Source organism: Gilliamella sp. App2-1, assembly GCF_001690255.1.
Taxonomy (GTDB): Bacteria; Pseudomonadota; Gammaproteobacteria; order Enterobacterales; family Orbaceae; genus Gilliamella; species Gilliamella apicola_G.
This window is the reverse complement of the sequence record NZ_LZGR01000012.1, coordinates 1-57,671: the sequence shown is the minus strand read 5'-3', so window position 1 is coordinate 57,671 and position 57,671 is coordinate 1. Positions and strand designations below refer to the sequence as shown.

Here is a 57,671-nt window from a genome sequence, read left to right as displayed (position 1 = left end):
ATTAACGACATCGTTACAGGTAAAGAGTCCTAATTGTGCTAGCTTTTTTTCAGTGACTTTACCCACTCCCGGAATTTTTTTTAGAGGAAGCCGCTCAATAAAGCTATCAACTTCATCGGGGGTTATCACATATTGACCATTAGGTTTGTTCATGTCTGAAGCTATCTTGGCAAGAAACTTAAGTGGAGCAACACCTGCTGATGCCGTTAATTCAAGTTCGTTGTAAATAGCTTGGCGAATATCTTGAGCGATTAAGGTTGCCGAACCATAACAAAGCTTACAATCAGTCACATCAAGGTAAGCCTCGTCGAGTGATAATGCCTCAATAGATTCAGTATATCGCCTAAAAATTTGGTGGATCTGTTTGGACACTTCTTTGTAAACCGCATGCCTACCCGGTATAATTTTAAGATTGGGGCACAGTTTAATAGCTTGTGCCATTGACATAGCACTGTGTATACCATACTGACGAGCTAAATAATTGGCAGTCGCAACCACGCCACGCTTACGAGGATCTCCCCCTACCGCAATAGGCATATTGCGATAACGGGGATTGTCTCTCATTTCAACGGCGGCGTAAAAACAATCCATATCAACATGAATAATTTTTCGCATAGATGGTTTCACAATATTTAAAACACAACTGTATAAATATACAATATCATAACTTAAATAGTTGTGTAAACAACCAGTACTGCTTACTTAGTTAATTTATCCAAATCAATTAATCCGTTTTTATCATAAGAATCGCCAATCCAACGAGTCGATTCATGAAAATGAGGATTAACAACACTTTTTTCAGAGATATATAAGTGATAACTTAATCCAGCTAAATCAGACCAAGTATGAATCAAATCTTGTGTACTAAATTTTCGATTTACATAGGCTAGAGAGTTATTAGGATGCGTTGCCACCCACGTTGGTGATTGCCAAAGCATAAATGGCACAGTATACATAGTTTAAGTCGGTGCCTTCTCATTGCGCCCTAACACATCGTGTGGTGACGTTTGATAAACATCTTCACCATGATCTGAAAAATATAACATAAAACCATTTTCTTTACTGTTTTTGAAAATATTAAACAGTGTTGTTGTGACATAATCGTTATAACTTATTGCATTATCATAACTATTATATATATCTACATTATCGTCATCGAGAAGATATGGAATACTTGTCTTATCTTTAAAACGGTCATATTCATTACTTTTGGGATAGCGAAGCGCATATTTCATGTGTGTACCAAGCAGATGAATAACAATAAACTTTTTTCAGCGTTATCGGATAACACTTTTTTGAATGGCTCAAAAACCGATTCGTCATATTGTCTGGCACTTTGATTTCGATCGTTATTCATATAAAACTGATCATTGGTTTGTTTAGAAAACAGTCAACATAGTATTACGCTTGGTCATGGTTTGTTGATTGGTGATCCAAAACGTTTTATATCCTGCCTGTTTCATAATATGTATTAATGAAGGAGTTTTAAGGTATAAATCAGGCTGTTGCTCATCAGCAAAAGTTAACACTTGTTGTAAAATGTCGGTAGTATACGGTCTTGATGAAACCACATCGTTAAATACAACAAAATTCGCTTTATCTTTTTTTAAATTGTTCAATTTTTGGTGTAGTATTTCGACTATACCCACAAATACTCATTCTATTACGCGTTGTTGATTCGCCAATAACTAACACTAACGTTCTTGGTGCGTTACCGTTCGCATCGGTGAAATTCTCAACGGGAGGTAAAGTGTCCAAATGATTCAAGATATCTTCCATATTGCCAAGTTGAGTGCGATACGCCAAATAACTATTAATAAGTTGCCATGGCACCGTCGTTTCCATGCGTGTTAACAAGTGAGCTACAGCTTTTTCAATGGAGGATTTTTTATTGTTATACTAACAAACATAGGCATTATGGCATAAGTGGCTATTAACAGCGATGCAATCCATTTAGTGGAAATCTTAACAAAAACAGGTCTAACTTTGGTCCAAAGATAAATCACCACCAAACCATAAATAATCAGTACCGCAACTAACTTAATACTCAAATACTGCTGAACAAACTCACTTGATTCACTAAAATTTGATTCTGCTATAACAAAAAACACACTTTGTGAAAATTCTTGTCGATAAATAGTAAAATAACCGACAGAAATCAAAGAAAAAATGCCGATAATCAGCCCCAAAATAGACGCAATCTTTCGCGTACAGTGAGGAAAGATTAAAATAGGGATAAGCCAAATCAAACTATAGATAATAGAATCACGCAATCCGATTGCATTGGAATACCCAGAAAGAAAAATATACAGCTATAATGCACTAGAAAAATAAGATATCAAAAATAAGGGTTAACCAGCTAAACTTACGGCTTGCTTTTGTATTTTGCATGGATATTAATCGGTGTTGTTATTGGTAATTAAGCCCAATATACGCTAAACACATTAATAAAACCTTAATATTTAACCATTGAATTTAAAAACTAATATATCAATTGCTAACTAACAGCAAACATTTATATAAATAAAATCATAATTTGCTTACTTCACCATGAGTTTTAAAGAAATAATAGATAAACAGATTAATAGATAAAAATCTTTATGTAACGTTTAAATCTTACTTTTTATTAAAAATTAAAGCCCAACATCTTTGCAATGTGCTTATTTTCAGACTGGTTTAGTTGCGTTGGCAAGCCATTAAAAACAATCTGCCCATGATTCACCACTAAACAACGAGAAAAGTAACTGAGCGAATCATCAAGATAGTGTGAGACCATCATTAATGTCAAATCAAACTCATTACAGACTTGATCAACTAACGCTAACATCTCAAACCTTAATGCCTGATCGAGCGCTGAAAATGGCTCATCTAATAATAAAATAGGTCGGCGTTGAATTAAACAGCGAGCTAATGCAACACGTTGACGCTGTCCACCTGAAAGCTGATCGGGATAACGATCATTAAAACCAATTAAACCAACTTTAGCCAGCATATCATTTATTGTTTGCTGTTCAGATGCATTTAATTTTAAACAAGGCCTTATGCCTAAACCAATATTTTGCTCAACAGTTAAATGACCAAATAAATTATTACTTTGGAATAAAATCGACACTGGGCGTTTTCCTGGCAAAGTGTGAGTCATATTTTGATGATTAAGTAAAATTTGCCCAGAGTTTGGAAAAATAAACCCAGCAATCAAGCTTAATAATGAGCTTTTACCTGCACCACTTGGCCCAACAATAACGGCCTTTTCTTTTGCTGGGATTTTGATATCAAAATGCATTTTAAAATTATCATATTGATAATTAATTTGATTCAGTTCGATCATAATCTATTACAACCAATAAACTAAAAGATAATATTAACAATAATGCAGCCGTTACGGTGCTTTCTTGATAGTGATAATGGGATATTTGCTCATATAAATAATAAGGTAACGTAGTAACTGACTGTCCACCAAATAACGCAATAATACCAAAATCACCCAATGATAATATTGCTGAAAAAGCAAAGTTCTGGATAATTAACTTCTTTAGTGCTTTATATTCAATTAAATAAAAATGTAAAAAACCATTAATGTTAAGTGACTGACTTAAATCCCAATAGCGGGAAGTAACATCATACATTGGCGCTGCAAGATTTTTTAATATGAACGGTAATGCCATTAAACCGTTACAAAGCATCATTAAGGTGCAAACAAAGATGGGATTATAAGCATAGGGAAATAACAATAAAAACAGGCCACACGCCAGCACCATGCTTGGAATAATTAAAATCAGCGAACCAACTAACATTAACCGATTGCTCCAATTTATTTGCCGATTAATCAATAAGCGACTATTTGTATAAAGTAATAATAAAGCAAGCAACATAGCGATAATGGCTGATCCCACAGCAATTAGCAATGAAAACATAACTGCATGTTGAAAAGCCAACGTTAGAAACGACCACTGAAAAAAACAAATGCCATTTATAAGTATGGTTATGATGGGAAGTAAAATAAATAAGCCACCAATAACAATAATGACTAAACTTGACAAAACTAAGTTAAACGAAACAGGCAAACGATAATTTTGCCTAACATCGTGCGGATTAAATTTATAGTTATAATTAAATTTTTGCATCAACCTCATAAAACTAACACAAAAAACCAACTGTAAACACGCTAAAAGCACGGCTTGTATCAGATCAAAATCACGAATAGATTGATAAATAGCCACTTCAAGTGTGGTATATTTAGGCCCTCCGCCAAGTGCTAACGCAACAGCAAAGCTAGAAAAACAAAGCATAAAGATAAGCGCCGCCATAGGGAACAATTGTCGACGCAATAGAGGCCATTCCACCCATTTAAAATAACTAAAACTCGAAAAATTTAATTGTGCAGCTAGTTGTTTGTGCTCAACTGACACCCTATTTAAAGTTTGATAAAATAAGCAACAAGCATACGGAAAATTAAGAAACACATGCGCAAGTAAAATACCTTCTAATCCATAAATAGATTTCACAAATGGAAAACCCAAATAATCAAAAAAGCACGCCAATAAGCCCTGTTGCCCATAAACAGACAACAGTCCCGTTACTACCACCAGTGCAGGTAATATAAAGGTAATAGGCATAATGCGTAGCAATAACCTTTTCCCTAGAAAATCAACCATCGATAGGGCTTTGGCCATTAATATTGCTAATAAAATAGATAACAATGTCGATAGTGTTGCTTGAAATATAGTTATCCAAACAACATGCAATAAATAACTATCAAAACAGACTGTTAAATTATTAGACTTAATAGCAGCCAAGCAAAGCACAAATAGGGCTGTACCTAAGACGGTTAAGATCAAGCTTGCAGCGCTAATACCTGGCAGTAGTGTTCTTAATTTCAACATGGTACTGAATAAAACTACTTACTAATGGTGGATTTCCATTCACGTACCCACATCTTTTGATTCTGTTCAACTTGCTTGGCATCAAACTCAAGCGCTTTATTGACTGGCTTAATTTCCTGAAAAGCTTCGGGTAATGAAGTATTAACAATTGGATACATGAAATTTTTTTCAGCTAATTGACGCTGTACATCAGGAGTTAATAAATATCGCAAAAATGAACGCGCAAGTTCTGGTTGTTGACTAAATTTAGTAATTCCCACAACTTCGACTTGACGGTAATGGCCTTCATCAAAAATAGCCGCGGCATAACGATGATCATTATCATTCATAATATGCGCAACAGGTGAAGTACTATAGCTAAGCACTAAATCGGCTTCACCTTTTAAAAATAGACCATAAGCTTCGCTCCAACCTTTGGTCACTGTTACGGTATTTTTAGCTATTTTTTGCCATGCAGATGCGGTATCATCGCCGTATATCTTCTTCACCCAAAATAATAAACCTAAGCCGGGAGTGCTGGTTCTTGGGTCTTGATAAATAATTTTCCAGTTGGCTTTATTATCAACTAACTCATGCATGCTGCGTGGTGGATTACCAATTTTTTGTTGATCATAAATAAAAGCAAAATAGCCAAAATCATAAGGCATAAAATCACTATCCCACCAGTCAGTATTTAAATTATCGGGTTTACTGATTTGATGAGGAATAACAATATCCGCCTGTTTGGCTTGTTCTATAAGATTATTGTCTAACCCTAAGATTACATCGGCATTAGTTTTATCACCTTCAAGACGAATTCGATTTAAAACCGATACTCCATCCCCTAATGTAACAATCTCGAGTTGACAGCCACACTGCGCTTCAAAACCCTTTTCAATCGCCTGCCCTGGTCCCCACTCTGAAATAAAGGAATTGTAACTATAAACAGTTAAGGTAGGTTTTACGTTGGCAGCGTTTGCAATGAAAGGGATAGAAAATACCAAAGATAATAACAATTTTTTACAAAACATTTTGCCTCCAAAACAGCAATAAAAGACAAAAGGTTTGAGCAAGTACAATAACTCAAATCCCTCCGCTGGCATGATCCAGTTCAGGTTCGACGGGTTATGTTAGCCTATCTAACATTCTCAGCCCATCTAGGCACCCCGTTGAGAACACGGGTTAGTGTAGTGGTTAGTGTTAAAATTGTAAACAACGAAAAAGAATAAAGAGCCGCTATAACTAAAAAAAATTATTCAATAATTTAATTTTATTAATATTTTTATTTAAAACAAAAATCTATTGACTACTCTAAATGTGCAAAAACAAACCAAACTAACCTACCAAAACTTAACCCTACACCAGTGCTTGGTTCTGACATATCAGCTACGATTCGTTTTTGACAAACATCACTTATTTGGCGTGCTAACCTCACTCAGTTATCGGCGCATTCTGACATAGTATAACCACTACAATAACCTTTGCTGCCACAAAAAATTAGTACATTTTTCCATAAAAAATTCAGAAAACACATTGATTTAATTAAAGTTTTTTACGTTAATGTTTTTGGGTGAAATCAAACATTTATAAGATGGTGAGGCGTTTTGACTTCTAACTAAAACTTGGCATTTTGTCAAAACGTTTCAAGTAGTGTATCGATTATACTTAATTTTTTATATTTTTTTAATAAAAAATCCGCCCTCTTATTACGATCAGTGACAATTCGTCACTTTGCCGGTATTATATTGGGCATTTTATTATAATCGGTTAGGTTTAGTGTGAATATTCAACAATTATTAACGCAACGTGTTTCGCAAGCCATGATTATGGCGGGTGCTGATAAAAACTGTGACGCTTTAATTAAGCAATCAAACAAAGCACAATTTGGTGATTACCAAGCCAATGGCATTATGGCTGTTGCCAAAAAACTAGGTATGCCACCTCGAGAACTTGCCCAAGCTGTTTTGCAACATTTAGATATCGATGATATCGCCGAAAAAGTGGAAATTGCCGGCCCAGGCTTTATCAATATCTTTTTAAAAAATAGCTGGATTGCTGAGCAAAATGAAATTGCTTTAAACAGCGATAAACTTAATATCACTTTGCCCGCGAAACCACAAACCATTGTGGTTGATTATTCAGCGCCTAATGTCGCCAAAGAGATGCATGTCGGGCACTTGCGTTCAACCATTATTGGTGATGCTAGCGTTCGCGTTTTATCGTTTTTAGGTCATAATGTTATTCGTGCTAATCATGTTGGTGATTGGGGAACGCAATTTGGAATGTTAATTGCGTATCTTGAAAAGATGCAAAATGAACATGCCAATGATATGGATCTTTCAGATTTAGAGTCATTCTATCGCGCCGCTAAAAAACATTATGACGAAGACGAAATTTTTGCCGAAAAAGCTCGTAATTATGTAGTGAAATTACAAGGTGGCGATGAATATTGTCGCGATATGTGGCGTAAGCTAGTTGATATTACCATGACGCAAAATATTGCCACTTATAAACGTTTAAATGTCACCTTAACCGTTGAAGACACCATGGGCGAAAGCATCTATAACAGTATGCTACCGGGTATCGTTGCCGATTTAAAACAGAAAGGACTTGCCGTTGAAAGCGAAGGCGCGATTGTTGTGTTTTTAGATGAGTATAAAAACAAAGAAGGCGAACCGATGGGGGTTATCATCCAAAAACGGGATGGTGGCTATCTTTATGCCACAACCGATATTGCTTGTGCTAAATACCGTTACGAAACATTACATGCCGATCGTATTCTTTATTATACTGATTCCCGCCAACATCAACATTTAGAACAAGTTTGGGCTATTGTTCATAAAGCCAAGTATGTGCCAGAATCATTAAAACTTGAGCACCATATGTTTGGTATGATGCTAGGTAAAGACGGTAAACCATTTAAAACACGTTCTGGCGATACCGTTAAATTAAATGATTTGCTCGATGAAGCTTGTGAACGTGCGACAACATTAATTCGTAGCAAAAATCCTGACTTAACTGAAAGCGAGCTTGCCGAAATCGTCGATGCAGTGGCTATTGGTGCAGTTAAATATGCCGATCTTTCTAAAAATCGTACCACCGATTATGTTTTTGATTGGGATAATATGTTGTCATTTGAAGGCAATACCGCACCTTATTTACAATATGCTTATACCCGAGTGTTATCGATATTTAAAAAATCGAATATTACCGAAGCGAGCTTAACAGGTAATATTCGTTTAGAAACCGATAAAGAGCGTGCCTTAGCAACACGTTTAATTCAATTTGACGATACAATTTCAACCGTAGCAAGGGACGGTACGCCGCATGTACTTTGTGCTTATCTTTATGAAATTGCGACGCTATTTTCAAGTTTTTATGAGAACTGCCCTATTTTAACGGCCGACAGCGAGAGCTTAAAACAAAGTCGCTTGAAATTGGCTTGTTTAACAGCAAAAACACTGAAAATTGGTCTTGATATGTTAGGTATTAAGACAGTTGATAAAATGTAAGTAAATTGCCACCGATGTGAATGCATGGGTGGCAGTTTTGCTAATATACTTAATATTTTGTACTTTTAAGTTACATGATTTGTTTAACTATATTAATCTCTAATCCATCAACATAATCTTTAGCAAAGTTGGCAAATTCGACAAAATGAGGCGTTGCATTGTGAAAATCAATCGCCTGCTGCGAAGCCCATGTTTCGATCACAATAAAGATATTGGGGTTATCAATACTTTGATTAAGTTCATAGCGCACACAACCTGTTTCGGCCCTGCTACCTGTGACTAATCGTTTCAATATCGATTGAAATGCATCATAAAATTCTGGTTTAACGGCGATTGTGGCAACGATATTTAATTGGCTCATGTTAACTGCCCTATATTTCAGAATAATTGATTAGCACAGTATACGCTTGGTATCACGAATAATCTCATTTTTGTGACGTTCAATTATTATGATTAAATAATAAGTTATCATTTAATTTTTTATTTTATGGGTAATTTGTATTTATTGAACGCTTTTTTTTTGCAGTAGAAAATCTAAAAAATAATACTTTAACCATTTCATTTATTTATATATTTTATCAATTATAGTCCTTGCTATTAAAAATATTTTGGTTAGAATTTCTGCAATTTTTAATCGATAAGGTATAAGCGCAATGAACACTTGTAAATCAATAATCTTAACCAATAAAATTATTGATAAGACTTTTATCCTCCTTTTTGGGGGATTTTTTTTGCCTATTGCGCTCGATTTTATCCACTTTATTTAAAATGATTGCATTGTAGAGGCACATTATGATTGAACATAAAAACATGTTGTTAACCACAAGAGACCAAAGTTTAAAAGCCTATTTAATGAATAAAATTAAACAAAATGGCGGATGGGTTAATGCTCATATGCATGCCGATCGTGCTTTTACTATTTCGGTTGATAGTTTTGATGTCTATCAAAAACAGACCTTAATTGAAAAATGGGATACATTAGATAAAGTCAAAGCATCAATGAGCGAAGATGATTACTATCGCCATTTTAGTATGGCGGTTGAGCGGATGATTGAGCAAGGGGTGAGTGCAATGGGATCGTTTGTTGATATTGACCCTATCGCGCAAGAGCGAGCCATTAAAGGGGCGTTAAGAGCACGCGAAACCTATAAAAATGACATCACCATAAAATTAGTCAATCAAACACTTAAAGGCGTTATCGATAAAGAGGCTCGTTATTGGTTCGATAAAGGCGCTGATTTAGTTGATGTTATTGGCGGTTTACCACGTCGTGATGAGCGCGATCATGGTGAAGGGATGGGACTGAAACATCTTGATGTGCTAATGCAAACGGGTAAATCATTAGGCAAAATGGTGCACGTACATGTTGACCAGTTTAATTCTCAAGATGAGATCGAAACGGAACAACTTACCGATAAAACCCTTGAATATGGTATGCATGGTCGCGTTGTTGCCATTCATAGTATTTCGATCACAGCCCACAGTTTAGAATATCGCCAAAAACTCTATAAAAAAATGCAAGAAGCAAAAATGATGGTAATTGCCTGCCCATTTGCTTGGATCGATAGCCCACGCCGCGAAGAACAAGGCCCTACTCGTAACTCACTCACCCCAGTTGATGAACTTGCCACAGCAGGTATTCCTGTTGCAATCGGTACAGATAACGTCAGCGATTATATGTTGCCATTTTCAACTGGCAATATGTGGGAAGAACTTAAATTGTTAGTAACCGGATGTCGTTATACTGATTTAGATAATGTCGTTAATGTGGCAACCAAAAATGGACGAATGGTACTTGGGATTGAATAGTTAATCATCTATATTAAATAAAAACCCCACAAACAATAAATACTGTTGTTTGTGGAATTTTATTTTTGCTTTGCATATAAATACTATGCACACGGATGTGATTAGATTATCTTTTCTAAAAAATTCAATATAAACTTCAATTAGTTATAAATATGAAAGATCGCTAATAATATCCTCAAACCTTGATTTTAGTTCGGTTAATTGCTGTTCTTTTGCTGCTTGAAGCAAGCTATCTTTGCTTTGTAATGTTCCTTTACTGTGATTACGCAAATTTGATGGCACATTACCAGAATAGATATAATCATGTTTTGCTGATGTTTGAACTATGTCAAATTTTTTACTGTAACTATAGACGCCGTGAACCTCAATTTCAGTGGTCAAGGTTAATTTATTGCTATGCGTCACCGTTTTTAAATTAAATTGCTGATCTTTGTAGGTTTTAACTTGCTTTTTATTACCGTTTTCATCAGACACTTCAACAAATTTATCAAAGACTTTTTCGGTTTTGGTTTCATTGTTAACTGATTCCCCAAGATCAGAAAATTCAACGTTTGTCGTAATGCGAATTGTGACATCAGCTTGACTTGGATGATAAGTAACAAATTCTATAAAGTCTTTACTTAATAGATCTAATACAAAAGATTTTAATTCTGAAGAATTATAATAAACTTTAATTTTCCCTTTTTTGGCATAATTATCTGCTTGTGAATTTGCATCACGAAATGATCCGTATTGACGATAAGCAGAAGCAGCCGAAGCGTAATATCTAGCAATTTCACGAAATTGGTAACGATGTGTTGCAGTCTTTGCTAGTTGTTGAGCTTGCTCATAAGCATTTTCTGCTTGCTGAGTACAGTATTTTCTATCATTATCAATAGAACGTTTATCACTATCTTTGTACTTACCAAGCGGTTCATAGACCGCCGATGCATTATTAAAGGCATCGGCTGCGGCTTTGTAGTTACCTTGCTGTTCGAACATTTTTCCTTGATCATAATACTCTTTAGCCGCAAGTTGCCTATATTTTTTATTGGCATTTTTGTACAAGCTTTCAATATTTTTATAGTTGTATTGCTCAAGCCCTTTTCCATATAAATCGGCTCTTATTCTATAACTTTCGCTGTCGGTGCCAGTGATTGAATTGCCATAATTATAGTATTCTTTAGCTATATTTTGTTGTAATTGAGTCACGTCATATTTGTTATCAAAAAAACTGATTTCTTGACTATAAAAACGATCAGTTAATCGCATTTTCATAGCTAATAGATTTTCGTAGCATTTTATTCGTGTGGCATAATCAAAGTTATTGGCGTTTAAAAGGCTTGTTTCGTAATGTTGCATAACGCTATTGACGATATTTTGCAGTCGTTGTATATCTTGTTTTCCAAATTCAGCAGGACCTTTGTCCTCAATACTGTCACCCAATAGGTTGATACTTTCTAAATATTTTCCTTCTTTATAAGCATCTTCTGCTGTACGTGTATGGCAAGCAGTTAATAAAAACATAAAAAAAACAGCTATGATTATACGCATAATTTTCCTTTCAATTCATTTTCGTTTTGTGCTCGTTCATCTATTCATTAAGATAAAAACAGTTTTAATTGAGCTTAATTAATAAGCAGGTTGGTGAGTTTATTATAAATTTGCTCTAATTTATTAACTTTTTTTGCTAAAGCAGATCAACAGATTAATCATCTTTAAAACAAACTAACGCCATATCACAGACAAGCGATATGGCGCTGATATCATAAAGAAAAATCACTGTCATCTAATTGGCTAAACGCTTTATGGTCAAGCGTCCGACCATTTATATCCTGCTAAAAAAGCTCGATTGAAGTTAAACTAAGACAGCAAGCTAAATATTCGCTTTTTAGGTTAGATTTTTTGTAAAAAATATTCAGGATTCTATACCGTTTCGTAATTAATTGAGAATTTGTAGTAACTATGAGGTAAAACGCGTAATAAACAACGTATCAATCAAGCATTCAAAAAAACCGCTTGCCAACAAAAGTTTAAGCAATTTATTTACTTTTATAATAAGATTAAACCACATAAAGCGATTTTGGATAAAAACGCCTTATGAGTTTTTAACAAATTATTTTAATCTTGACGTGTAAACCACTCGGCATTTTCCTATCTATAAAGGTTATTTTCGGGTTGCTTTTTGACGAGTAGTTTTAGTCTGTTGATTAAATTTTACACGCTTAGGTCTTACTATTCGTTTGTCAGAGGATGAACTTGTTGTAAAGCTTTTGGCTTCTGGTGGTAAACCGACTAGTTCACGTAAGTAATTGACTGAGTCAATGCCCAGTTCCATCCAAGTTCCACGCGATAATCCTTTAGGTAAAGTGATATTGCCATAACGAATACGCAATAATCGGCTAACTTGCACCTCGATAGCTTCCCACATTCTGCGCACTTCGCGATTACGTCCTTCAGTTATCACAACATTAAACCATTGGTTAAGCCCATCTCCGCCTTGCGCTTTTATTGATTGAAATGAGGCTGGGCCATCTTCTAGTTGTATTCCTTTACGGAGCTGATTAATCTGCTGATCAGTCACATTACCAAATACACGCACAGCATATTCGCGCTCAATTTCGTGCCTTGGATGCATTAAGCGATTAGCTAATTCACCATCTGTTGTAAATAATAATAAACCCGATGTATTAATATCAAGTCTGCCAATATTTACCCAGCGAGCATTTTTTAATCTAGGCAAACGTTCAAAAACAGTGGCCCGACCTTGTGGATCATGGCGAGAGCAAATTTCGCCTTCCGGTTTGTAATAAGCGAGCACGCGACAAATTTCTTTTTCTTTGCTTCTAAGCTGAACCAAGTGCCCATTGATACGTATTTTAGGGTTTGCATTCACATCAACGCGATCACCTAAAGTGGCTATTTTACCATCCACACTGATTTTACCAGCTATAATCATGGCTTCAATTTCGCGGCGTGATCCATTACCTAAATTGGCTAAGACTTTTTGTAGTTTTTCAGTATTATCATGTGCCGAAGTCTTGCGAGTCGCATTTGGTGTACTTAACGCTTTCATTTTTTCATAAGATTGGCTTTCTTTAGCTTTAATACTAGTTAACTTTTTGCCTCGTTGTGGGAATGCAGATTTGCTATTTTTCATATTATCCTCGCTGTTACCTTCTCAGGTATCATTTTTCTCTTCACTTTATTGTCTGAATGTTGACAATAAAAAACGGTCATTTATTCGAATGGTTTAGTGTCTCCACTTCCTTGACGAATAATTTCTGGATAGTCATTCGTTAAATCAACCACGGTGGTGGGTTGCTCACCTATATAGCCTCCGTGCACAATCGCATCAAGTTGATGGCCGATTTTATCTTCTATTTCGTCGGGATCGGATTGCGCTTGATCATCATTAGGTAAAATTAACGTTGCGGTCATTAATGGTTGACCTAATAATTCAAGTAACGCTAAATCAATTTTATTATCTGGAATACGTAGCCCAATGGTTTTACGTTTTTCGTTCATTAATCGACGCGGTACATCTTTACTGGCTTGTAAAATAAACACATATTTACCCGGTGTATTATTTTTTAATAATCGAAAAGTCGTGTTATCAACAAAAGCATAGCAAGATAGCTCAGAAAGATCACGGCACATTAAAGTAAAGTTGTGATTTTTATCCAGCTGACGAATTTGGCAGATGCGATCAACGCCATGTTTGTTATCCAGTAAGCAACCTAAGGAATACCCAGAATCAGTCGGAAAAGCGATAACGCCACCGCCATTTAATATTTTAACAACTTGATCTAATAATCGCATTTGAGGATTATCTGGGTGAATATAAAAAGTTTGGCTCATAATTTTCTTCTATAATTAATCGTTAATCTCTTTTTCAATATTGAGATCAATGCCGTCAATCTTTTGATGAAACGCAAATATAAAACCATTTAATCCTAATTTAATTAGTATTGCCAATTATGCCAAATTGGCGTAACGCTACCTGGCAATGGCGTTGTTTTGCCTAAATCCAAATAATTAACTAAATCATGAAAATCTGAACCTTGCGATGCTAACATGTCAAATTCATTGGCTAATTTAGCTAATCGATGTAAATCATCTTGCGTTTGCCTGCTTTGCGAAACCTCAATGGCATCGCCACCACAAGCTTTAAATTCACTCAGTAATAATTTCAATTTTGTTAAAGTTAAATCATAACGACTTGGATGTGCAAGCACCGCTTGCCCTCCGGCCATGTGAATGGCATTAACCGCATCAGCAATGCGACACCATGTTGCAGGCACATAAGCATACCCTCCTTTACCTAGGTACTTTTTAAATGCGCGTTTGATGTCCTTAACATAGCCGTTAGCGACTAAAAATCTCGCAAAATGGGCGCGCGAAACAATGTCACCTTTCGCAAATTGTTGTGCTTGTTGATAAGCATTTTCGATACTAACCTTTGCCAATTTTTGGCTTATTGCTAACGCCCGATTAATTCGGCCTTGCTCTTGTGAGGATAACAGTGTCAATAATTGAGGATGCTCAATATCAATATTTAAACCCACAATATGGATTTCGTTATTCTTCCAAGTCGTAGATATTTCAACACCACAAACTAATTTAACAGGCAAATTTTCATTAGCAATTGTTTGTTGAGCTTCAGGTAAGCCTTTAACGGTATCATGATCGGTAATAGCCAAAATAGCAATTTGGTTATCCACCGCTCTTTTGACAAGATCGCTGGGCGTTAACACACCATCTGATGCTGTAGTATGAGAATGTAAATCAACAATCACTTTTTTCTCGAAAATTATTTTGAAACGTGTAATATACCACACAATTTGCATGACCACTAAAAGGTATATTATGAAAGATCAAATTATTCTTGCTCAGCAAGATACTAACGCTATTATTGAAGAACTGTTAGAAGATGGTAGCGATCCTCATGCGCTTTATATTATTGAACACCATGTTTCATCACAAAATTTTGATAAACTAGAAAAAGTAGCAGTAGAAGCTTATAAGTTAGGTTATGAAGCAACCGATCCCGATGAAGATGTCGATGATGCGGGCAACGTTGTTATCGCTTTTGATATCGTTACTGAAAGTCCGCTCAAAGCTGAATTAATCAATGCGCAAATTGCCGAAATCATCAACCTTACTGCCCAATTTGGCGTCAATTATGATGGTTGGGGCACTTATTTTGAAGATGGAAGTGATGACGATTTTGATGATAATGAACTCATGGAAACACTTCATTAAGTTTATCAATATACTTTGCTCTTCTTATTCTTATCCGTTAAATAACGGATAAGAATATTTGAATTAACTTAATCTATTTCAATTCTTCTATACGACTCGTTCTTTTGTGATTGGGCGATACGCTACGAACAGAGACTGTTTCGCCTTTTCTAATGCCTACTGGTTCAGTGTAGCGATACCAATTTTTACCTTGATTGGTTGAATATTCAATGGTTAAACCAGGAAACACAATATTTGCTACTAATTGACCGTTTTCAATTTTAGCACCTGGAACAGGCAAGCGATAATCTATACTAGCTAAATCCAGTTTTTGCAGTTCACGCTGCCCCACTAAATTTGCGAATCGAATCCAATCATTAAGTAATTGTTGTTGATCAACATAATGCGTTGTTCCTTGAGCAAATTCACGATCTTTTTGGTAGTCAATTTCCCAATCGGCCTGATGCCAAGCTCTTTCAGCGACGGCCAACAAACGAGGGAATGTCATGTATTCCATTTTTTTATCTGTCCGAATATCTTCAGTCCAAATCTGAGCAGATATGCCATACGCGCCAGACCAATTCATTGTCCCTTTAGCCGTAAATGGATTACCATCGCGATCAACAGAAGTTTCTGCATTTTGTGGCAAATTATTTGGTGCGAAACTAAATATTTTTCGTTCATCATTAAAACGGGTAGCCCAATAATAACCACTCTCTTTTGGATTGACTTCATATGGCATATCTAAATAAACATAATCAGGATTAGAAATGATCACTTGATAACCTTTATTGCTCCATTCATTTACAGAGTCAAAACCGCCCCAATATAATGTGTCCCAAAAGTTAACTGTCACTTTATCAACCGCAAAAGATTTTGCATTATCAGCATATTTCATGCCATCTTGCCATGCTTGCATATGGTTAATGCCATGAGATTTTATTATCGTACTAACTTGTTGTGCAAAATAACTCGGTAAATGTTCAATATCTTTTACCTTTCCTTTTGACACAAAGGTTTGGCAGGCTTGAGATTTTGCCCATGGATGATCTTCTATGCTTTGATCTATCGTTCCTTTAGCATCAGTTTTATCTTTTGCTTGTAGATCTTGATAACCTGCGCCTAAACGAATATTTTTAGCCTCATCACCACCAAAATGCCAAGTGTGAAGTGGTTGGCCAGCTTCAATATGCATTTTAGTTATTTCATCTATGATTTTATTGACAAAACGTTTAGATGAATCAAGGCAAGGATTTAAATAACTTAAACGATTATAAAATTGTACTGTTGTGGTATTAGAAGTATCGGTTGGATCAACTAGTCGAAACTCATTAGCTTGCGCCTCTTTTCCTTCTGCCATTAAACGTTTATAACGTGCTTCCATTGATACAATTGCTGCTCTGGCATGAGCGGGCATATCAATTTCAGGAATAACCTCGATAAAGCGTGCTTTGGCATATTTGACAATATCAATATAGTCTTGACGACTTAAAAATCCCGATCCTGTCGTATTACTTTCGGGACCCGAACCTAATTGCGGTAATAAACAACTTTGCTCAGTAAGATCATGGCAACGTTTGCTGCCAATATCGGTGAGTTCAGGTAGGTCTGGAATTTCAATTCGCCATCCTTCGTCATCACTGAGGTGAAAATGAAACTTATTTAGTTTATATTTTGCCATTTGGTCCAATAAGCGCATTATGGATGCTTTAGATTTAAAATTACGACCAATATCGAGCATAATACCGCGATAAGCAAAACGTGGGGAATCAAATACATTTAGTGTTGGGATTGTTTTAAGTTCGTTTACGGGAATCAATGATAAAATGGATTGTACAGCATAAAAAATACCGCTTTCGTCGTAAGCTACTATTAAAGCCTCATCTTTTTTAATATCTAATTGATACCCCCCCAATTGCCCTTGTTTAAATTGTTCAGGAGCAATTGTCGCTTTTATTTTATAACCATTTTGAGTAACGGGAATACCTAACGCGTTAAACGCCGTGTTTAAAATTGTTAAGCTTTCTTGATTTAAGTCATTAAGTATTAGATTCACTCCTTGCTGGCCAATTGTTATATCTTCTTTTCCTAATGTCATTTTTGCAGGTGTTGGCAAAATTTGCCCGCGGAGTGATTCAGCCGATAATTTCTTAATATCCGAATTATATTGGAAACGAGTATTCGGCGTCATTAATGTATTGTGATCATCGGCGGTTCTTTTCCAGTTTTGTTGAATTGGTGCAACAAAAGCCGATAAATTGTCAGTCCCCGTGTTAGTATTAGCAATGATCTTTGGTTTAGCATGACTTGATGTGATATACCAACGAGGCATTAAATCACTTTCACTTACCATCCAATATTCACCAATTATGGGAATATTGATGGTTGAATGAGCGGGAATCGAGGTGAATTTTTCTGTTGGTTCGATTTTATGAAGATCGCCAGTAATATGGGTTATTTTGAACTGTTCATTATTTACCGCTAAAATCATACGGATATTATTAAAATAAATAGCCCAATCCTTATCCTTGATTGCCGGACCATTATTCTTTAGCGAAATGAGCACTTTGTTACAAGCAGCCCAATCAGCACCTAAAGCTGAACAATTTACACCATGAGCCCCCGCTTGATTGTCTATTACCTCATATTTAACATTGAGTTGTGAACTCATTGAGTCAACAATTTGTTGCGAAGCAAAAACAGATTGGGTTGCTCCCATACTTAACAAAGAAGCAATTGAAGTGGCTAATATTGCTGTTTTTATCTTTTTCATCATTTTTACCTATTTTTGTTGAGCACTAAAAACAGTGAATGGAATTGTGACAATAAATTTGATATCTCGCTCATCTTGAAAGATATTCCCATATCCACCGCCCCAGCTTGGTATACTATTTGAGTGATTGTTATATTTGGTATAGTGCAATTGGAAAGCCGTATCTTTTGCCCAACTTTCTTGCACGGTATACCCTAAATCAAAGTTATATGCTGATTCAATCAAACGTTGTTTTTGATTGAATTGTCGATTAGTGCTTGGTTTTGCGTTCCATCCATAAGCATAAGAAGCACCGGTTTTCCAGCCTGCTAAAGAGTAAGATAGATTACTTAAATCATAAGTCACTTCAGCAAACACGGCTTTTTCGCCATTGGCATTAAAGTCTGAACGCGAATTCCACCAAACATCTAAACGACCATTTGATGAAGCATAATCAGGTGTCATTCGTTGCAAAAAGAATCCCTGCTCTCCATTAGCTTTAACCGCAACACCTTCAAGTCGCAGACCAATTGGACCAACTTGATAACCTAATGTTGCCGCTTGCAACCATGCTAAGCCATCGTAAACATCTTTGCCTTGATGGGATTGATCTTTGGCACCATAAAATTGGTAACTCATGGTCAGCGGGCTATCAAACACTTCTGTTCTATAAGATACTTTGCCAAAAAATTGGTCCATATAATTGTGCGCTTGGCCAAATGCACTTTCTAATACTAAATTATTTTTGAAGTCATACTTCAAGCCAGCAGAATGTAAATAATCAATTTTTTTACCCGCGCCCCATTGTTTGAATTCATAGAGCCTTTTATACCATGGCGCTTTATATTTATCTGTCCACATGTATGACATCGATAATGCACCAGCTGTATCAAAATCAAGGGTAGAACCCAATTCAAACCCACGATAAGTACCCGGTAATAAACTCCAATGAGGTGCCAGTAACGTTTGTCCAGAAGGTTGAATATAACCTGCTTTCAGCCAAAATAATTCATCAATCTTAAAATTCGCTTGTGCTTTATAAAAACTAAGCCCACTGACATCTTTCTTCCAATCTTCATCCCAACGCGTGTTTGCACCACTAAACCCAATCTCATTTGGATGACCATTGCCACCATTACTCACCTCCCATGCGCCATAACCGCCTAGCTCGATAGCAAATCTATTGGCAATATATCCAGAACGAAAATCCAAATTACTATTAAAGGTTGATTGCCTAATATTGCTTTTATATTTATCCGTTTCGATATCTTTACGATCACGATCACGATTCCAAAAAAAGACATTACCTGTTAATGAAGCATCATCTACAAAATTGTTTTCATAGATAGCATAAACAGGCGTTACACTCACTAACACAGAGACAGAACAAATCAGTTTAGTTAAAAGATTAGCTGGTCGAGGGATTATTTGTGCATTATAGGTATTCATCTTTATTTCCCTAAAATTATTCTATTTAATTAATAAATAAATTTTTCAAGATCTAACTTACATGAGTAAGTCAAAGTACAAATTAATATTTACCTTAAAATTTGAAAGACACATTATTTTTTTAAGCCTATTTAACACTAATGTAGTTCGATAAAAAGTTCATAAATTGCAAAATAGGCTGTAATATGTAGTTTTATAATGCATAAACATATTTTATCTAGCAAATTAAACTATCTAAAATCGTGATCAAAGTCACCAAAACAATCATTTTTTAAGCGAATTTTAAGATAAAATCACACCTTTTTTTACTAAAAAAAATAATAGATTAGTTTTAAGACAATCGTGAGTATTGTTATTAATATTTAAGATATAAAAACAAGAATAGATTTCAATGTGAAAAAACAGGGAAGAAAAGTAAATAATGCGGTTAAAAAATGCAGTAAAAAAAGAAATCACTCAAATTTCTCTTTTTATTAACTATAAATAAGAATGTGTCATCCACAATGAATTACACATTCTTTCAAATTATAGAAAATATATCAATTTTTAATTTTCAGTATCAATTTCTTCAAAACCTTTTACTAGCTCATCAATGGCTTTCATCTGTTTTAAGAAAGGTTCTAGTTTTGCTAGTGGTAATGCTGATGGGCCATCACATTTTGCATGGATTGGATCGGGATGCGATTCTAAGAAGAGACCTGCAATACCAACAGCCATACCTGAACGCGCAAGCTCAGTCACTTGACCACGACGCCCGCCAGATGCTGCGCCCATTGGATCACGACATTGCAGAGCATGAGTAACATCAAAAATAACGGGCGAACCTTTGCTGGCTTTTTTCATAATGTTAAAACCAAGCATATCCACTACTAAATTGTCATAACCAAAACAACTACCGCGATCACAAAGGATGATTTGATTATTGCCTGCCTCTTCAAATTTTTCAACAATATTGCCCATTTGCCCAGGACTGACAAATTGCGGTTTCTTGACATTAATTACCGCACCTGTCTTAGCCATTGCAACAACGAGATCAGTTTGTCTTGCTAAAAAGGCTGGTAATTGAATCACATCAACCACATCGGCAACAGGTTGACATTGCGCTTCGGTATGGACATCGGTAATAATTTTAATGCCAAACTGTTGTTTAAGCTCTTGGAAGATTTTAAGCCCTTCTTCTAAGCCTGGTCCACGATAAGAATGGATTGATGAGCGATTCGCTTTATCGAAAGACGCTTTAAAAATATAAGGGATATTCAGTTTATTAGTGACGGTAACATAATGTTCACAAATTCTCATTGCCAAATCGCGAGATTCAAGTACATTCATACCACCAAATAGTACAAAAGGTAGATCATTGGCGACAGTAATATCACCAACATTTACTTTTTTTTGCTGCATCATAAAATTTTCCTAATTAAGGTTTAAACCAGCGACCTAGTGTAACTCTATCATTACCGCTATAGTCGGTGAAGGTTTCTACTAATTGAAATCCGTGTTGTTTAAAAATGGTTTGCACTGCCTCGCCTTGTTTCCAACCATGTTCTATCAGTAACCAACCATATTGATTTAAATGCTTAGTTGCACCTTGTACAATGAGTTTAATATCAGCTAAACCTTCATCTTCTGAAACTAGTGCGCTTCTTGGTTCATAACGCACATCACCTTGTGATAAGTGAAAGTCTGTTGGTTCGATATAAGGCGGATTACTGACAATCATCGAAAATTTTCTGTTTTTAATTGGTTTATACCAGTCACCTTGTAAAAAATAGACATTGTTTACTCCAATGTGGGCTGCATTTTGTTGAGCTAAAATTAGCGCATCTTTATTTTTTTCAATTGCGGTAAATAAACAGTCTTGACGCTCAGTTGCCATGGCAATAACTATTGCACCAGTACCGGTACCAAGATCCAACACTTCGCATGGCACTTTAGGCAGATACTCTAAACCCAATTCGACTAATTTTTCGGTATCGGGTCTCGGTATTAACGTGGCATTAGAAACATTAAACTTCAAAGACCAAAACTCTTTTTCGCCAGTAATATAAGCGATAGGTTCACCGTTTTGCCTGCGTTTTAAGCATTCAGATAGAGCTATCAATTCATCATCAGTAAGTGGTGTTTCACTAAACGCCATTAAAAATGTTCGTGTTTTTTGCGTCACAAAACTCAGCAAAATTTCAGCATCTCGTTTTGGGCTTTCACTATCTGTTAAGGTTTGAGATGCACACTTAAGCCATTCTAAGTAAGTCATTCATCTTGTTCCGATAAAGCGGCTAGTTGATCTGCTTGATATTCTTGTACAATAGGATCGATTAGCATCTCTAATTTCCCTTCCATCACTTCGTCTAAACGATAAAGCGTTAGGTTAATTCGATGATCGGTAACTCGACCTTGTGGATAGTTATAGGTTCTAATTCTATCTGAACGATCACCAGAACCTAATAGATTTCGACGTGTTGAAGCCTCTTCTTGTTGGCGCTTACGTAGTTCCGCATCTTGAATTCGTGCGGCTAAAACTGACATCGCCTTAGCTCTGTTTTTATGTTGTGAGCGCTCATCTTGGCACTCAACCACAATACCAGTCGGTAGATGGGTAATACGAATGGCCGAATCAGTCGTATTAACATGTTGACCACCAGCACCAGATGAACGATAAGTATCAATTTTTAAATCAGCTGGGTTAATTTCGGGCATTTCAGCTTCAGGCACTTCGGGCAAAACAGCGACGGTACAAGCAGATGTATGAATACGACCTTGCGACTCCGTTTCTGGCACACGTTGAACACGATGTCCTCCCGATTCAAACTTCAAATGACCATAAACACCATCACCACTTACTAACATAATAACTTCTTTATAGCCACCATGCTCACCATCATTTGCGCTCATAATTTCAACGCGCCAATTGCGAGATTCAGCATAGCGTGTATACATTCGGGCTAAGTCACCAGCAAAAATAGCGGCTTCATCGCCACCCGTTCCCGCTCTCACTTCCACAAAGCAGTTGTAATCGTCATTTGGATCTTTCGGTAGTAATAGCACTTGTAGTTGCTTTTCTTGCTCTTCAATTCGGCTTAATGCTTCGTTTAGTTCCTCTTGTGCCATTTCGCTCATTTCAGGATCGGATAGCATCATTTTAGCTGTCTCAATATCCTCTTGTGTTTGCTTCCAATCAGAAAAACACTTAACCACTCCCGTTAACTGTGAATATTCTTTAGAAAGTGTGCGAAAGCGATTTTGATCGGCGATAACCGAAGCATCAGACAATAATGCTTGAACTTCTTCATAACGCTCTTGTAGCGTTTCTAACTTACTGATAATTGAAGATTTCATAAAAGTATCTTTTAAATGATAGAAATTAATTAAATTTGTGGGGCATTATATACTTAATTGCTTTTAAAATATAGTTTCGGATTATCCTTACAATGTCAAAGGAAATTCGTCAAAAAAAGAGTATTTTTAATTCAAGATAAATCAATATGCTAAAAATGTTACTCGTGTCACAAAAATACATTTTTAGTGTTTAAAAAAATCTACCCACCATATAACATCACCAAATAAAAACGATATCACTAATAAATACTTTTGATTTACATAGTAAATATCAATAAATATCCAATTAATTGTTATTGCATACATAACAATTAATCATGATATAGTTAAAATATTTAAGGAGTTATTTTATGAAGAAAGTGTTTATACTCAGTTTAATTGGATTAAGTTCAATGGCTAACGCCGCAATTCAATGGGATACACAGCAAGGGCAGCTAAAACTATATGGTGATATTGAATTCAATGTTGATGCAGCCAGCAGTAAACAACAACTTAGCTCATTAAAAGCAACAGCAGATAAAAAAAATACCCCTGCTGATAAAGATCGCTGGGATATTAATGGTCGAATATTGATTGGGTTAGATGGCTATCGCGAAATCAATAATAAGAATTTTGCGGGATTTGTAGTGCAACCCTTGGCTGATTTAAGTGGCGATATGAATCTGGATGATGCTGCGTTCTATTTTGGACAAAAACAAGATTGGAGTGTTAAGCTAGGACGCTATGAAGCTTATGACATGTTCCCGCTAGGACAAGATACATTTATTGAATATTCAGGCAATACCGCTAATGATCTTTATGAAGATGGCTTTGGTTACATCTACATGATGAAAGAAGGTCGAGGACGCAGTAAAAATGGAGGCAGTATTCAATTTAATAAACTTTTTTTTGATAATTTTAATTTTGAATTAAATACTTTGATTAATAATGGCGAAACAATGTTTAATAAATCAACCTATCATGGTTATAACATTGAGAAAAAGAAAAATGTAGTCTATATTCGCCCTGTTTTATTCTGGAAAAATGATAGTTTTTCTACAGCAATTGCAGCTGAAACTAATGTTGTGAAAAACGCTTATGGTTATTACGATAATAATAAAAAGTTCCGAGATCAATCTCAAAGGACAGGTTATGGTGCAACATTCTCTTGGAATAGTGAAAGAGATTGGGAGGTAACCAATAAAGGATTAAAAATAAATACTAGCTTTGCCTATATGAATGCTAAAGACGAAGATGATATGACTATTGGTACTGATATTATCTGGGAAAAAATCGGTTTAGGTTACTATTATGCTAATAATAATATTAAAAAATTTAACCCAGAAAATCGTCTCAAAAACGGGCATATTATCGGTAAAGGCAAATATAAAATTCACACTGTTAATGCTTCCTACTTAATTGATAATGTATTGGATATGGATAATTTTAATATTTATTTAGGCGCTTATTGGTCACTTTTAGATAGAAGTAAATCACATGGGGATAGTACCGATGAGCGTTATGGTGCCCGCGTCAGATTCAAATATTTTTACTAAACAAAATTAAACTTTAACTCTAATTAATAACTGTTAGCGCCAAATTAAACTAACCCTATATAGCTTTGAACAAAACTATTGATATCAGCACAAATATATTAGCTAAATGCCACCTAGATTTAGTTAAAGAATGTATAGAGATAATATTTATAATTAAGCGTTATCATCTTAATATAAATAATGCTGTTTAAATAATTTTGGTTGGATTTGTGAGGAGAAGATTGTTATTGTACGTGATTCTATTCCTCTTCAATTACCAAAATAAACAATTTATAGAGAGTAAGAACTGTATAATATTTTGGTGAGGGTCTGTCATTTATGGAAACAATCATGCTAAATAACTTACTTCCTTCTCCCTGCAATTTCATTAAGATTAGCGCTTAGTAGTTTAATCGTGTCTTTATTTTTTTACTGAAACACAGTATTTTCTGAAAAATTTTTACAAAATAAATTATTTTAAGACAAATAAAAATGCCGTTAGTTTGAGCTAACGGCATTTTACTAAGTAAATAAATGACTTATTAACTATTTCTTCTTCGCTTTGGCATTAGGTAAATCGGTGACTGAGCCTTCATAAATTTCAGAAGCTAAGCCGATCGATTCATGCAATGTTGGGTGAGCATGGATAGTTAATGCAATATCTTCGGCATCACAGCCCATTTCAACAGCTAAGGTGATTTCACCTAGTAATTCACCGCCATTCACGCCAACAACCGCACCACCTAGCAAGCGATTATCTGCTTTATTAAAGATGAGTTTTGTCATCCCTTCTGAACAATCCGAAGCAATAGCGCGCCCTGAAGCAGCCCATGGGAAGATTGATACTTCATAATCAATGCCTTTTTCTTTCGCTTCTTTTTCAGTTAAGCCCACCCACGCCACTTCAGGTTCAGTATAGGCAATAGAAGGAATGGTTTTTGGATCGAAGAAGTGTTTTTTACCAGCAATCACTTCTGCTGCCACATGCCCTTCGTGTACACCTTTATGCGCAAGCATTGGCTGACCCACAATATCACCAATGGCATAAATGTGTGGTACGTTAGTGCGCATCTGTTTATCCACTTCGATAAATCCACGATCAGTAACGTTAACACCTGCTTTTTCTGCACTAATTAACTTACCATTTGGCGTACGACCAATCGCCACTAATACCGCATCATAAGTATGGGTTTCGGTGGAGCCGTCTTTCTTTTCCATGGTGACGTAAATTGCATCATGTTTGGCTTCAACGGTGGTCACTTTGGTTTCTAATCGTAAAGTGAATTTCTTTTGGATCTGCTTAGTAAAGACTTTGATCACATCTTTATCAGCAGCAGGGATCACTTGGTCAAACATTTCAACCACATCGACTTCTGAACCTAACGCATGGTATACAGTCCCCATTTCAAGACCAATAATTCCGCCACCCATTAATAATAATTTTTTAGGAATGGTAGTTAGCGCTAAGGCATCTGTTGAATCCCAAATACGCGGATCATCATGTGGAATAAAAGGTAACTTAATTGGACGAGAACCCGCTGCAATAATCGCATTATCAAAGGTAATTTTAGTGATCCCTTTTGAAGAAGTCACCTCCATAGTATGGCTACCAGTAAACTGAGCTTCACCTTGAATCACATTGACTTTGCGCATTTTTGCCATGCCAGCAAGTCCGTTAGTCAGCTGACTAATGACTTTTTCTTTCCAGCCACGCACTTTGTCTAATTCAAGTCTCGGGGTACCAAAATGGATACCATGTTCAGTTAATGATTTTGCTTCATCCATTACTTTAGCAACATGAAGTAATGCTTTTGATGGAATACAGCCTACATTTAAACAGACACCACCCAGTGTTGAATAACGTTCAACAAGGGTAACATCTAGTCCAAGGTCGGCTGCGCGGAACGCAGCGGAATAACCCGCTGGTCCTGCTCCTAAAACCACAACTTGTGTTTTAACATCTTGACTCATAATTTGATCTCCTTAATTACATCACTAAACGACGTAAGTCGGATAAGACGTTAACAATATGGCTTAAGAAGCGCGCACCATCCGCACCATCAATAACACGATGATCGAATGATAATGATAAAGGCAACATTAAGCGTGGTGTAAACTCTTTGCCATTCCATACTGGTTTCATGCTAGAACGAGATACGCCTAAAATGCCCACTTCTGGCGCATTGACAATTGGTGTAAACGAGGTTGTACCAATACCACCAAGGCTAGAAATAGTGAAACATCCACCTTGCATATCGCTACCAGTCAATTTACCTTCACGCGCTTTTTTAGAAATTGCCGCAAGTTCTCGAGAAAGCTCAACAATGCCTTTTTTATCAACATCTTTAAACACTGGCACAACAAGACCGTTTGGTGTATCAACAGCTACACCAATATTAATGTATTTTTTGATAATTAGCGTTTGAGCATCTTCAGATAATGAGCTATTAAAGCGTGGATACGCGGTTAATGCGCTAGCTACCGCCTTCATGATAAACACTAAAGGTGTGATCTTAAGGTCAAGCTTCTTCTTATCAGCTTCTGCATTTTGTTGCTTACGGAATGCCTCTAAATCAGTAATATCGGTTTCATCAAACTCAGTCACATGTGGAATCATGACCCAGTTACGGTGTAAATTTGCACCTGATACTTTTTGGATTTTAGTTAATGGTAGGCTTTCAACTTCACCAAATTTACTAAAATCAACTTTCGGCCATGGTAATAAACCAGGTAATGCACCACCAGCAGCGCCACTCTCAACTTGTTTAACTGCGTTTTTAACGTAGGCTTGAATGTCTTCACGCAAAATACGGTTTTTAGGACCTGTCGCGGTGACTTTAGCGAGATTTACGCCAAATTCACGCGCTAAACGGCGTACTGATGGTGTTGCGTGCGCATAAGCATCATTTTCAACAAAGTCATTGCCTGATGATACAGGCGCTGATTGTGCGGTAACAGGCGATGATGTTGGCACTGGTGCGGCTTTTTCAGCAACAGGTGCTGGAGCGACCGGCGCTGTTTGTGTAGCTGGCGCTGCACTAGTTGTGGTTTCAAATTCCATAATTTTGGAACCTGTTTTCACCTTATCGCCCACTTTCACTGTGATACTTTTAACGGTGCCGGCAATGGTTGCGGGTACTTCCATTGAAGCTTTATCACCTTCAACGGTAATTAACGAATCATCAACAGATATAGTATCGCCAACTTTTACTAAAATTTCGGTCACTTCAACTTCATCGCCACCGATATCAGGCACATTGACATCAACAGTTTGGCTCGCTGCAGCAGCAGTTGGTGTCACTTCAACTTTTGGTGCTTCTTGTGCTGAAGCCGCAGGCTCAGCACCACCCTGCTCATCAAAGACCATAATGTCCACACCTGTTTGGACTTTATCGCCAATTTTTACCGAAATAGATTTAACGATACCGGCTTGTGGTGCTGGAATTTCCATTGATGCTTTATCACCTTCGACAGTCATAATTGACTGATCAGCTTCAACTTTGTCACCAACATTAACTAGAATTTCGGTCACTTCGACTTCATCACCGCCAATATCTGGTAATTTAATTTGAATACTCATTATAACAACCTCTTATGCAATTCGTGGATTAAGTTTGTCAGCATTGATTTCGAATTTTTTAATCGCTTCTTCAACAACGCTAACTTCGATATCACCACGTTTAGCAAGTTCACCCAATGCTGCAACAACAACATAAGATGCATCAACTTCAAAGTGATGGCGTAAATTTTCACGGCTATCACTGCGACCAAAGCCGTCAGTACCAAGCACTCGATAACTTTCAGCAGGTACAAATCCACGAATTTGCTCAGCAAAAATTTTCATATAATCAGTTGAAACTACTGCTGGATTGTTATTCATAATTTGTGCAACATAAGGCACTTTTGGTGTTTCACTTGGATGTAGCATATTGTATCGTTCACAATCTTGTCCATCACGAGCAAGTTCAGTAAATGATGTTACACTATAAACTTCGGAACTAATACCATAGTTTTTAGCTAAGATGTCAGCCGCATCACGTACATGACGTAAAATCGAACCAGAACCTAATAACTGAACAGTCGGTTTACCTTTTTGACCTTCAACAGTATCAAGTTTATAAATACCACGACGAATGCCTTCTTCTGCACCTTCTGGCATTGCAGGCTGTGCATAGTTTTCATTGAGTGTTGTAATATAGTAGTAAACGTTTTCTTGTTCGCCATACATACGACGTAAACCATCTTGCATAATAACCGCAACTTCATAAGCATAAGCAGGATCATATGAGATACAGTTAGGTATGGTTAATGATTGAATGTGGCTGTGACCATCTTGATGTTGTAAGCCTTCACCATTTAATGTTGTACGACCTGATGTACCACCGATCATAAATCCGCGTGCTTGTTGATCGCCAGCTGCCCACATTAAATCGCCAATACGTTGGAAACCAAACATAGAATAATAAATGTAGAATGGAATCATTGGGAAATCATTGGTGCTATATGATGTCGCAGCAGCTAACCATGAAGCCGTTGCACCACATTCATTAATCCCTTCTTGTAAAATTTGACCTTTTTCGTCTTCACGATAATAAGCAACTTGCTCTTTATCTTGTGGTGTATATTGTTGCCCATGTGGATTATAAATCCCAATTTGACGGAATAAGCCTTCCATACCAAAAGTACGCGCTTCATCAGCCAAAATAGGTACTAAGCGTGGTGCTAATTCTTTATCCTTAAGCATGATGTTAAGTGCACGGACAAACGCAATTGTGGTTGAAATTTCTTTTGATTGTGCTTCAAGTAATGACGAAAATTCGCTTAATGATGGAATAGAGATCGTACCAGAGAATTTGGTTAATCTTGATGGAACATAGCCATGTAATGCATTACGACGTTCATGAATATATTTGTATTCTGGCGTGTGTTCCTCAAATTTGATATAAGGTAATTTTTCAAGTGCTTCATCTGTTACAGGAATATTGAAGAAATCACGAACATGACGCACACCATCCATATTCATTTTTTTCACTTGGTGAGCAATATTTTTTGCTTCGGCTGCTGCCCCCATACCATAACCTTTAATGGTATGAGCAAGAATAACAGTTGGGCGATCTTTAGTTTCTTTGGCTCGTTGGAATGCAGCAAACATTTTAGCTGGATCTTGACCACCACGGTTTAATCTAAAGATTTCTTCATCAGACATATCTTTAACGAGTTCTGCAGTTTCAGGATATTTACCAAAGAAATGCTCGCGAACATAAGCACCGTCTTTTGATTTTAATGTTTGATAATCGCCATCAAGCGTTTCGTTCATTAGACGAATTAATTTACCTGATTTATCTTTTTGTAGTAATTTATCCCAACGATCACCCCACAGAACTTTAATGACATTCCAACCTGCACCAGCAAATACGCCTTCAAGCTCATTAATAATTTTACCATTACCGGTTACTGGACCATCTAATCGTTGTAAGTTACAGTTGATAACAAATACCAAATTATCTAACTTTTCACGCGTTGCAAGGGTGATTGCACCTTTTGATTCTGGTTCATCCATCTCACCATCGCCTAAGAAAGCATAGACAGTTTGTTCAGAAGTATCTTTTAGACCACGATTTTCTAAATATTTTAAAAAACGAGCTTGATAAATAGCACTAATAGGACCAAGCCCCATTGATACTGTTGGGAATTGCCAAAATTCAGGGAGTAATTTAGGATGAGGATAAGAAGGTAGTCCTTTTCCATGTACTTCTTGACGAAAATTATCAAGTTGCTCTTCGGTTAAACGACCTTCAATAAATGCTCGTGAATAAACGCCCGGTGAAATATGTCCTTGGAAATAAATTAAGTCACCACCATCTTTTTCGTTGCGTGCACGGAAAAAATGATTAAAGCAAACTTCATAAAATGTAGCAGCAGACTGAAACGATGCCATATGACCGCCAAGTTCCAGATCTTTTTTTGAAGCCCTTAGCACCATCATAATTGCATTCCAACGAACAATTGAACGAATGCGTCTTTCTATTTCCCAATCGCCAGGATAAGCAGGTTGTTCTTCTACTGGAATTGTATTGACATAATTACTTGTTGAAGAACCAAAAAGTAGTGGAACACCACCATCTCTTGCTTTATTGACTATTTGTTCAATAATATATTGTGCACGTTCGATACCTTCTTCACGAATAATTGAATCAAGACTTTTGAGCCAATCTTGTGTTTCAACGGGATCGATATCATTCACTTGCATGTCCGACATATAAAAACCTCTTTTTTGTTAAAAAAAATGCAGTATTTGCTATCCTTAGCTATAAATAACTATATAAATTACAATCCTGCATTATGGAGTTTCATTTGCATCAGTCTGCCATTTTCATAAAAAAAGTAAAGCAAACCAAAGCTTAGAAAAGAATGTTAATTCCTATCAAATTAATCAACTATTTCAATGGTAACATTTAAAACAATGTTAGTTGTTTGATAAAAACCAAATTTTACTAATGAATAAATACAAAAAAATAGCTATAATGTCTATACCGAAATCATCTACAAGTTGTCAAATTGTAGTAAAATCTGATATATATTTATAAATTTTTTGTTAATACCAATGACAATAAGCAATATCATGAACATTAATGATGTTATCATCAAAGACCTACACGTTGTTCCCTATATGCAAACTTATCAAGATATGCATGAGTTTACCCAAAATCGTAATGAACAAACACCTGATGAAATTTGGTTAGTAGAACATCACCCCGTCTTTACCCAAGGTAAAGTGGGTAAAGCTGAACATTTATTAAATCATACGAATATTCCTGTTATTCAAACTGATCGCGGCGGTCAAATTACTTATCATGCTCCCGGCCAACAAATCATGTATATCCTAATTGATTTAAGAAGACGCAATATTGGCATTCGTGATATGGTGAGTTTTTTAGAAAATTGTGTCATTCAAACTTTAGCATACTATGGTATTATAGCCTACACAAAAGCAGAGGCTCCAGGTGTATATATTAATCATAAAAAAATATGTTCGCTTGGTTTGCATATAAACCGAGGCTGCACACTACATGGACTGGCATTAAATATTGATATGGATCTTACCCCTTTCAATAACATTAATCCTTGTGGTTACGCTGGATTACAAATGACACAATTAAAAGACTATGTTTTAAACATTGACCGCAACGAAATAAAACAACTATTAACCGATAACTTTATTAATCATCTATCAAAGTATTAAGATACCAATTATGCCAAATAATGAAACAATAATCAGAAGCTCAAAATATCGTGATGCTGACAAAACACGCTTAATCCCAACAATCACATTAGAAGATGTAGCACCACTAAAAAAGCCCGAATGGATGCGAATTAAATTATCTGCTCACTCTGATAATATTGCACATATCAAAAATACCATGCGTAAACATGGATTGCATTCAGTTTGTGAAGAAGCCTCTTGTCCTAATTTAGCTGAATGCTTTAACCATGGTACAGCCACTTTTATGATTTTAGGCGATATTTGTACTCGCCGTTGCCCATTTTGCGATGTTGCACATGGTAGACCATTACCACCAGATCGTGAAGAACCCATAAAACTAGCTAAAACAATTCAAGAGATGAAGTTGCGCTATGTTGTTATTACTTCAGTGGATAGGGACGATTTAAAAGATGGCGGTGCAAGTCATTTTGCCTCTTGTACTCAAGAAATCCGGACATTAAATCCAAATATAAAAATTGAAACACTAACTCCTGACTTTCGTGGCTGTATTGATGAAGCAATTGATGTGTTAAGTGATAATCCTCCCGACGTATTTAATCATAACTTAGAAAACATTCCTCGTTTATATAAACAAATCCGCCCTGGTGCTAACTATGAAGGATCACTCAAATTACTAGCAGCGTTTAAAGAACGACATCCTGAAATTCCAACAAAGTCGGGCTTGATGGTTGGACTAGGTGAAACAAACGAGGAATTAATTAAAGTATTAAAAGATTTACGAAGTAATGGTGTCACTATGTTAACGCTGGGGCAATATTTGCAACCTAGTAAATATCACTTACCAGTTGAACGTTATGTTTCACCACAAGAATTTGAAGAATTGAAGCAAACAGCATTAAATATGGGATTTACTCATGCTGCTTGTGGACCATTTGTGCGTTCATCTTATCATGCTGATTTACAAGCAATGGGCAAAGAGGTGAAGTAATCTTCACCCTATTTTTATTATTCTCTTTAAAAGATAAATCAATTATCCACGACCATAAAACGGCGATTTTCGGTAACGACTTGTAAAAAGATCGGCAAGCTGATTTTTTCGCCTTTTTGTAATTTACCATTAAGATCATAAATTTTAGAACGACCAAAGGCATCTAGAACAACAGTGTTATCATCGTAAAGTGCAGCAATCGTATTCTCATCACCAGCAACTATCCATTGTCTAGACTTTTGGTTAAATAGATTTTTACCTTGACTATATTGCTGTGGTGGCGTAGAGACGTGAAATATTTCTTGCATTAATGTACACATAATATCCGTTTGCGAGGTTGTTTCTGTGATTTGAGCACTGTCTTTATTAGGCCATGACATAATCAATGGTACTTTTAATGATGCACGATTAAAATTGCTACCTGTATTGCGTAATACTATTTTTTTGGCTTCATCAATTTTAATATCATTCGATCCAGTAATAATAATAACCGTATCATTATAAGCATTAGATAATTTTAAATAAGCAATTAATGATTTAATATACTGATCCAATTTTTTAGCTTCAGATTGGAGAGCGGACAGCGAAACTTTTTTGTTTTTATCACTCAACGAATATTGGATAATAGAAAACGAAGGTGTGTGATTATTTAGGTTATTTTGTTCTTTATGCCATTTCATCCAGTTTTCGGTTATCTGTTTATTAGACTGTCTTTTAGGCTCTGGTATTGAAAAATTAGATAACAAAGCCGAACGATATAAAGGTTCTGCAAAGCCATCTGCTGAAAATAGACCTAAATTATAGTGCTGCTTACTAACAACCTCGAGCAATACAGACGGTTTATGCCCAACAAGAATACTATTATAGTAATTAGGATCTAATCCATAAAACAATGAAAAATCATTCAAATACGATTGATTACTTGCACCATAATGATTAGTAAAGGAAATATTATCTTGAGAAAATTCATTTAACCACGGCATATATTTAGTTAACAAATTAGCATTCCATCCTTCAATAGCAATCATTATCACGTTATTTTTTATTGGCTTCTGATCATAAACAATATGTCCTAACGGATACTCAATTGTCATCGCAAAAGGATTTCCTTCTAGAGCAACACGATCGCGATAACCGTTTTCTTTCATAAAGCCATACCGTTCAAGAAAATGGCGAGCAGTTAAAGGATAAGAAAGTGGAAGACTTGAGCGTTGCATGGTAATTGGTCGATAAAAATTAGCATCAGCCCAGCTATGAATCAAATGCGAGGCAACGAAGCAAACAATAAAAAGAATTACTACTGGTTTTGCATAGCATTTGCGTTTACTTAAGCTACGTAGTTTTTTCCAACTCCATAATGAAAATAAAATTTCAATCAATAAAATAAATGGAATGGCAATAAATATCGTACTTAAATAAGAAACTTTTTGCGATGAAAATAATTGCCAAATTGACAAATTAAGATGCATTCTAAAATGCGAAAAAACTTCAATATCAATAATCAGTAATGAAATACCGATTGTTGCAAAAACCGTTGCAATAATCCTTTGCCAGCGAGACGAATGAATAAAAAAACTTAACGGAAAAAGTAAAATTAAATAAGCAATAAAGGTCAAATAACTGAAATGACCAATGGCGCTAATGATTGCATAAAATCGGCCCATAAAAGTACGGGGCCAATCCGCAATGAGTAAATATTGGCTCCCCAATAAAATTACAACAAAAATATTAAACAACGTAAACCAATGACCCCAGCTAACAATTTGTGAGGCACGATCGTCTTTGAAGTAAGTATTTTTGATTTTGAGCATATTAAGTCGTTACTAATGGTGATAATGAAGATTTATAAACATTAAATTATGCTTTAGTTTACCTGATTTTGAAAAATCTTTCTGTAAATTTTTTATTTGTTAGCATAAAGATTTTGGTAATCTGTTGGCGATACATCGGATACTTGTTATAATTTGAAGATGAAATAAGTTAACAAAAAAGACAACAACTTTGGCAATTACACAACTCAATGCACAACAGATCCAACCTGATTTATCTTATATTTCTGCATTCAGACACGAAACTAATGCTTCAACAGCCTTAGTGTCAGAAAAATCAGAACATTTACTCATGTGGCAACCACGTGTTGCTTCCGCTTTGTCACTGTTATGCCCCAAGAAAAGAGTATGTTACAGCCCACGCTTTATGCTGCTTAAAGCTCCTGAAAGTGAGCTTTTTTTTGATTTACTAAGGCAAGCTATTAAACTTGATTTAACTTCAACTCCACTCGGTTATCGTTATTTTTGTAACGAAAGCAAAATTACACTAACCGAAGCGAAAAGCAAGCAAGATAAATTTGCAACTCAAGACAATTGTTTATTTGCCACATCTGTTGATGCTGAAAAACTGTTTGGTTGTGTTAGACAACCTGAAAATGCACCAATTAAATTACAAGCAGGACTGGTTCATCGTGCTAATGGTGGCGTTTTAATTTTAGGTCTTCGGTCGCTACTTAGCCAACCGTCGCTATGGACAAAGCTAAAGCAAATGGTAATAACACAAAAATTTGAGTGGGGTTCATCTGACGAATCTCATCCTTTACCCTTATCTATCCCTCCTATGCCACTTGATTTACGTATCATTTTAGTGGGGGATAGATTAAGTTTAGCAGAATTACAAGATTTCGAACCTGAATTTTACTCAACATCTATTTATACTGAATTTGAAAATGAATTACAGGTTAAATCACCCAAACAACTTGAACACTGGATTAACTACTTGAAATTTATTGCCAGTAAACAGCAATTACCTGATATTGATACCTCGGCTTTTGCAAAAATTTACAAAGCAGCAACACGCTATACTGGTGATCAATATTACCTACCCCTGTCTGTTGATTGGGTTAATTCATTATTAGTCAATGCAACTTACTTTATGCAAAATAATGTAATAGATGAATCAGCGATTACAACGGCGATAAAGAAAAAATCATGGCACGAAGATTATTTGCAAGAACGGCTACATGAGGAAATCTTTAGTAATCAAATAATGATTAATACTAAAGATCAAGTCGTTGGGCAAATAAATGGCTTATCGGTAATTGAATATCCTGGAAATCCCAAAGCTATAGGTGAACCGACACGTTTAAGTTGCCTTATTCATTTTGGCGATGGTGAGCTAATTGATATTGAACGCAAAACAGAATTAGCCGGTAATATTCACTCAAAAGGAATGATGATCATGCAAGCCTTTATCATGTCTGAGTTTGCGTTTAATCACCAATTACCTTTTTCGACTTCTTTGGTTTTTGAGCAATCTTATAGTGAAATTGATGGTGACAGTGCTTCGCTTGCCGGACTTTGTGCAATCATTAGCGCTTTATCTCAGCAACCTATTGATCAGCAATTGGCTGTAACTGGTTCTGTGGATCAATTTGGCCATGTCCAAGCAATTGGTGGTGTAAATGAAAAAATTGAAGGCTTTTTTGCTGTTTGTCAGCATCAAGGCTTAACAGGTCAACAAGGAGTGATCATACCAGCCACCAATCAACGCCATCTAAGTTTAAGTGATAAAGTCATTGAAGCCATCGAACAAGAGAAATTTTCAATATGGACAGTGGAACATATTGCAGATGCACTTTATTTGCTCACGGGTATACCTTATAAAGATAAAAGTAGTATCAACCTTTACCAGTTAATTCATGCACGTATGCAGGCAGTATTATTACAAGACAAAAAACAAGATAGTTGGCTAAGTAAATGGCAAAGATATTGCAAAAAGTGACAATAACCAATAAACTTTAGCTCATAATTTCATTAATTAATGGGATAAAACAAAACGTTTTTATCGCTTTTGAATTTTTATAACATAGTTCTAAATAATCTATTCTTTGAACCATGAAAGTAATAACAACAAATAAAAAGGTTTTTTTATGACATTTGAACGTAAATCATCGTACGATAAAGCAGACTTAATTAAATCAGGAAATAATAAACTATTTGGCCATGATGGACCTCCATTACCATCGGATTTAATGTTAATGATGGATCGTATTATCGAAATGAATGAAAACGGTGGTAATTTTGGAAAAGGTTTTGTCGAGGCAGAACTTGATATTAATCCTGATTTATGGTTTTTTAAATGTCATTTTAAAAACGACCCAGTTATGCCTGGCTGCCTAGGACTTGATGCTATGTGGCAATTAGTTGGTTTTTATTTAGGTTGGATTGGCGGTAAGGGTAAAGGACGTGCTTTAGGTGTTGGTGAGGTAAAATTCACCGGACAAGTATTACCAACGAATAAAAAAGTGACCTATAAAATCCATTTCAAACGCGTAATTAATCGTAAATTAATTATGGGGATTGGTGATGGTGAAGTTTTTGTTGATGGTAAACTAATTTATCAAGCATCTGATTTAAAAGTAGGTTTATTCCAAGATACCAACGCTTTTTAATTTAAAGCTATTCTTTTTTCAGCCTTACTTAATATATAAGTAAGGCTACATTTCATTCCTTGTTTTATTAAATAAAGAAAAAATAAACTATCACTGTATAGTTATTTTTTGTTGATAGTTGTTTAAAGTACGAACAACTACTAAATTAATGGTTAACTATTAAACTAAAAATACCATTACAACTTAATGGGATCCAATAATCGATGTATAATGCTATAAATTTTACATCTTTCTTTTATTAATAATGAAATTTTTTAAACGTTTATTTATTTGCATTGTTTTATTTTGTTTATCAAATGCGCTAGCTTATGCTGATTTCAATGGTAAAGTCGTTAAAGTCATTGATGGCGACACGGTAGATATTTTAACCATAAAAAAACGAAAAATTCGTGTCCGTTTGTCGGATATTGATGCTCCAGAAAAAAAACAAGCCTATGGTAATGTATCACGAAAATATTTAGCTTCGCTCATTGCAGGTAAAAATGTTTTTGTTAAAGAAAATAAGAAAGATATCTATAAAAGAACCTTAGGTACTATTTTCTTAAATAAAGTGAATATCAATGCTAAAATGGTCGAAAGTGGTTATGCTTGGGCGTATCGTTATAAAGGTGTAGCTAATAACAAAATCATGGTAAAATTAGAGGCAAGAGCTAAACAAAACAAAAAAGGACTATGGAAAGATAAACATCCAATAGCCCCTTGGGATTTTCGTCATAATAGACGATAAATTTTCTTATAAAATTTTTATCTTTTAGGTAAAGAAGCTTCAATTTGTTTGAGTAAATCTATGGCTTGCTCACAAGCTGAATCTTGGTTTTCTGCCGATAATGAGGAAATTTGTTGTTTACCCATTTCTAAGCTTTGCTTGATTACATCAGTTTGTTGTTTAGTTACTGTATCTTCTGGGATAACTTTAACTAAACTGTCGAGTTTATCAAAATAGGTTTTACATGATTCAGATAAATCAGCTATTGCAACTGGACAAGCGCCCAATAACGCAATAGATAACACTAACTTTTTCATTATTTTTCCTTATATAAAATATGTTTATTCATGATTTCATTAAAAATATCAATCAATTTTATGTAAAAACAGACTTATTATAAAGAATCGAAGGTGGAGAGTCTATCTTATCAGTAACCCTTTACTGATAAGATAATAAGATAGAGTGTAAATTTTAGATAATTGTAACATCAGCAGCTGAAGGACCACGAGGGCTGTCTTGAATAGAGAATTCTACTTGTTGACCTTCACCTAATGTTTTGAATCCATCACCAGAAATTGCAGAGAAATGTACAAATACATCTTTACTGCCATCAGCAGGAGAAATGAAACCAAAACCTTTACTTTCGTTGAACCATTTAACTTGACCAGTTTTCTTAGACATAATAATCTTCCTATAAATAAATTAATCTCAGCCACTGAGGGCCATATTCAAAAACATAAAACCTAGACTACTTATTAACACTAAGAAGAAGATACTGAAGAAAACTAATCCCTAAGACATAGTAAACTACAAACTACATATATCGAAATGTTACAAAATAAATCCGCATGTCATATGCTTATTTCTATTTACTCATAATTAGTTTACTAATGCAAGCAATCTTTTTAAAAATTGTTCATTAGTTTATTAATAGAATCATTTTCAATGCCACTTTAAATATATAACGTTATAATTTTTATAATGTTAATTCTTTGTCATTGCTTGAGATTTTTTTATCGTTGCTTCTACTGCATCTATAACAGCCGATCTAAATCCTTTAGCCTCAAGCTGTTGCACACCTTCAATTGTTGTGCCCGCTGGTGAGCAAACCATATCTTTTAACTCACCAGGATGTTTACCTGTTTCTAATAATAGTTTTGCCGATCCCAAAACTGCTTGTCCAGCAAACTTATAAGCTTGTTTTCTTGATAATCCACCTTTAACTGCACCATCCGCTAACGCTTCAATAAACATAAACACAAAAGCTGGAGAAGAACCACTTGCACCAATAACTGCATCAATTAAATATTCTGGCACAACTTCAGTTTCACCTATACAATTTAGTAATGTTTTTACAATGTTTAACTCTTCATCGGTAACTTCAGTGTTTGGACTAATTGAACACATTGCTGCATTAACCAATGCCGGTGTATTTGGCATAACACGTATAATTTTTTGCTCATAGCCCACATAATTTGCAATTGTTTTAATGGTAACACCAGCAGCAATTGAAATAACAATAGTATTCTTTTTTAATTCTTTTTGAATATTATTTAATACATCAACAATAACATTGGGTTTAACCGCAATTATAACAATATCTGATTCACGAGCCACATCTTTTGGTGAAAATAAATTATTGATAGAATAAGTTTCATTTAACTTCTCTCCTTTTTCTAGGTGAGTATCATAAACATAAATTTGTGTTCCTGGTACAATATTGCTCACCAAAAGACCTTGCAATATGGCATTACCCATATTACCTAAACCAATTAACCCAATGCGTTGTTTCATTTTACCCTCTTCTATAAAAGACTATTTAAAAGATTATAAATGATTTTAGATATAAAACTGAAAATTTTATATCCTAAGAAATTAATTCATTACTTTGATAAAAAATAACAGATTCTATTAACTTTCAGGCATCACTTGCATGCCATATTGTTGTCCAGTCTGCATAAGAGAAAAGATTTGTTTGATTTTACCTTCATTAATTAAATTGCTGACAGCTGGTGTATTGATAAGTACTTCAAATAGTGCTTTACGACCATTTTCAACAGGGACTAGTTTTTGGTTTATAATAGCTTTTAAACTATTAGAGAGTTGCAAGCGAATAAAATCTCGTGAACTATCTTCAAATACATCAATAATACGATTAATTGCCTGAATAGCAGAACTAGTATGCAAAGTGGCAAAAACCAAATGACCCGTTTCAGCAGCAGTTAATGCTGCTTGAATTGAATATTTGTTACGTAATTCGCCTAACAATATAATATCGGGATCCTGCCGCAAAAAACCATCAATTGCATGTCTAAAATTTGCTAATTCTCGTTGCTGAATTAATGATTTATCATTTTGGTAAATATACTCAATCGGATCTTCTAAGGTGATAATATGCTTAGCAACTGTTGAATTTATATATTGAATTAATGATGCCAAAGTGGTCGATTTACCACTTCCTGTTGCCCCCGTGACAAGAATCATTCCTGATTTAATTATAGCAAGCTCTCTAAAAATAGTGGGAGCTTTGATTTGTGATAGGGTTGGAATACAATGATTAAGAACACGAAACACAGCTGAAATACCGCGTTGTTGATAAAAAATATTTACCCTAAATCGCCCTACTTCAGCCAAATGATAAGCAAAATCTATTTGCCTATATTGTTTTAAGGTATCAATTTGTGATTGTTCCAGCAAATTGAATAATTCAATTTCAAGTTCTAATGGTGATAATTTATCTTTAGATAAAAACTGTAATTGCCCATTAACTCGAATGCATGGTGCTTCACCACTTGAAAGATGCAAATCTGACGCATTTTGAGTTACACTAAGAGCCAAAATTGAGTTTAACATTAAACTTCGCCTACTAATAATTACCAATTGGGAATTAACATGAATACAATACATGACAATTTAATTGCTATTAAAAATGAAATTGAAAAAATTGCATCAAAGTGCGAACGAGATCCCAATACAATAGAACTTATTGCAGTCAGTAAAACCAAACCTGTACAACAAATCGCCGAAGCAATAAACGCTGGCCAATTCGCTTTTGGTGAAAACTATGTCCAAGAAGGCATAGAAAAGATTAAATATTTTAAACAAATCATGCCAAATAGGGTACTTTCATGGCATTTTATTGGTCCTTTACAATCCAACAAAAGCAAATTAGTCGCTGAACATTTTGACTGGATACATACCATTGATCGATTTAAAATTGCACAGCGTTTAAATGATCAGCGCCCAGCTGACATGATGAAACTAAATGTCTTAATTCAAGTTAATATTAGTCAAGAAGCCAGTAAATCGGGCGTTGCTCCTGAAGAAGTTACAGATTTAATAAAACAAATTATAGCACTACCCAATCTACATTTACGTGGATTAATGGCCATTCCAGAAATAGAAAATGATTTTGATAAACAACTAAATGCCTTTACCAAAATGCAAAAACTTTTGTACTCTTTACAAGCTGATTATCCATGTATGGACACATTATCCATGGGCATGAGTGGCGACATGCAAGCCGCTATTGTTGCTGGTAGCACTATGGTTCGCATTGGTACAGCAATCTTTGGTGCAAGGCATTATTTGTGATATATTACCTAAATATGTTTATTTTAAGGAGTCTTAAATGACATCGCTTTATTTTCTAGGTAATACTGTCTTAACGGTATGTCTATATGTTTTGATATTGCGTTTATGGATGCAACAAGTACGAGTAAATTTCTATAATCCTTTTACCCAATTTATTGTCCGTATTACTCAACCAATTATTGGCCCATTACGCAAAATTATTCCTTCAATTGGGCGTATTGATACCGCCACATGGTTACTTTTATATCTATTTTCATTAATTAAAATTATTTTCATTTTTTATTATAAAACAACTAATACACCAATTTGGTCTGCTGACTATCTTTTTTTAGCTATTGCCGCAATGGTTCATGCACTTGGACATTTATTATTTTGGTTATTATTATTTCGAGCAATTTTAAGTTGGGTTAGCCGTGGGCCATCAAATGCAGATGAACTACTTGCTCAGTTAACCGAACCACTCATTGCACCGATACGACGTATTGTGCCTCCTATTGGTATGATCGATATTTCATTCATGATTTTTGTATTTATTCTGATGTTTTTAAATATGTTTGCTATCGATCTTTTCGGCTATTTGTGGCTGTTACTTTAAAGCGAAAATTAAGCGGGGGAGCAACAGCTCCCTGTTTTAGATAATATGGTTTTCCCAATAAATAACATCTTTCTCATAGACAATCCGGTTTTTAACCGAAATTTTCAGCTTATGCATAAGCTTCTTATTGCCTGTAATCAGCGGATGCCAATGAGGCAATTGCCCTGTTTCAGAAAAATAACGATAAGTACAAGTTACAGGTAACCATTCAATGGTAAGAAGATTATCACGTGTTAACTTGATACAATCAGGTTCATAATCAAAGCGATTATAATAATGCTTACACTGACAAGTATTAGAGTCAAGCAAATTACAAGCCACATTGGTGTATAATATTTCTTCGGTATCTTCATCCATCAATTTATTTAAGCAACACTGTCCACAACCATCACAAAGTTGTTCCCATTCGTTATCGTTCATTTGATCTAATGTTTTAGATTCCCAAAATGGTTCAATCATACTTTGAAATCATCTTCGTTTAACATTTGTAAAAAAAATCCATCGGCCTTAATTTTTTCTTCTATTTCACTAGCGGTACCGACCACAAATTTTCTTTTGCCATCAAGCAACACTTTCATGACAAAAATAGGAGCCCCAAAAATAGATATTATTTTGTCAGGAATCGTTGAAAAATCATTTTCATTTCCCATATACAAATAGCAGTTCTCTTTTTTGGTACTTCGGTAAATATAACACCACATCATAGAATCAAACCTTTACTCATCAATATTATTTAAGACAATTTTGTAAATAAACACCTGCTCCAAACAAGCCTGGATCTTCATGTGTTATTACATAAACGGGAATTCTTTTGACTAAATATGACATACGACCTTTGTGTTCAAAAGCCTTTCTAAATGGAGAATTTTTAAAAAATTCAATAAAACGCGGTACAATACCACCAGCAATATAAACACCGCCTTGCGTGTTAAGAGTTAAAGCCAAATTACCACCAAAACGCCCCATAAAAGTACAAAAATAAGTTAAAGTTTGCAAGCAAAGTGGGCAACTTCGTGATAAAGCTTTCTTAACAATCATGTCAGGCGTAATTTCTTCTACTGGTTGATTATTAATTTGTAACAGGGCCTGATAAATATTAACAATACCATTACCTGATAAAAACCGCTCGCTAGAAACACGTCCAAATTTTTTGCGTAGTTGTACTAAAATAAGATCTTCATCATCACTTGTCATCGGAAGCTCGGTATGGCCTCCCTCACCTGGCAAGCTAATCCAACGTTGATTAACTTTTATTAAATGTGACACACCAAGTCCCGTACCAGCGCCAAAAATTGCAATTGGATAATCTAAATTGGGTTCACCACCACCAATTTGAACAAGATCTTGTTTAGGTAATTTAGGAATTGAGGTTGATACTGCAGTAAAATCATTAATCACCTCTAGTTTATCAAGCCCAAGTACCTTAATCAATTCAGACCGTGAAAACGACAAATTATTGTTTGTCATACTAATAACATCTTCGTCATCAACCGGGCAAGCAATGGCAATACAAGCCGTTTTAACGATAACAGATTGGGTATGTAAGTAATCTTTGATTAATGTTAACAATACATCATCTTTTGCGATAAGCACTTTTGTGATCGCCGATAGCTCATTAGTCCCTAAATTATAAAGTGCAAATCGGGCATTGGTTCCACCAATATCGGTGACAAGTGCATATTGATTCATATTATTTCCTTTATAATAAATTAAATTTTTTTTGTTCAAAGAACAAGCTTTACCATCAATGTAATAAAGAATAATTATTAATATTATTAATATTATTAATATTATTAATTAGTGATATTAATTTAATTAGATTATCCTAAGTGATTATTGTCAAGACGAATTTCCGCTAGGCTATATAAGGAATGATCAGATAGAGACTCAAAATTAAGTCAATAAATCTACAACCACTTCTTAAGTTTAAAATAAATATAAGGTGCAACACCCGCTAGCAACATTAATAATAATGAGAACGGATAACCATATTCCCATTTTAATTCGGGCATAAATTCAAAGTTCATACCATAAGCAGAAGCAACCACTGTTGGCGGTAAAAACACAACAGATACAACCGAGAAAATCTTAATAATTCGGCTTTGTTCAATGTTGATAAAACTAGTTGCTGCTTGCATTAAAAAGTTTACTTTTTGAAATAATGACTCATTATGAGGAACAAGTGACTCGATATCGCGAATAACTTCGCGAGCTTGCTCTAACTGATCTACCGGCATTTTTGCCCGACGAACTAAATAGTTAACCGCACGTTGACTATCCATCAAACAAAGTCGAACTTTCCATGCAGTATCTTCAAGCTCTGCTAACGAAGTAATGGCTTCATCGTAATGTTCTTGTGCTGAACGATCCATAATAATTAAGCTTAACTCTTCAAGTTCACTGTAGATATTTTCAATTTGATCGGCCAACTGCTCAACTTTTACTTCAAATAAATCAAGTAATACTTCATAAGGATTGCCATCACTCATACCTTGATAACGCGATCTCATCCGATACAAACGAAACGCTGGTAAATCACGTTCACGCAGTGTGAATAAACGCCCATTATGTACCGTAAAAGCCACTGTTGAATTACCCGCACGATCTTCCGCATCTTCATAAAAGAAGAATGAGTGAACATGTAATCCTTCATTATCCTCAAAAAAACGAGCTGACGCTTCTATATCGTCTAGTTCAATACTGGTTGCTAAGTTTTGTCCTAAATGTGTTAAAACAAAATCGCGATCGGCTTCTTCTGGTTCAATTAAATCAATCCAGGTCGCATTATTTATATCGCCTTCATTAATCTTCACTAATTGTTTGTTTTTTAATCCAAACGCATTAATCATAAGGCCTCCTATAGGGAAAATTTTTTAGAACATTGCATTAACAAACGGTTGGTATTATACTCGCTATGGCAACAAATTCCTATGTCTAAGCCGAACTTTCTATATCTTTACAAAATGAGAACAAAATTCCATTATTGGATTAAATTCGCTGATATTACTATAGTCTCATGTTACAATATGTAGCTTAAATACTTATGCAATGTTTAGGAGTTAATAATGGCCAATAGAGGAATAAATAAAGTCATTTTAGTTGGTAATTTAGGTCAAGATCCCGAAGTTCGTTACATGCCCAATGGTAATGCAGTTGCTAATTTGAGTGTTGCAACATCAGAATCATGGAAGGATAAACAAACGGGTGAAACCCGCGATCGTACAGAATGGCATCGTGTGGTTGTATTTGGTAAATTAGCTGAAATTGCTGGTGAATATTTAAAAAAAGGTTCACAAATTTATCTTGAAGGGCAATTACAAACTCGAAAATGGCAAGATCAATCAGGACAAGATCGTTACACTACAGAAGTTGTAATCAACCCAATTGGTGGTACTTTACAAATTTTAGGGACACGTAATGGCAGTGAAGGCATGAATATGGGTTCACAAAATTGGGGACAAAGTACAAATAATTCTTCATCTGCTCCAACTGCTCAATCTCGTCCTTTTACACAAAGTGCACCAACTACAGCAACACAACCGGCAGCTACACCTGAACCGCCTATGGATTTTGATGATGATATTCCATTCTAGAGTTAGCCAGAGAATGATTTTATAAAAGATATTAAAAAGGCTCTTATATTAAGGGCTTTTTCATTTTCAGTTTATTTATGTAAAGGATTAATTGACAAAAATTCGCTTGTTATGTGCCTTGCTAAAGTGTAAATAATTAGGGAATACAATGAATGTTGATTATGGGAAGACGACATTTGTAATGGGTAGTGGAGAGCGATACTGATCCTCGCCAAAATATTAAACAGTGCCCACCTCTATCGTTTTGGTAGTATTGTTGTTCATATTGTTCAAGCGATATCCAGCCGTTGGCTGAATGACAATGAATACGATTATAATAAATTTCAATATATTCAAATAGTGCTTTATTAGCCAACATCCTCGTTTTGTAGTAACAACCATGAATAATATGGGTTTTGAGTGTATGAAAAAAACTTTCAACGACCGCATCATCAAAGCAGTTTCCTCTTCGACTTATACTTTGCCTTAGGCCATATTGTAACAATAGCTGTTTGAAAACAGCACTGCAATATTGGCTACCTTGGTCACTATAAATGAGTACATCTTTAGGAAAGTGACGCTGAAACAAAGTTTGCTTTAATGTATTACAGACTAAATGATGGTCTATGTAAGTAGTTCCTATAATTTACCTTTTGTTTTATTATTTTTCTTTCGATTTGCGCTGAGTGATGTCATCTTTTGGGTAAAGTTAACAACTTCAAAAAATTTTAATTGTTAAAGTATCACATTGCTTAAATCGCTTTTTAAATAAAGACGTTAAGCCGCTACCATATACTCGTTTAGCTAACAGATATTATTGTTATTAAGTAAAGGTATTGATTAAAAAGGTTAACTTTGCGTTAAAATAGTTTATACTCTGTTCGCATTATCGTTTATGCTTAAAACAAGACTATAAATAACGATAAGCGAATAACCTCATTAGCAATCCATGGATTTTAGGGAAAATAGGAAAACAATATGGCGAATGGCTTTAATCGCCTTTTTGGACAATTAGGTAAAGGATTGATTGACGGATTAATGGCGGGTTTAGGCTGCATTAGCCATAACGGCTATACCTTAACCGTTGAGGGGCTGCGCTCGTCGATTTCGGTTTGGTATGTTGACGGTGATGAGTGGTTAAATCAGCCTTGGCGTTATGTGATTACTTCTACTCGTTACGATAAAGCCTTATCCATTGAGGCGACTCTCAATCAAAAAGCCAGTTTTTCTTTTCATTCAGCTAGCTATCAAACCTTAATGTCAACAATCTCCGCGTTAAGTAACTTCCTATCGGTCAATGATAAACCGTCTTTGTATGAGGCAATAACCGTATTAAGTCCGTTATCGCTCAATAAAGTGTCACTGAATTCAATAAGCTCATTATCACAAGATTCATTATTGAATCTATTTGCTGCAAAGAGACTCACTCAGGTATTCCACACCGCTTTAGATGATGAACTCAGCCTATACCCGACATTGATTAACCTTAAAAGCCAATAGATTCCTTTTGAAAAATCACAAAAATCGATAAAACAAGAATTGAAGAATTAAAGAATTAAAGAGCGTAAGATGCAAAAAATAGCCAACATCGCGATACAATATAAAAACGAAGCAGCCGGTCGTTGCCTGTGAACGAACAGGAGCACCGGTCTTTTTATTGCGTCAAGCCGTGATAAAAACAAAATTCAATAAAATAAAAGAGGTTAACCGTACTTATCAAGAACTGGCAGATTATACTAAAACATTAGATTTTAAACATCGTATGCCAGATGAAGCATTAGAATATTATGACTATGTATTTCGCACTTTGCGTAACGGTTATGTTTATGTGATGCAACAACAAGGTGATGATATTGAGAGCCGAATAATTGACGCATATGAATTCATTGACGGGGCACTACGTTTAAAAGATGCCCACGAACTGCCCCATACCCAGCCAAGACCATTATCAAAAGCGTGTAAAGAGGCCTGCCACTCCATTCCAGCCTCGTTTATTCATCTTGATGATAAGCGCTTTACGCAAGCGTGGGTGGCTTATTCTTCACAACCTTGGCCCAAAAAGACCCTCGACGATTATCTCAAAGAACAAGATAGCCAAGTGTTATCGCGTTTTACCAAAATTGATATACAAAAACTCAAAGACTCACCGTCTGAGGCAACCGGTAACCGAGCGGTGCCGTTTAAAGATATTTTTGGTTATAGTCATGAACATGATGATAATGATAAAAGCAAAGTGCTCGAGTTTCGTTTTGGAGAGCAAGGTCTGGAGAATTTTAAATCGGCCCATCCATTTAAAAGTTTTGCAGAGCAAAAACACCGATTTGCCAGTCATGTTAACCGATTATACCAAGGTGACAGGGCTATTTCTTGCGGGGTCGTATTAGAAGACACTTTCGGTATCGCCGAAGAGCTTAACTCGCAACGGGTATCACAGTTACATATCTTTTGCAGTGATGCGCCAAAACAAGCCAAACCATTATCATCTTTTGATGGTGACGAAGCCAAAGTCTATCAACAGCGTGGTGAACAGATGTATAACCGTATTAATCCTCGTTTAAAACGTCTGTTTAATTATTATCAACCTGATATGTTTAAAAAGCGCACGATTTTACAGTTTATAGAGAATTATCGAACTTCAATTGAAGAGGCTTACGACACCGAAATTGCCCGGTTACAAGAACACTATGACTACCTAAAAGATATTGATGCTGCCTATGACTCCGGTGATGAATTTTTACGAAAAGTCGAATATAAAATTAAAGACACCGAGTCAGAAAAGGCCAAAAAAATTGAAAAAATAAACCAGCAGATTAATCAGGGTGAAGTTAAGAAATTTAAAGAAGAATTAGAAACCGAATTTAAAGAAATAACTCGATATTATCAAGAGTGGTCACAAGACTATTTTACTTATGTTCGTTGGTTATTTGGCGAGGCAAAATTTATCTCGCAATACAGCAAAATAAAACCGAGTTCTTTTAATCAAACGCATTTTTGGCAGAAAGAGTTTGATTTTTCAAACGATACAAGCGCGCTCATTCATATAAAAGAAATTATCCAAATCCTGATTGATTCAACCCATGCAGAAGTGCGTCTTGACGAAGATAACGCCCTATGGGACGAGCTATTAAGTAATCCTGCCAGTATTTTTTATGTAATAGAGCATAAAAATAACCCAGGGATTGATCTTGATGCGCTGGCATTTATCGATTTAGACAGCGATACACCCGTAAAATGGCGTGATATTATCGACAAATCAACGGGTTTTGCTTCTGCTTATAATACACATCAAGCGCAAAAGACTCAAAACACGCCAACCGATAAAGAAAAAGAACTGCAAAAGGCAAAAGCGCGTGTTGAGCTGGATATTGAAAAAAAACAGCAAGAGATTAATGCTAAACAAGAGGAGTTAAACAAAAATCGACAATATAACCCACAAGAGCATAGCAGGCTACAAAAAATAAGAGATCAAAAAATAAAAGAGCTCAAGCAATTAAAAGCGTTTTTGGCCTCGATTGACCGCAAACTTGCTGAAATGGCAAATTCCCCCAGTGCTGTGACCCATGTCGACAAAAATCGATACCTGCATCAACTTGCACTCAAAAAATACACTGTATTAAAAACCAATAAACAGCACCAACCGATTAAACCACGTTTAAAACTGCTTGATACGCTCGCTTATTTGGGGGATTTGGGTGGGTATCCCGTTGAGTTTGCTATGCAAGTGAGGCAAGATAAAATCCGACAGATTTATGCACTATTAACCCAATTACAAGGGAGTTTTTTCCGTGAAAATAGTTTAACCAGCCAAGAAGTGGCGTTTTTAGAAAAATTTGATGTCACCGATCCAAAATATGACGTGGGCTCAAAAAAACCAACAACTAAAAAGCTTAAATTTACACTTTGCTTTCCCGACGAGGCAAGTAAAGCGCTGGTTGTTAATTTTTTAAAAAATAAAGAGATACTTAATCCCAATGATTTCAAAAACTTTTTAACCAGCAACATGGCAGATTATGTCACGTTAGTCAACCGTACTACCGTATTACAAGACAAAATTGACAAAGTCAATCAACAAAAATCTAGCAACGACGAAGCGATTAACGAATCGAACGAAAAGAAAAGAGAAGATAAAATCAAACAGCGCGAGATAAACCGCGAAACCGAAGCGATGAATCAACGCGAAATGGAAAAAGCGAAAATTGATGAAAAACTATCAACGCATGAACAAGTAAAAATAACCCGCCAAAATGCAAAAGCGGCTAAGCTTAGCTATGGTGCCAATGCAATATCGGGCGTTATCAGCATGTTAAATATTTACGATAACCTAAAAGAGTGGGACACCGTTAAAGAAGGCGAAAGCCAAGCTAAAAAAATGCGCCAACTGGCGATTGACTTAGGCTCGTTAGCATTATTAAGTGTTGATAGCGTTGCCCTATACCGTGACATCAAATTAAAAATGCAGTTAGTCAAAGCCATGCGATCGCGGGTTGCAACGACATTAATACCCGAAATCGAAGCGAAACTGACATTAAATACCTTGATTTCTAAAACCGTAGCCAAAGCTTTTGCTACCATAACTATTTTTGAAGCCTTAGGTGAATTAAAAAGTGCCTTGGGGATGTGGAATATGGAAGATAAAAAATATTTCATGGCTAGAGTTGGTGGAGCTGTATTATTAGGAGCTAGCGCTATATTTTTATTAGCCAGTTCAGGTTTTGTAATAGGCTTTGGCGTTATATTCTCATTAGTGGGGTTATACCTAATTGCTTTGAGTAAAGAATACGATAATTTTACCCTTATCGATCACTGGTTAAACCGTTGTTATTTTGGGGTGCAAAAAGAGTTTGCCTATTTGGGGTACGACGCTTATCACGAAGAGCAAAAGACATTTGTCGGTTTTGGTCATTCGGTGAATGACTATTTGGTTGCGGTGTCAGGCATTGAAACTTTTATCATCTTTAAAAAACCAAGTTCATTTAGTGGGATGAAGCTATATCATCGTCACCTCTATTTTTATTTAACATACCCAAACTGCGCTGCTATTGCCCAAAAGCCGTTACAGGCTTCAGTTAAATTAGTTGGCAAGAATGGGCAAAGTTATGAGGATATGATTGAATCTCGCTTTAATATCAGTTTAACAGGGGTAAATCACGACTCAGGAGAGGCGCACTCCCCAATCCACCTAAACGAAGATAAAGCCAAAGAAACCCTAAAAATCACCGAATATGTCACCACCGATAAAAACTACTTTATCAACCGCTATGAAACAAAAACCTTTAAAACCCTCACTCAGGGCAAAGCGGTATGGCAATCTAATTTTACCGATATTGAAAAAATCGAAGTAAAAGAGCCCGATCCTAACCAGCCAGAAAGTCACCTAACGGTAATAACCTGGGTAGCGGGCACCTTTGCTTATGATCTAATAAATAACTATCAAATCAATATCAGCCCTAATGCACAAGATGATGACGAAATTCCACTTATCATTAACCGAAGCAGTAACCAATTTCATGAAGAATAAATAAAAGGAGAATAAAATGCCATCAAAATACCGTCCACAAATTTTTGGTTGGTTTGGGGATCTAGATAAAGGTCCTTATAGTGTACCCCTGCATGACGATCGCTTAAGCTATGCCAATAATAACTATTGTGCCTTTATTCGTCAAATTCCCTCAGATCTGATTTTTTATACCTGTCTCTATTTTGTTGCTATTATTTTGGGAAGTATATTAATAGTCGGATCTTGTACATTTATTATGGATTATGATCACCCTTATAACGGTAGCATGCTTTGTTTTATAGGAGTTGTTGGCGTTATTACCTGTTGTGCCGCTTTATATCTATCCATTCCTGAATTTTATCAAAATGCTTTCTCCCGTTGTGGCAGTCCCATTATATTTAACCGTAAAACGGGTAAAGTCTATGTTAACGAAAGTGACTTTTTTAACTTTAAAATATTACGCCATCCTGCAGTATTTTTACAACCAAAAAAACGCCGTATCAAAGAGTATGATTGGGATGATTTGCATGGTGTTATTATCCATAATATGTCGCGTAATGCCTTAACCTCGACCGTGCTAATGGTATGCCAACCCGGTACGCATCAAGTGATTGATCATATTATGTTAGATCCTATTCGAGCTGGCGCAGGGAGTACATTTGTTTGGGGTTGGATCAATAGTTTTATGGTGTATTATAAATCTGCCAATATCGATGATGGCGAATATAAATCAGATCAAGAAGCGGCATTTAAAGCCCATAGGATTGACGGTCAAGACTGGCCCGAATGGATGGTAGAAGCATTTAATGCCACATCATTAGAAGAGTTAGCTGAAATTAAACAACGGCACAATATAAGCTAATAATATAAATATAATCAAAATAATGGACACCGTTAAAGAAGGCGAAAGTCAAGATAAAAAAATGCGCCAACTGGCGATTGACTTAGGCTCGTTAGCATTATTAAGTGTTGATAGCGTTGCCCTATACCGTGACATCAAATTAAAAATGCAGTTAGTCAAAGCCATGCGATCGCGGGTTGCAACGACATTAATACCCGAAATCGAAGCGAAACTGACATTAAATACCTTGATTTCTAAAACCGTAGCCAAAGCCTTTGCTGCTATAACTATTTTGGATGCCTTAGGTGAGTTAAAAAGTGCCTTGGGGATGTGGAATATGGAAGATAAAAAATACTTTTTTTATAGAGTTATAGGATCTTTATCCTTAGGTTTTGGTGCTATATTTTTATTAGCTAGTTCAGGCTTTGTGATAGGATTGGGTGTTGCATTATCATTGTGGGGGTTATATTTAATTGCTTTGAGTAAAGAATATGATAATTTTACCCCTATCGATCACTGGTTAAACCGTTGTTATTTTGGGGTGCAAAAAGAGTTTGCTTTTTTGGGGTACGGCGCTTATCACGAAGAGCAGCACTCATTTGTCGGTTTTGGGCATTCGGTGAATGATTATTTGGTTGCCTTGTCGGGCATTGAAACTTTTATCCTCTTTAAAAAACCAAGTTCATTTAGTGGGATGAAGCTATATCACCGCCACCTCTATTTTTATTTAACATATCCAAACTGCGCTGCTATTGCCCAAAAGCCGTTATAGGCTTCAGTTAAATTATTTGGTAAAAATGGGCAAAGTTATGAGGATATGATTGAATCTCGCTTTAATATCCGTTCAACAGGGGTAAATCACAACTCAGGAGAGGCGCATTCCCCAATCCACCTAAACGAAGATAAAGCCAAAGAAACCCTAAAAATCACAGAGTATGTGACCCTCGACAAAGGTTATTTTATGGATCACTATGAAGCAAAAACCTTTAAAAACCTCACTCAGGGCAAAGCGGTATGGCAATCTAATTTTACCGATATTGAAAAAATCGAAGTAAAAGAAAGCGATCCTCATCAGTCAGATAGCCACCTAACGGTGATAACATGGGTCGCGGGCACCTTTGCTTATGATCTAGTAAATAGCTATCAAATCAATATCAGCCCTAATGCACAAGATGATGACGAAATCCCACTTATCATAAATCGCAGCAGCAACCCATTTCACGATGAATAAATAAAAAGGAGAGTCATCATGCCATCAAAATACCGTCCACAAATTTTTGGTTGGTTTGGCGATCTGGATAAAGGTCCACGTTTAGTACCCCTGCATGACGATCGCTTAAGCTATGCCAATAATAACTATTGTGCCTTTATTCGTCAGGATCTCAATGATCAGATTTTTTATGCTTGCCTTTATTTTGTTGCTACTATTTGCGGAAGTGGAATTATCATTGGATCTATTTGGTTAATTGTTCATCATGATAACTCTAAAATAGAATTTGTTGATATAGTAGTAATTTTGAATTTTATTACATGCTGTCTCGGTATGTATTATGTTATTCCCCAAGTGTATCATTATCTATTTTCCCGTCGTGGCAGTCCCATTATATTTAACCGTAAAACGGGTAAAGTCTATGTCAACGAAAGTGACTTTTTTAACTTTAAGTTTTTACGGCATCCGGCGGTATTTTTACAACCGAAAAAACGCCGTATAAAAGAGTATGATTGGGATGATTTGCATGGTGTTATTATCCATAATATGTCGCGTAATGCCTTAACCTCGACCGTACTAATGGTGTGCCAACCCGGTACGCATCAAGTGATTGATCATATCATGTTAGATCCTATTCGAGCAGGCGCAGGGAGTACATTTGTTTGGGGTTGGATCAATAGTTTTATGTTTTTTTGTGATGTTGCCAATATCGATGACGGCGAATATAAATCAGATCAAGAAGCGGCATTTAAAGCCCATAGGATTGAAGGGCAAGGCTGGCCAGAATGGATGATTGAAGCGTTTAATGCCACATCATTAGAAGAGTTAGCTGAAATTAAACAACGGCACAATATAACGGAATAGCTAAGATAATGACGAAATCCCACTTATCATAAATCGCAGCAGTAACCCATTTCACGATGAATAAATAAAAAGGAGAGTCATCATGCCATCAAAATACCGCCCACAAATTTTTGGTTGGTTTGGCGATCTAGATAAAGGCCCTTATAGTGTGCCCCTGCATGATCGTCGCTTAAGCTATGCCAATAATAACTACTGTGCCTTTATTCGTCAGGATCTCAATGATCAGATTTTTTATGCTTGCCTTTATTTTGTTGCTATTATTTGTGGGAGTGGAGCTATCATTGGATGTCTTTGGTTGTTGGTACACCATGATAGCTCTAAAATAGAATTTATTGATATAGTAGTAATTTTGGGTTTTATTATCTGTTGTCTCGCTATGTATTATGTTATTCCCCAAGTGTATCATTATCTATTTTCCCGTCGTGGTAGTCCCATTATATTTAACCGTAAAACGGGTAAAGTCTATGTCAACGAAAGTGACTTTTTTAACTTTAAGTTTTTACGGCATCCTGCGGTATTTTTACAACCGAAAAAACGCCGTATAAAAGAGTATGATTGGGATGATTTGCATGGTGTTATTATCCATAATATGTCGCGTAATGCCTTAACCTCGACCGTATTAATGGTGTGCCAACCGGGAACGCATCAAGTGATTGATCATATCATGTTAGATCCCATTCGAGCCGGCGCAGGGAGCACATTTGTTTGGGGTTGGATTAATAGTTTTATGGTCTTTTATAAATCAGCCAATATCGATGATGGCGAATATAAATCAGATCAAGAAGCGGAATTTAAAGCCCATAGGATTGACGGTCAAGGCTGGCCAGAATGGATGATTGAAGCGTTTAATGCCACATCATTAGAAGAGTTAGCTGAAATTAAACAACGGCACAATATAACGGAATAGCTAAGATAATGACGAAATCCCACTTATCATAAATCGCAGCAGTAACCCATTTCACGATGAATAAATAAAAAGGAGAGTCATCATGCCATCAAAATACCGTCCACAAATTTTTGGTTGGTTTGGCGATCTAGATAAAGGCCCTTATAGTGTGCCTCTGCATGATCGTCGCTTAAGCTATGCCAATAATAACTACTGTGCCTTTATTCGTCAGGATCACAATGATCAGATTTTTTATGCTTGCCTTTATTTTGTTGCTATTATTTTGGGAAGTATATTAACTGTTGGTACTTTTATAATGATTTTCTGGTTCAATGACTCTGAAATTGGTGACAAACTAACAATAATAGGTGTAATTGGCTTTATTACCTGTTGTGCCGCTTTATATCTATCCATTCCTGAATTCTATCAAAATGCTTTCTCTCGTCTTGGTAGTCCCATTATATTTAACCGTAAAACGGGTAAAGTTTATGTTAACGAAAGTGACTTTTTTAACTTTAAAGTATTACGGCACCCGGCGGTATTTTTACAACCGAAAAAACGCCGAATAAAGGAGTATGATTGGGATGATTTGCATGGGTTATTATCCATAATATGTCGCGTAATGCCTTAACCTCGACCGTATTAATGGTGTGCCAACCCGGCACGCATCAAGTGATTGATCATATTATGTTAGATCCTATTCGAGCCGGCGCAGGGAGCACATTTGTTTGGGGTTGGATTAATAGTTTTATGGTCTTTTATAAATCAGCCAATATCGATGATGGCGAATATAAATCAGATCAAGAAGCGGCATTTAAAGCCCATAGGATTGACGGTCAAGGCTGGCCAGAATGGATGATTGAAGCGTTTAATGCCACATCATTAGAAGAGTTAGCTGAAATTAAACAACGGCACAATATAAGCTAATAATATAAATATAATCAAAATAATGGACACCGTTAAAGAAGGCGAAAGTCAAGATAAAAAAATGCGCCAACTGGCGATTGACTTAGGCTCGTTAGCATTATTAAGTGTTGATAGCGTTGCCCTATACCGTGACATCAAATTAAAAATGCAGTTAGTCAAAGCCATGCGATCGCGGGTTGCAACGACATTAATACCCGAAATCGAAGCGAAACTGACATTAAATACCTTGATTTCTAAAACCGTAGCCAAAGCTTTTGCTACCATAACTATTTTTGAAGCCTTAGGTGAATTAAAAAGTGCCTTGGGGATGTGGGATATGGAGGATAAAAAATACTTTGTTTATAGAGTCATGGGTTCTGCAACCTTAGGTATTGGCGCATTTTTATTATTATTTGAAAGTGGATTGGTTATAGCGGTTGGTGTTGCGTTATTAGTTTCGAGTTTATACTTAATCGCTTATAGCAAAAAATACGATGATTTTACTCCTATCGATCACTGGTTAAATCGTTGTTATTTTGGGGTGCAAAAAGAGTTTGCCTATTTGGGGTACGACGCTTATCACGAAGAGCAAAAGACATTTGTCGGTTTTGGGCATTCGGTGAATGACTATTTGGTTGCGGTGTCGGGCATTGAAACTTTTATCATCTTTAAAAAACCAAGTTCATTTAGTGGGATGAAGCTATACCACCGCCACCTCTATTTTTATTTAACATACCCAAACTGCGCTACTATTGTCCAAAAGCCGTTACAGGCTTCAGTTAAATTAGTTGGCAAGAATGGGCAAAGCCATGAGGATTTGATTGAATCTCGCTTTAGTATTAGTTTAACAGGGGTAAATAAAGACTCAGTAGAGGCGCATTCCCCAATCCACCTAAACGAAGATAAAGCCAAAGAGACCCTAAAAATCACCGAATATGTCACCACCGATAAAAACTATTTTATCGACCATTATGAAGCAAAAACCTTTAAAACCCTCACTCAGGGCAAAGCGGTATGGCAATCTAATTTTACCGATATTGAAAAAATCGAAGTAAAAGAAAGCGATCCTAACCAGCCAGAAAGTCACCTAACGGTAATAACCTGGGTAGCGGGCACCTTTGCTTATGATCTAGTAAATAGCTATCAAATCAATATCAGCCCTAATGCACAAGATGATGGCGAAATCCCACTTATCATTAACCGCAGCAGTAACCAATTTCATGAAGAATAAATAAAAGGAGAATAAAATGCCATCAAAATACCGTCCACAAATTTTTGGTTGGTTTGGCGATCTGGATAAAGGTCCACGTTTAGTGCCCCTGCATGACGATCGTTTAAGCTATGCCAATAATAACTATTGTGCCTTTATTCGTCAAATTCCCTCAGATCTGATTTTTTATACCTGTCTCTATTTTGTTGCTATTATTTTGGGAAGTATATTAATAGTCGGATCTTGTACATTTATTATGGATTATGATCACCCTGATAGCGGTAGCATGCTTTGTTTTATAGGAGTTGGTGGCGTTATTACCTGTTGTGCCGCTTTATATCTATCCATTCCTGAATTTTATCAAAATGCTTTCTCCCGTTGTGGCAGTCCCATTATATTTAACCGTAAAACGGGTAAAGTCTATGTTAACGAAAGTGACTTTTTTAACTTTAAGTTTTTACGGCACCCTGCGGTATTTTTACAACCGAAAAAACGCCGAATAAAAGAGTATGATTGGGATGATTTGCATGGTGTTGTTATTCATAACATGTCGCGTAATGCCCTAACCTCGACCGTGCTAATGGTGTGCCAACCTGGCACCCATCAAGTGATTGATCATATTATGTTAGATCCTATTCGAGCTGGCGCAGGGAGTACATTTGTTTGGGGTTGGATC

Annotated in this window: 53 protein-coding genes, 1 pseudogene and 1 riboswitch (1 of these 55 running past the window's edge); of the genes and pseudogenes, 23 read left to right on the top strand and 31 right to left on the bottom strand. The window is 35.8% G+C overall.

Annotation, left to right across the window (positions count from 1 at the left end; translation table 11 throughout):
- From dinB to thiB, 8 genes and pseudogenes are all read right to left on the bottom strand, one after another.
- Positions 1-615, bottom strand: partial view of a DNA polymerase IV gene (dinB, locus tag A9G22_RS01115; protein WP_075508175.1) — the 5' portion only. Its footprint begins 441 nt before the window's first position; the window shows 615 of its 1,056 coding nt (coding positions 1-615); the start codon lies at positions 613-615; its stop codon lies off the left edge, out of view.
- Between the two features lie 83 nt (positions 616-698).
- The gene (locus A9G22_RS11490; RefSeq protein ID WP_218058706.1) at positions 699-956 is read right to left on the bottom strand and encodes a phosphoethanolamine transferase CptA; all 258 of its coding nucleotides are present in this window, start codon (positions 954-956) and stop codon (positions 699-701) included.
- A gap of 3 nt (positions 957-959) precedes the next feature.
- Positions 960-1,571 (bottom strand): annotated as a pseudogene (locus A9G22_RS11695) (sulfatase-like hydrolase/transferase).
- 25 nt (positions 1,572-1,596) lie between these two features.
- Complete coding sequence (locus tag A9G22_RS11475; protein ID WP_218058703.1) at positions 1,597-1,833, bottom strand: phosphoethanolamine transferase CptA; 237 nt, start codon at positions 1,831-1,833, stop codon at positions 1,597-1,599.
- Positions 1,834-1,862: 29 nt separating this feature from the next.
- A complete protein-coding gene (locus A9G22_RS11470; protein WP_218058702.1) occupies positions 1,863-2,273 on the bottom strand; it encodes a phosphoethanolamine transferase CptA in 411 nt (136 codons plus the stop codon).
- Positions 2,274-2,626: 353 nt separating this feature from the next.
- On the bottom strand, positions 2,627-3,328 hold the full coding sequence (gene thiQ / locus A9G22_RS01105) for a thiamine ABC transporter ATP-binding protein ThiQ (RefSeq protein ID WP_065585802.1): 702 nt from the start codon (positions 3,326-3,328) through the stop codon (positions 2,627-2,629).
- Complete coding sequence (gene thiP / locus A9G22_RS01100; protein ID WP_065585801.1) at positions 3,306-4,883, bottom strand: thiamine/thiamine pyrophosphate ABC transporter permease; 1,578 nt, start codon at positions 4,881-4,883, stop codon at positions 3,306-3,308. The genes thiQ and thiP overlap by 23 nt, the downstream gene beginning before the upstream one ends.
- A 14-nt stretch (positions 4,884-4,897) precedes the next feature.
- Positions 4,898-5,893: a thiamine ABC transporter substrate binding subunit gene (gene thiB, locus A9G22_RS01095; RefSeq protein WP_065585800.1), complete on the bottom strand. Its 996-nt coding sequence runs from the start codon at positions 5,891-5,893 to the stop codon at positions 4,898-4,900.
- Between the two features lie 39 nt (positions 5,894-5,932).
- Positions 5,933-6,041, bottom strand: a riboswitch (TPP riboswitch).
- Between the two features lie 599 nt (positions 6,042-6,640).
- On the opposite strand from thiB, the gene argS reads away from it, so the two are divergent.
- Complete coding sequence (argS, locus tag A9G22_RS01090; RefSeq protein ID WP_065585799.1) at positions 6,641-8,374, top strand: arginine--tRNA ligase; 1,734 nt, start codon at positions 6,641-6,643, stop codon at positions 8,372-8,374.
- Positions 8,375-8,444: 70 nt separating this feature from the next.
- On the opposite strand, the gene A9G22_RS01085 is transcribed toward argS, so the two are convergent.
- Entirely contained in the window at positions 8,445-8,735 is a 291-nt protein-coding gene (locus tag A9G22_RS01085) for a putative quinol monooxygenase (RefSeq protein WP_075508174.1), read from the bottom strand.
- A 431-nt stretch (positions 8,736-9,166) separates the two neighbouring features.
- On the opposite strand from A9G22_RS01085, the gene A9G22_RS01080 reads away from it, so the two are divergent.
- The gene (locus tag A9G22_RS01080; protein WP_218058701.1) at positions 9,167-10,183 is read left to right on the top strand and encodes an amidohydrolase family protein; all 1,017 of its coding nucleotides are present in this window, start codon (positions 9,167-9,169) and stop codon (positions 10,181-10,183) included.
- Between the two features lie 144 nt (positions 10,184-10,327).
- Here A9G22_RS01080 and A9G22_RS01075 read toward each other — a convergent pair whose 3' ends face one another.
- The 4 genes from A9G22_RS01075 to rnm all read right to left on the bottom strand — a co-directional run bounded on the left by A9G22_RS01075 (position 10,328) and on the right by rnm (position 15,012).
- Positions 10,328-11,716, bottom strand: a complete 1,389-nt coding sequence (locus A9G22_RS01075; RefSeq protein WP_075508173.1) for a hypothetical protein — start codon at positions 11,714-11,716, stop codon at positions 10,328-10,330.
- Between the two features lie 613 nt (positions 11,717-12,329).
- Complete coding sequence (gene rluB, locus A9G22_RS01070) at positions 12,330-13,238, bottom strand: 23S rRNA pseudouridine(2605) synthase RluB (protein ID WP_075508224.1); 909 nt, start codon at positions 13,236-13,238, stop codon at positions 12,330-12,332.
- A gap of 164 nt (positions 13,239-13,402) precedes the next feature.
- Entirely contained in the window at positions 13,403-14,023 is a 621-nt protein-coding gene (locus A9G22_RS01065) for an L-threonylcarbamoyladenylate synthase (protein WP_075508172.1), read from the bottom strand.
- A gap of 104 nt (positions 14,024-14,127) precedes the next feature.
- On the bottom strand, positions 14,128-15,012 hold the full coding sequence (gene rnm, locus A9G22_RS01060) for an RNase RNM (RefSeq protein ID WP_075508171.1): 885 nt from the start codon (positions 15,010-15,012) through the stop codon (positions 14,128-14,130).
- 19 nt (positions 15,013-15,031) lie between these two features.
- Between rnm and rraB the strand changes: the two genes are divergently transcribed.
- Positions 15,032-15,427 carry a ribonuclease E inhibitor RraB gene (gene rraB / locus A9G22_RS01055; protein ID WP_065585794.1) on the top strand — a complete coding sequence of 132 codons (396 nt, stop codon included), beginning with the start codon at positions 15,032-15,034 and terminating at the stop codon, positions 15,425-15,427.
- Positions 15,428-15,500: 73 nt separating this feature from the next.
- Here rraB and A9G22_RS01050 read toward each other — a convergent pair whose 3' ends face one another.
- The 5 genes from A9G22_RS01050 to prfA form a co-directional block, all read right to left on the bottom strand.
- A complete protein-coding gene (locus A9G22_RS01050; protein WP_075508170.1) occupies positions 15,501-18,179 on the bottom strand; it encodes a beta-N-acetylhexosaminidase in 2,679 nt (892 codons plus the stop codon).
- Positions 18,180-18,188: 9 nt separating this feature from the next.
- Positions 18,189-19,607, bottom strand: a complete 1,419-nt coding sequence (locus A9G22_RS01045; protein WP_081296881.1) for an OprD family outer membrane porin — start codon at positions 19,605-19,607, stop codon at positions 18,189-18,191.
- A 546-nt stretch (positions 19,608-20,153) separates the two neighbouring features.
- Positions 20,154-21,008, bottom strand: coding sequence for a 3-deoxy-8-phosphooctulonate synthase (kdsA, locus tag A9G22_RS01040; protein WP_065585877.1), 855 nt, complete (start codon positions 21,006-21,008; stop codon positions 20,154-20,156).
- 16 nt (positions 21,009-21,024) lie between these two features.
- Positions 21,025-21,861: a peptide chain release factor N(5)-glutamine methyltransferase gene (gene prmC, locus A9G22_RS01035; RefSeq protein WP_065585792.1), complete on the bottom strand. Its 837-nt coding sequence runs from the start codon at positions 21,859-21,861 to the stop codon at positions 21,025-21,027.
- On the bottom strand, positions 21,858-22,943 hold the full coding sequence (gene prfA / locus A9G22_RS01030) for a peptide chain release factor 1 (protein WP_075508169.1): 1,086 nt from the start codon (positions 22,941-22,943) through the stop codon (positions 21,858-21,860). The genes prmC and prfA overlap by 4 nt, the downstream gene beginning before the upstream one ends.
- A 350-nt stretch (positions 22,944-23,293) precedes the next feature.
- Between prfA and A9G22_RS01025 the strand changes: the two genes are divergently transcribed.
- On the top strand, positions 23,294-24,478 hold the full coding sequence (locus tag A9G22_RS01025) for a carbohydrate porin (protein ID WP_065585790.1): 1,185 nt from the start codon (positions 23,294-23,296) through the stop codon (positions 24,476-24,478).
- 525 nt (positions 24,479-25,003) lie between these two features.
- On the opposite strand, the gene lpdA is transcribed toward A9G22_RS01025, so the two are convergent.
- Genes lpdA through aceE form a run of 3 tightly spaced genes read right to left on the bottom strand, consistent with a single transcriptional unit; the run spans position 25,004 to position 30,716 of the window.
- Complete coding sequence (lpdA, locus tag A9G22_RS01020; protein WP_075508168.1) at positions 25,004-26,428, bottom strand: dihydrolipoyl dehydrogenase; 1,425 nt, start codon at positions 26,426-26,428, stop codon at positions 25,004-25,006.
- Positions 26,429-26,444: 16 nt separating this feature from the next.
- Positions 26,445-28,037, bottom strand: coding sequence for a pyruvate dehydrogenase complex dihydrolipoyllysine-residue acetyltransferase (aceF, locus tag A9G22_RS01015; RefSeq protein WP_082264473.1), 1,593 nt, complete (start codon positions 28,035-28,037; stop codon positions 26,445-26,447).
- Between the two features lie 12 nt (positions 28,038-28,049).
- Complete coding sequence (gene aceE, locus A9G22_RS01010) at positions 28,050-30,716, bottom strand: pyruvate dehydrogenase (acetyl-transferring), homodimeric type (protein WP_065585788.1); 2,667 nt, start codon at positions 30,714-30,716, stop codon at positions 28,050-28,052.
- 363 nt (positions 30,717-31,079) lie between these two features.
- Between aceE and lipB the strand changes: the two genes are divergently transcribed.
- A complete protein-coding gene (gene lipB, locus A9G22_RS01005; RefSeq protein WP_075508167.1) occupies positions 31,080-31,700 on the top strand; it encodes a lipoyl(octanoyl) transferase LipB in 621 nt (206 codons plus the stop codon).
- 10 nt (positions 31,701-31,710) lie between these two features.
- Complete coding sequence (gene lipA, locus A9G22_RS01000) at positions 31,711-32,670, top strand: lipoyl synthase (protein WP_065585786.1); 960 nt, start codon at positions 31,711-31,713, stop codon at positions 32,668-32,670.
- A gap of 38 nt (positions 32,671-32,708) precedes the next feature.
- Here lipA and A9G22_RS00995 read toward each other — a convergent pair whose 3' ends face one another.
- Positions 32,709-34,481, bottom strand: a complete 1,773-nt coding sequence (locus A9G22_RS00995; RefSeq protein ID WP_065585785.1) for a DUF3413 domain-containing protein — start codon at positions 34,479-34,481, stop codon at positions 32,709-32,711.
- A 337-nt stretch (positions 34,482-34,818) separates the two neighbouring features.
- On the opposite strand from A9G22_RS00995, the gene A9G22_RS00990 reads away from it, so the two are divergent.
- From A9G22_RS00990 to A9G22_RS00980, 3 genes are all read left to right on the top strand, one after another.
- Positions 34,819-36,444: an AAA family ATPase gene (locus A9G22_RS00990; RefSeq protein ID WP_075508223.1), complete on the top strand. Its 1,626-nt coding sequence runs from the start codon at positions 34,819-34,821 to the stop codon at positions 36,442-36,444.
- A 148-nt stretch (positions 36,445-36,592) separates the two neighbouring features.
- Positions 36,593-37,114, top strand: coding sequence for a bifunctional 3-hydroxydecanoyl-ACP dehydratase/trans-2-decenoyl-ACP isomerase (gene fabA / locus A9G22_RS00985; RefSeq protein WP_065585784.1), 522 nt, complete (start codon positions 36,593-36,595; stop codon positions 37,112-37,114).
- A 244-nt stretch (positions 37,115-37,358) separates the two neighbouring features.
- Complete coding sequence (locus A9G22_RS00980) at positions 37,359-37,841, top strand: thermonuclease family protein (RefSeq protein WP_065585783.1); 483 nt, start codon at positions 37,359-37,361, stop codon at positions 37,839-37,841.
- 17 nt (positions 37,842-37,858) lie between these two features.
- Here the strand turns inward: A9G22_RS00980 and A9G22_RS00975 are convergent, their stop codons facing one another.
- From A9G22_RS00975 to A9G22_RS00960, 4 genes are all read right to left on the bottom strand, one after another.
- Positions 37,859-38,137 carry a DUF5339 domain-containing protein gene (locus A9G22_RS00975; RefSeq protein ID WP_081296879.1) on the bottom strand — a complete coding sequence of 93 codons (279 nt, stop codon included), beginning with the start codon at positions 38,135-38,137 and terminating at the stop codon, positions 37,859-37,861.
- A 154-nt stretch (positions 38,138-38,291) separates the two neighbouring features.
- Positions 38,292-38,501 (bottom strand): transcription antiterminator/RNA stability regulator CspE, encoded by a 210-nt coding sequence (gene cspE, locus A9G22_RS00970; protein WP_065585781.1) that lies wholly within the window; start codon positions 38,499-38,501, stop codon positions 38,292-38,294.
- A 303-nt stretch (positions 38,502-38,804) separates the two neighbouring features.
- Positions 38,805-39,614 (bottom strand): pyrroline-5-carboxylate reductase, encoded by an 810-nt coding sequence (gene proC, locus A9G22_RS00965; RefSeq protein ID WP_075508166.1) that lies wholly within the window; start codon positions 39,612-39,614, stop codon positions 38,805-38,807.
- 117 nt (positions 39,615-39,731) lie between these two features.
- Positions 39,732-40,673, bottom strand: a complete 942-nt coding sequence (locus A9G22_RS00960; protein ID WP_075508165.1) for a type IV pilus twitching motility protein PilT — start codon at positions 40,671-40,673, stop codon at positions 39,732-39,734.
- A 39-nt stretch (positions 40,674-40,712) separates the two neighbouring features.
- Here A9G22_RS00960 and A9G22_RS00955 point away from each other — a divergent pair, with 39 nt between their 5' ends.
- Together A9G22_RS00955 and A9G22_RS00950 are read left to right on the top strand one after the other, a co-directional pair.
- Entirely contained in the window at positions 40,713-41,414 is a 702-nt protein-coding gene (locus tag A9G22_RS00955; protein WP_075508164.1) for a YggS family pyridoxal phosphate-dependent enzyme, read from the top strand.
- A 37-nt stretch (positions 41,415-41,451) separates the two neighbouring features.
- Positions 41,452-42,009, top strand: coding sequence for a YggT family protein (locus tag A9G22_RS00950; protein ID WP_065585777.1), 558 nt, complete (start codon positions 41,452-41,454; stop codon positions 42,007-42,009).
- 36 nt (positions 42,010-42,045) lie between these two features.
- Here A9G22_RS00950 and A9G22_RS00945 read toward each other — a convergent pair whose 3' ends face one another.
- The 4 genes from A9G22_RS00945 to corA all read right to left on the bottom strand — a co-directional run bounded on the left by A9G22_RS00945 (position 42,046) and on the right by corA (position 44,858).
- Positions 42,046-42,468, bottom strand: coding sequence for a YcgN family cysteine cluster protein (locus A9G22_RS00945; RefSeq protein WP_075508163.1), 423 nt, complete (start codon positions 42,466-42,468; stop codon positions 42,046-42,048).
- Complete coding sequence (locus tag A9G22_RS00940) at positions 42,465-42,710, bottom strand: YcgL domain-containing protein (RefSeq protein ID WP_075508222.1); 246 nt, start codon at positions 42,708-42,710, stop codon at positions 42,465-42,467. Before A9G22_RS00940 ends, A9G22_RS00945 begins: the two co-directional genes overlap by 4 nt.
- Positions 42,711-42,738: 28 nt before the next feature.
- Positions 42,739-43,698, bottom strand: a complete 960-nt coding sequence (locus A9G22_RS00935; RefSeq protein ID WP_075508162.1) for a glucokinase — start codon at positions 43,696-43,698, stop codon at positions 42,739-42,741.
- Between the two features lie 218 nt (positions 43,699-43,916).
- Positions 43,917-44,858 carry a magnesium/cobalt transporter CorA gene (corA, locus tag A9G22_RS00930; protein WP_065585774.1) on the bottom strand — a complete coding sequence of 314 codons (942 nt, stop codon included), beginning with the start codon at positions 44,856-44,858 and terminating at the stop codon, positions 43,917-43,919.
- Positions 44,859-45,074: 216 nt separating this feature from the next.
- On the opposite strand from corA, the gene A9G22_RS00925 reads away from it, so the two are divergent.
- On the top strand, positions 45,075-45,602 hold the full coding sequence (locus tag A9G22_RS00925) for a single-stranded DNA-binding protein (RefSeq protein WP_065585773.1): 528 nt from the start codon (positions 45,075-45,077) through the stop codon (positions 45,600-45,602).
- A gap of 136 nt (positions 45,603-45,738) precedes the next feature.
- On the opposite strand, the gene A9G22_RS11010 is transcribed toward A9G22_RS00925, so the two are convergent.
- On the bottom strand, positions 45,739-46,209 hold the full coding sequence (locus A9G22_RS11010; RefSeq protein ID WP_335339972.1) for a DDE-type integrase/transposase/recombinase: 471 nt from the start codon (positions 46,207-46,209) through the stop codon (positions 45,739-45,741).
- Positions 46,210-46,559: 350 nt separating this feature from the next.
- Here A9G22_RS11010 and A9G22_RS00920 point away from each other — a divergent pair, with 350 nt between their 5' ends.
- The 11 genes from A9G22_RS00920 to A9G22_RS00870 all read left to right on the top strand — a co-directional run.
- Positions 46,560-47,081, top strand: a complete 522-nt coding sequence (locus A9G22_RS00920; protein ID WP_075508161.1) for a hypothetical protein — start codon at positions 46,560-46,562, stop codon at positions 47,079-47,081.
- Between the two features lie 100 nt (positions 47,082-47,181).
- On the top strand, positions 47,182-51,099 hold the full coding sequence (locus A9G22_RS00915) for a toxin VasX (protein ID WP_335339971.1): 3,918 nt from the start codon (positions 47,182-47,184) through the stop codon (positions 51,097-51,099).
- A gap of 16 nt (positions 51,100-51,115) precedes the next feature.
- Positions 51,116-51,940 (top strand): DUF6708 domain-containing protein, encoded by an 825-nt coding sequence (locus A9G22_RS00910; protein WP_075508159.1) that lies wholly within the window; start codon positions 51,116-51,118, stop codon positions 51,938-51,940.
- Between the two features lie 22 nt (positions 51,941-51,962).
- Positions 51,963-52,691 (top strand): hypothetical protein, encoded by a 729-nt coding sequence (locus A9G22_RS00905; protein ID WP_075508158.1) that lies wholly within the window; start codon positions 51,963-51,965, stop codon positions 52,689-52,691.
- Between the two features lie 45 nt (positions 52,692-52,736).
- A complete protein-coding gene (locus A9G22_RS00900) occupies positions 52,737-53,150 on the top strand; it encodes a hypothetical protein (protein WP_075508157.1) in 414 nt (137 codons plus the stop codon).
- 18 nt (positions 53,151-53,168) lie between these two features.
- Entirely contained in the window at positions 53,169-53,993 is an 825-nt protein-coding gene (locus tag A9G22_RS00895) for a DUF6708 domain-containing protein (RefSeq protein ID WP_075508156.1), read from the top strand.
- Between the two features lie 82 nt (positions 53,994-54,075).
- A complete protein-coding gene (locus tag A9G22_RS00890) occupies positions 54,076-54,900 on the top strand; it encodes a DUF6708 domain-containing protein (protein ID WP_075508092.1) in 825 nt (274 codons plus the stop codon).
- 82 nt (positions 54,901-54,982) lie between these two features.
- Positions 54,983-55,510: a DUF6708 domain-containing protein gene (locus A9G22_RS00885; protein WP_075508155.1), complete on the top strand. Its 528-nt coding sequence runs from the start codon at positions 54,983-54,985 to the stop codon at positions 55,508-55,510.
- Positions 55,492-55,806, top strand: a complete 315-nt coding sequence (locus A9G22_RS00880; RefSeq protein ID WP_075508154.1) for a DUF6708 domain-containing protein — start codon at positions 55,492-55,494, stop codon at positions 55,804-55,806. The genes A9G22_RS00885 and A9G22_RS00880 overlap by 19 nt, the downstream gene beginning before the upstream one ends.
- Positions 55,807-55,828: 22 nt before the next feature.
- Entirely contained in the window at positions 55,829-57,016 is a 1,188-nt protein-coding gene (locus A9G22_RS00875) for a hypothetical protein (protein WP_075508153.1), read from the top strand.
- 16 nt (positions 57,017-57,032) lie between these two features.
- Positions 57,033-57,671 (top strand): DUF6708 domain-containing protein (locus A9G22_RS00870; RefSeq protein WP_075508152.1); only part of this gene is annotated, 639 nt, incomplete at its 3' end.

Bases quoted from the DNA above. Each gene is read 5' to 3' on its own strand.
- A9G22_RS11490 (WP_218058706.1), bottom strand. From the start codon at position 956: ATGTATACTGTGCCATTTATGCTTTGGCAATCACCAACGTGGGTGGCA.
- thiQ (WP_065585802.1), bottom strand. From the start codon at position 3,328: ATGATCGAACTGAATCAAATTAATTATCAATATGATAATTTTAAAATG.
- thiP (WP_065585801.1), bottom strand. From the start codon at position 4,883: ATGTTGAAATTAAGAACACTACTGCCAGGTATTAGCGCTGCAAGCTTG.
- thiB (WP_065585800.1), bottom strand. From the start codon at position 5,893: ATGTTTTGTAAAAAATTGTTATTATCTTTGGTATTTTCTATCCCTTTC.
- A9G22_RS01085 (WP_075508174.1), bottom strand. From the start codon at position 8,735: ATGAGCCAATTAAATATCGTTGCCACAATCGCCGTTAAACCAGAATTT.
- A9G22_RS01080 (WP_218058701.1), top strand. From the start codon at position 9,167: ATGATTGAACATAAAAACATGTTGTTAACCACAAGAGACCAAAGTTTA.
- A9G22_RS01075 (WP_075508173.1), bottom strand. From the start codon at position 11,716: ATGCGTATAATCATAGCTGTTTTTTTTATGTTTTTATTAACTGCTTGC.
- rluB (WP_075508224.1), bottom strand. From the start codon at position 13,238: ATGAAAGCGTTAAGTACACCAAATGCGACTCGCAAGACTTCGGCACAT.
- A9G22_RS01065 (WP_075508172.1), bottom strand. From the start codon at position 14,023: ATGAGCCAAACTTTTTATATTCACCCAGATAATCCTCAAATGCGATTA.
- rnm (WP_075508171.1), bottom strand. From the start codon at position 15,012: ATGCAAATTGTGTGGTATATTACACGTTTCAAAATAATTTTCGAGAAA.
- rraB (WP_065585794.1), top strand. From the start codon at position 15,032: ATGAAAGATCAAATTATTCTTGCTCAGCAAGATACTAACGCTATTATT.
- A9G22_RS01050 (WP_075508170.1), bottom strand. From the start codon at position 18,179: ATGAAAAAGATAAAAACAGCAATATTAGCCACTTCAATTGCTTCTTTG.
- A9G22_RS01045 (WP_081296881.1), bottom strand. From the start codon at position 19,607: ATGAATACCTATAATGCACAAATAATCCCTCGACCAGCTAATCTTTTA.
- kdsA (WP_065585877.1), bottom strand. From the start codon at position 21,008: ATGCAGCAAAAAAAAGTAAATGTTGGTGATATTACTGTCGCCAATGAT.
- prmC (WP_065585792.1), bottom strand. From the start codon at position 21,861: ATGACTTACTTAGAATGGCTTAAGTGTGCATCTCAAACCTTAACAGAT.
- prfA (WP_075508169.1), bottom strand. From the start codon at position 22,943: ATGAAATCTTCAATTATCAGTAAGTTAGAAACGCTACAAGAGCGTTAT.
- A9G22_RS01025 (WP_065585790.1), top strand. From the start codon at position 23,294: ATGAAGAAAGTGTTTATACTCAGTTTAATTGGATTAAGTTCAATGGCT.
- lpdA (WP_075508168.1), bottom strand. From the start codon at position 26,428: ATGAGTCAAGATGTTAAAACACAAGTTGTGGTTTTAGGAGCAGGACCA.
- aceF (WP_082264473.1), bottom strand. From the start codon at position 28,037: ATGAGTATTCAAATTAAATTACCAGATATTGGCGGTGATGAAGTCGAA.
- aceE (WP_065585788.1), bottom strand. From the start codon at position 30,716: ATGTCGGACATGCAAGTGAATGATATCGATCCCGTTGAAACACAAGAT.
- lipB (WP_075508167.1), top strand. From the start codon at position 31,080: ATGAACATTAATGATGTTATCATCAAAGACCTACACGTTGTTCCCTAT.
- lipA (WP_065585786.1), top strand. From the start codon at position 31,711: ATGCCAAATAATGAAACAATAATCAGAAGCTCAAAATATCGTGATGCT.
- A9G22_RS00995 (WP_065585785.1), bottom strand. From the start codon at position 34,481: ATGCTCAAAATCAAAAATACTTACTTCAAAGACGATCGTGCCTCACAA.
- fabA (WP_065585784.1), top strand. From the start codon at position 36,593: ATGACATTTGAACGTAAATCATCGTACGATAAAGCAGACTTAATTAAA.
- A9G22_RS00980 (WP_065585783.1), top strand. From the start codon at position 37,359: ATGAAATTTTTTAAACGTTTATTTATTTGCATTGTTTTATTTTGTTTA.
- A9G22_RS00975 (WP_081296879.1), bottom strand. From the start codon at position 38,137: ATGAAAAAGTTAGTGTTATCTATTGCGTTATTGGGCGCTTGTCCAGTT.
- cspE (WP_065585781.1), bottom strand. From the start codon at position 38,501: ATGTCTAAGAAAACTGGTCAAGTTAAATGGTTCAACGAAAGTAAAGGT.
- proC (WP_075508166.1), bottom strand. From the start codon at position 39,614: ATGAAACAACGCATTGGGTTAATTGGTTTAGGTAATATGGGTAATGCC.
- A9G22_RS00960 (WP_075508165.1), bottom strand. From the start codon at position 40,673: ATGTTAAACTCAATTTTGGCTCTTAGTGTAACTCAAAATGCGTCAGAT.
- A9G22_RS00955 (WP_075508164.1), top strand. From the start codon at position 40,713: ATGAATACAATACATGACAATTTAATTGCTATTAAAAATGAAATTGAA.
- A9G22_RS00950 (WP_065585777.1), top strand. From the start codon at position 41,452: ATGACATCGCTTTATTTTCTAGGTAATACTGTCTTAACGGTATGTCTA.
- A9G22_RS00945 (WP_075508163.1), bottom strand. From the start codon at position 42,468: ATGATTGAACCATTTTGGGAATCTAAAACATTAGATCAAATGAACGAT.
- A9G22_RS00940 (WP_075508222.1), bottom strand. From the start codon at position 42,710: ATGTGGTGTTATATTTACCGAAGTACCAAAAAAGAGAACTGCTATTTG.
- A9G22_RS00935 (WP_075508162.1), bottom strand. From the start codon at position 43,698: ATGAATCAATATGCACTTGTCACCGATATTGGTGGAACCAATGCCCGA.
- corA (WP_065585774.1), bottom strand. From the start codon at position 44,858: ATGATTAATGCGTTTGGATTAAAAAACAAACAATTAGTGAAGATTAAT.
- A9G22_RS00925 (WP_065585773.1), top strand. From the start codon at position 45,075: ATGGCCAATAGAGGAATAAATAAAGTCATTTTAGTTGGTAATTTAGGT.
- A9G22_RS00920 (WP_075508161.1), top strand. From the start codon at position 46,560: ATGGCGAATGGCTTTAATCGCCTTTTTGGACAATTAGGTAAAGGATTG.
- A9G22_RS00910 (WP_075508159.1), top strand. From the start codon at position 51,116: ATGCCATCAAAATACCGTCCACAAATTTTTGGTTGGTTTGGGGATCTA.
- A9G22_RS00905 (WP_075508158.1), top strand. From the start codon at position 51,963: ATGGACACCGTTAAAGAAGGCGAAAGTCAAGATAAAAAAATGCGCCAA.
- A9G22_RS00900 (WP_075508157.1), top strand. From the start codon at position 52,737: ATGATTGAATCTCGCTTTAATATCCGTTCAACAGGGGTAAATCACAAC.
- A9G22_RS00895 (WP_075508156.1), top strand. From the start codon at position 53,169: ATGCCATCAAAATACCGTCCACAAATTTTTGGTTGGTTTGGCGATCTG.
- A9G22_RS00890 (WP_075508092.1), top strand. From the start codon at position 54,076: ATGCCATCAAAATACCGCCCACAAATTTTTGGTTGGTTTGGCGATCTA.
- A9G22_RS00885 (WP_075508155.1), top strand. From the start codon at position 54,983: ATGCCATCAAAATACCGTCCACAAATTTTTGGTTGGTTTGGCGATCTA.
- A9G22_RS00880 (WP_075508154.1), top strand. From the start codon at position 55,492: ATGTCGCGTAATGCCTTAACCTCGACCGTATTAATGGTGTGCCAACCC.
- A9G22_RS00875 (WP_075508153.1), top strand. From the start codon at position 55,829: ATGGACACCGTTAAAGAAGGCGAAAGTCAAGATAAAAAAATGCGCCAA.